The sequence below is a fragment of the Mycobacterium gordonae genome (genome assembly GCF_002101675.1).
GTDB classification, from domain to species: domain Bacteria; phylum Actinomycetota; class Actinomycetes; order Mycobacteriales; family Mycobacteriaceae; genus Mycobacterium; species Mycobacterium gordonae.
The window spans coordinates 1-41737 of the sequence record NZ_LQOY01000039.1 but is presented as its reverse complement, the minus strand read 5'-3'; the positions used below and the strand labels follow the sequence as shown (position 1 = coordinate 41737).

The window sequence follows — 41737 nt, the reverse complement described above, 5'->3', positions numbered from 1 at the left end:
TGCTACCGGCGGCGCCCCCGGACAACCCCGGCGCGCCCGATCCGCCGGCGCCGCCGTTGCCCCACAACAGTCCGCCCGCGCCACCGTTTTGGCCGCTCCCCGGAGCGCCGTTGGTGCCGTCACCGATCAGTGGTCGGCCCAGCAGCAGGTTGGTGGGCGCGTTGACGACCCCCAAGATGCCGTCGACGAGGGCCTGCAGCGGGTTGGCGGCGGCCGCCTCGGCGGCCGCGTACGCGCCGCCCGCGCCGGCCAGGGCCTGGGCGAACTCGGAGTGAAACGTTTCCGCCTGCGCCGCAAGCAGTTGGAACTGCCGGCCGTGACCGGAGAACAGGGCGGCGACCGCCGCCGATATTTCATCCTCGGCCGCGGCCAGTACCGCTGTGGTAGAGCCCACCGCCGCGGCATGTGCGGCGGTCAGCGAATTGCCGATGCCCGCCACATCGCCGGCGGTGGCAGCCAACGAATCGGTTGCTGCCACCAAATACGACATCGCTAACCTCCCGACAGGTTGCAAAGATCGTCTCGAACGAGATTCTTGTGAGTATTGTCCTGGCGATCGCCCAGCTCAGCGGTTTAGCTGAAACTCCGCATCTCTGGACCGGTTCAAGCTAGTGCGCGAAGTGCTCCGCCTCGTAATGTCCGCCCGGCTTGAGCTTGTCCAGCGACGTCAGCGCCTTGATGGCGTCGTCGTGCAGCGCCCGGGCCAGGTCGGCGGAGAGCCCTTCGCGGACCACGATCCGCAGTACCGACACGTCGGTGGCGTTGTCTGGCATGGTGTAGGCCGGCACCTGCCACCCGTAGCCCCGCAGCTCGTGCGAGACGTCGAATTCGGTGTAGCCGCGGTCTTTGGCGAGCCTGAAGCTGACCACCGGAATCGCCGAACCGTCGGAGATGATCTCCATATGCTCGCCGGTGCGCAGCTGCTCACCGAGCCAGCGCGCGGTCGAGGACAGCGACTGCATGACCTGGGTGTAGCCCTCGCGCCCCAACCGCAAGAAGTTGTAGTACTGGCCCACCACCTGATTGCCCGGCCGGGAGAAGTTCAGCGTGAAGGTCGGCATGTCACCACCGAGGTAGTTGACCCGAAACACCAGGTCCTCGGGCAGGTGTTCGGGGCTGCGCCACACCACGAACCCGATGCCGGGATAGGTCAGTCCGTACTTGTGGCCGCTGACGTTGATCGACACCACCCGCGGCAGCCGGAAATCCCACACCAGGTCCGGGTGCAGGAACGGCACCACAAAGCCGCCGCTGGCGGCGTCCACATGCACGGGAACGTCCACGCCGCCGTTGGCGGCCAGCTCGTCGAGCGCCTTGCAGATCTCCGCCACCGGTTCGAGTTCCCCGGTGTAGGTGGTGCCCAGGATCGCCACCACGCCGATCGTGTCTTCGTCGACGGCGTCGAGCACCTGCTCGGGCGTGATGACGTACCGGCCCTCCTCCATCGGCAGGTAGCGCGGTTCGACGTCGAAGTAGCGGCAGAACTTCTCCCACACCACCTGAACGTTGGAGCCCATCACCAGATTGGGGGTGCGGCTCTTCCAGTTCCGGCTCTTGGCGCGCCAGCGCCACTTCATCGCCAGACCGCCCAGCATCACCGCCTCGCTCGAGCCGATGGTTGACACCCCGGTTGCGCTGCTCGGGTCGTCGTCGCGCAAGCCTTCGGCGTGGAACAGGTCGGCCACCATGCACACGCAGCGCTGCTCGATGGCCGCGGTGGCAGGATATTCGTCCTTGTCGATCATGTTCTTGTCGAACGTCTCCGCCATCAGCCTGCCGGCCTCGGGGTCCATCCAGGTGGTGACGAACGTGGCCAGGTTCAGCCGCGAGCTGCCGTCGAGCATCAGCTCGTCGTGGATGAAGCGATAGGCAGCTTCGGGGTCCATCGACTCGTCGGGCATCCGCAACGCGGGCACCGGCGCGGTGAACAGGCGGCCGGTGTATGCCGGAGTGATCGAGTGGGTGGCGATGGACGGGTGGCTCTTGGACACGGCGATCCTTTCGTTGCTGGGTGCTAGAGAGCGGCAACTGCCGCCCTGATGTGGTGCAGAATCCGGGACGACGAGGTAGGCGCCTCGCCGGGTCCGGGGTCGGCGGCCGACAACGCCGCCGCCCGGGCGTGGACGAATGCCGCGGCGGCGGCGGCCTCGGCGGCAGGCAGGCCCGAGGCGAGCAGGGCGCCGATCATCCCGGACAGCACGTCGCCGGACCCGGCGGTGGCCGCCCAGGACTGCCCGGCCCGGTTCAGATAGACCGGGCCACCGGGATCGGCTATGACGGTGACGTTGCCCTTGAGTAGCACGGTCGCCCCCAGCGCGTCGGCCAGCCGGCGCGTCGCGCCCACCCGGTCATCCCCCGGCGGCGATCCGGCCAGCCTGGCGAACTCGCCCGCGTGCGGTGTCAGCACGGTCGGCGCGGTGCGGCCGGCGACCAGATCCGGGTGGGCGGCCAGCATGGTCAGCCCGTCGGCGTCGACCAGCACCGGCAGGTCGGTGTCCAGGGCGAACCACAGCGCGGCGGCGCCGTCCTCGTCGGTCCCCAGTCCCGGCCCGACCACCCAGGCCTGCACCCGTCCGGCCGCCGCCGGGGTAGGTGAGGCGATCACTTCCGGCCACTGGGCGAGCACTTCGCGGTGGGCGCTGCCGGCGTAGCGGACCATGCCCGAGTGGGTCGCCACCGCCGCGCCCGTAGTAAGCACCGCGGCGCCGGGATAGGTCGACGAGCCGGCCAGCACGCCGGTGACCCCCTGGGTGTACTTGTCGTCGCGGGCGCCGGGCACCGGCCAGCGCGCCAGCACATCGGCGGCCTGAAAACTGAGCAGGTCGGTGTCGGGCAGGTCGAGCCCGATGTCGACGAGTTCGACGCGGCCGCAATCGGCCAGCGCGTGTACGGGTTTGAGCCCTCCGAAGGTGACGGTCAGGGCGGCGCGCACCGCGGGCCCGGCGACGGCTCCGGTGGCCACGTCGATTCCGCTGGGGATGTCGACGGCGACCACCGGGATGCCGCCGGCTCGTTCGAACACTTCTGCCGCGGCCGGCCGCAGCGGTCCAGAACCGGAGATGCCCACCACCCCGTCGATCACGAGATCCGTTGTCGGATCAATGGTTTCGACGACGCGACCACCCGCCTTGCGGAATGCGGCAAGCCCTTTGCGGTGAGCCTTGTCGGGATTGAGCAGCACCGCGTCGGCGGCCGCGCCGCGCCGGCGCGCAAAGGTCGCCGCCCACAGTGCGTCCCCGCCGTTGTCACCGGACCCCACGACCGCGCACACCCTCCGCCCGCTGACTCCGCCGGTGCGGGCGGTCAGTTCACGCAGGATCGCGGTGGCCAGCCCGAAGGCCGCGCGTTTCATCAAGGCGCCGTCGGGCAGGCTGGCCAGCAGCGGCGCTTCGGCGTCGCGAATCGTCTCCGCGGAGTAGTAGTGCCGCATCGTCAGCCCGGCGCCTCCTGTGTCTTGCGTCCGAAGACGGCTTTGAACCGCTCGGCCGGATTCCAGGACCCGGTCTTGCACTCGCGGGCCATCGGGAAGAACGCCAGACCGATCAGCAGCGCCGCGAAATGACCGATGGCGGTGAAGCTCAGCTCGATGCGGTCCATCAACAGCACCGGAAACCCGAAGATGAGCAGTAGCACGCCGAGGTAGCCCCAGCGCCAGGGCCGGGCGATGCGGTAGGTGAGGATGCCCATGACGCCGACCAGGAAGTAGCTGACCCCGATGTCGTGGGCGCGCACGGACCTCGCCGAGGCGTCGTGCATCTGGATCGCCATGTAGAGCAGACCTTCGCTGATGTAGGTGGCGAGGATGTGCGACGTCAATCCTACTGTCAACCAACGCAATTGACCGAGCCATCGCTCAGCCGGCGCCAGAAAGATGGTGAACAGCAACAGGTAGGGTTCCAGGCTTCGGCCGTCGATCCACCACAGGCTGGAGAACAGCACGCCCAGCGGATCGGTAGCCAGCGCATGCAGATTGGTATAGCGGTGCAGCAGTACCGAATGCAGCTGATGACCCGTGAGCACGTTCTGCACGATCGTGGTGATGGCCAACGCGAGCAACCAGGCGTAGGTCAGCGGGGCGCTGGTGACGTAGTGCCACACGATGCGCACCAGCGCCCGAGCTCGTACCGATACCGATACCCTCGCCACCGTGTAACCCTTTCACGCCCGGTGTCGCAGCCTACAGCGTGGGCGGCTTACGATCAGCTAGTTGCCTTTGGCTCAGCGGATTTCGCGGGTTCCTCCGGCTGCTCCGGCTGCTCCGGCTGCTCCGGCTGCTCCGGCGCCAGGTGCCGCCACCAGCAGGTGATGTAGATCAGCATCGACAGCACCAAAACCACGATGACCCAGAGCACCACCCTGACGTCGACTGCGGCTCCGAACGGTGGTGCGTTGGGCAGCGCATTGCGCAGTGGCACCACCGCGAAAAGCATCGCCGCGTACCACGTCGTCATCGGCGGCTGGAATCTGCGTTTGTCCCGAGCCGTCTGGACCGCAACGACAAGTCCCATGCCGGCGAGCGCCACCAGGACCGCGAGGATGACCACCGCGAATGTCTTGGTGCTCGGCGAGCGCTCCAACTCCACTCGACACGGGGCGACGGCACTGGAATTGTCGGTCGTCGAAATGTCGATGCGCCAACCGGCAAGGCGGTCGGCGAACGTCACCGCCGCCCGCTCGGGCATCGGGTTGTCACCTCTGAAGATTTCGACGGTGATCGGCCCGCTGAAGTAGTGATCGAACGGCCAGTCGGTGACGGCACCCGAAATGCTCAGTGGCACAGGGAAACTGCCAGGCACCATCCCCTTCGACCACGAGCGCTTGGTCGGCGATGCCGCGGACGTGACGACGACGCTGAGGTCCTGGGTCAGGTCGTGGGTGCGCGGGTCCAGCAGTGCGGGGCCGGGCACGATGGTCAGGTTGGCCAGCAGGATGGTGTTGCTCTGCTGCACCTCCTGCAAGTCCATGGTGACGGTGGTTCCATCCGGCATCGGGTGCCCCTGCGTCAGGTCGTGCGGGCCGTGACCGGCGGCGGCATAGAAGAAGTTTGAAGCGACATATGCCGCGATGAACAACACCACACCGGCGATCCCGAGCTTCATATTTATTGCCTATAGCCGCATCCGACAAGCCGCAAGGCCGCGCTGGGCCTCACTTCTCAGGTTTCAGGTGCCGCCACCAGCAGGCAACGTAAAGCGTCAGCGAAATGACCAACACCACGATGACCCACAGAACCACCGTGACGTCGATCCACGCGCCGACCGGCGGCGCGTCGGGGAGCGCGCCCCGCAGCGGCATCACCGCGAAAAGCATCGCCGCATACCAGGTGGTCATCGGTGGCTGGAATTTCCTGCGGTCCCGAAACGTCTGCACCGCGACGAACAGCGCCAGCACGGCCAGGGCGACGAGGACACCGAGGATCACCAGAGCGAAGGCCGCCGTACTGGGTGACCGGTACAGATCAAGGCGGTAGGGCGCACGTTCGTTGCCGGCTCCCAGCCGATTGACCTCGATCTTCCAACCGAGCAACCGATCGACCAACGTCGCCGTCGCGGGCACCGGCAGCTGGTCAGCGCCGGAGAAGAGCTGCATGGCAAGGGGTCCGGATTGGTAGCTGTCGAACGGCCAATCGGCGACGTCACCGGTGAGGCTCACCGAGACAGGGACGATGTCGGGCAGCGTGCCCTTCGGCCAGGTCCGCTTGCTGGTCGACACCACCGATGTGGCCACGACACTGAGGTCGTCTTTCAGCGTGTGCGTCTGGGGGTCCAGCAGTGCCGGACCGGGCAGCACGGTGATGTTGGCCCGCAGCACACTGTTGTCGGACTGGATGTCCTCGATGTCGAAGGTCACCTTGGTTCCGTCGGGCAGGGCCGAACCGTCGGCGATTCGACGAGGATGGCCCATACCGCTGTCGACATACAACACGATCGATCCGATGTAGGCCGCGATGAACAGCAGCACGCCGCTGATCGCGAGTTTCATGGGTCAGGCACTGCGGCCGGCGGCTGCTCCGCTTTCGCCGGCTCGGCCGGTTTCTCCGGCGCCAGGTGCCGCCACCAGCAGGACACGTAGATCCCCATCGACGCCACCAGAGCCACGATGACCCAGAGCACCACGGTCACATCGACCCACGCGCCGAACGGCGGCGCGTCCGGAAGCGCATTGCGCAGGGGTATCACCGCGAAGAGCATGGCGGCAAACCACGTGGTCATCGGCGGCTGAAATTTCCGTCGATCGCGCAGCGTCTGGACGGCGACGAAGAGGCCGAAGCCGGCGATGGCGAGCAGAACCGCGAGCAAAACGACGGCGAGCGCCACCGTGCTCGGCGACCGCTGCACCTCCGCCCGGTACGGGCCCTTGGCATCACCGGACGCGCCGCCGTGCACTTCGACCTTCCAACCCGGAAGGCGATCGACGAATGTCACCGCAACCCGTTCCGGTGTCTGCGGGGTGCCGTGGAACAGGTTGATCGATACCGGTTTGGAGATGTAGCTGTCGAAGGGCCAATCCGACACGTCACCGCTGATGTTGAGCGAAACCGGGACGACGCCGGGCTGCGTCCCCTTCGGCCAGGTTCGGCTGGTCGGGGTGGTCGCCGAGGTGGCAGCGACGGTGAGATCTTCTTTGAGGTTGCCGGTCAGCGGATCCAGCAGCGCGGGGCCGGGCGACACCGTGAGGTCACCGACGAGCGCGTTGCGATAGGGCTGAATCCCGGTGACGTCCAGCGTCACCGTCGTCCCGTCGGCCGTCGGCTGGGCTTCGGTCAGAGAATGGGCCGGACCCATTCCGGTCAGCGCATACAGCGCGACCAGACTGATGTACGCCACGACGAAAACCGCAAGACTGACGATCCCCCACCTCATGGCATCTGAAGACTATTCGACCGTCACTGACTTCGCTAGATTACGCGGCTTGTCGACGTCATAGCCACGTGCCTGGGCCACCGACGCCGCGAACACCTGCAGCGGGATGGTCGACAGCAGCGGCTGCAAAAGCGTTGACACCGAGGGTATTTCGATCAGATGGTCGGCGTAGGGGCGGACCGTTTCGTCGCCCTCCTCGGCGATCACGATGGTGACCGCGCCACGGGTCTGGATTTCCCGGATGTTGGACAGCAGCTTGGCGTGCAGCGTCGCCGACCCTTTCGGTGAGGGCATGACGACGATCACCGGCAGGTCGTCCTCGATCAGCGCGATCGGGCCGTGTTTGAGTTCGCCGGCCGCGAAGCCCTCGGCGTGCATGTAGGCCAGTTCCTTGAGTTTCAGCGCCCCTTCCAGCGCGACGGGGTAGCCCACGTGGCGGCCCAGGAACAACACGGTCGAGGACTGGGCGAACCGGAAGGCCAGCTCGGCCACCGGCCCGGTCGCCGCGATCACCTGGGCAACCAGGTCCGGCATCGCCTCCAGTTCGCGGAATTCGCGTTCCACCTCGTCGGGGTACTTGGTGCCGCGAGCCTGCGCGAGCGCCAGACCCACCAGATAGTTGGCGGTGATCTGCGCCAGGAAAGTCTTGGTGGAGGCCACCCCGATCTCCGGGCCGGCGCGCGTATAGAGCACCGCGTCGCATTCGCGCGGGATCTGCGAGCCGTTGGTGTTGCAGATCGCCAGCACCTTGGCCTTCTGCTCCTTGGCGTGCCGGACGGCCTCGAGTGTGTCAGCGGTCTCGCCGGACTGGGAGATGGCCACGACGAGGGTGCTGCGGTCCAGCACCGGGTCCCGGTACCGGAATTCACTGGCCAGCTCGACCTCGACCGGCAACCTCGTCCAGTGCTCGATCGCGTACTTGGCCAGCAGCCCCGAGTGATAGGCGGTACCGCAGGCCACGACGAACACCTTGTCGACTTCGCGCAATTCCTGGTCGGACAGCCGCTGCTCGTCGAGTACGATCCGGTTTCCCACGAAATGGCCCAGCAGCGTCTCGGACACCGCGGCGGGCTGCTCGGCGATCTCCTTGAGCATGAAGTACTCGTAGCCGCCTTTTTCGGCGGCGGCCAGGTCCCAGTCGATATGAAATTCGCGGTATTCCCGCCCGGCTTGCAAGTCGTCGTTGCCGTGGAAGTCGGTGATCCGGTAGCCGTCGGCGGTGATCACCACCGCCTGGTCCTGGCCGAGTTCGACGGCCTGGCGGGTGTGTTCGATGAAGGCCGCCACATCGGAGCCGACGAACATCTCACCTTCGCCGATGCCGATGACCAGTGGCGTCGAGCGTCGGGCGGCGACGATGGTGCCCGGCTCGTCGGCGTTGGCGAAGACCAGCGTGAAATGGCCTTCCAGCCGGCGCAGCACCGACAGCACGGATCCGACGAAGTCGCCTGCCGTCTCGCCGTCTTGGTAGGCCCGGGCGACCATGTGCACCGTGACCTCGGTGTCGGTGTCGCTGGCGAACTCCACGCCGGCGCCCTCCAGCTCCTGCCGGAGCGAGGCGAAGTTCTCGATGATGCCGTTGTGGACGACGGCGATCTTGCCGGCCGTGTCGCGGTGCGGGTGCGCGTTGCGGTCGGTGGGGCGTCCGTGGGTGGCCCAGCGGGTGTGGCCCAGGCCAGTGGTGCCGGACAGTTCGTCCGAAGTCATCTCGGCGAGCGCCGCCTCCAGATTGGCCAGCTGGCCGGCGCGGCGACGCACCGTGAGCTTGCCCTTGCCGTCCGCCAGCGCGATGCCGGAGGAGTCATAGCCGCGGTACTCCATCCGGCGCAGGGCGTTCATCACGACATCGCAGGCAGGACGCTGCCCGACGTAGCCGACGATTCCGCACATTCTGACCAGGGTAGTGCAGGTGCTGAATTATCACCGGGACCGGCGATATCGTTTATCTCTCTACGTGCACGAAAGGTCTGCTTTGTCACAGCCGTACCAGCCGCCTGCTCCCTATCAGCAGCAAGCAGCTCAGGGGTACCCGAACTCGGCGCCCTTGTTCCAGATCAGCCTGCTCAAGCACACCGGCGCACTGATCTTCTGGCAACAGCAAACCGTTCGCTACACCGGGACCCTGCAGCAGTGCGAACAGGCGTACAAAGACGCACAAACCCACTGCCTGCTGGCGGGATGGTGGAGTCTGGCGTCGGCGGTGGTGCTCAACTGGATTGCGCTGTTCTCCAACATGAGTGCCATCAAGCGCATTCGGGAACTGGCCGGCAATCCTCAGGCCATGGCGCAACAGCAACAGCAACAGCAACAGCAACAATTCATGGGCCAGCGGCCACCGGCGGCCATTCCGCCAGGGTGGTACCCCGACCCGTCCGGGCAACCCGGCCAACGCTATTGGGACGGCGCGGCGTGGACCCACTTTACCCATCCACCGGCGCCCCGCTAACGTCGACGGGTGGCCCGCATCCGCAAGCTCGTCGCCGCCCTCAACCGTCGTGGTCCACATCGGGTCCTGCGCGGTGACCTGGCCTTTGCCGGCCTGCCCGGCGTGGTCTACACCCCCGAAGCGGGGCTCAATCTGCCCGCCATCGCGTTCGGCCACGACTGGCTGACCGGCTCCGCCCAGTATTCGGGCCTGCTGGAGCACCTGGCGTCCTGGGGCATCGTGGCCGGGGCGCCGGACACCCAGCGAGGTTTCGTCCCGTCGGTGATGAACCTGGCGTTCGATCTCGGTGTCGCGCTGGACATCGTCTCGGGCGTTCGCCTGGGCCCCGGAGAGATCAGCGTTCACCCCGCCAAGCTGGGCGTGGCCGGCCATGGATTCGGCGGTTCGGCCGCGGTGTTCGCGGCGGCCGGCATGGCCGGCGCGGCGGGCAGGCCGCTGGCGGCGGCGGCGGCGCTCTTCCCGACGGTGACCGCTCCCCCGGCCGAACTGCCCGCCGCAAACCTCGACGTGCCGGGCCTAATCCTGACCGCACCCGGCGACCCAAAGACGCTGAACTCCAATGCCCTGGCGCTGGACCGCGTCTGGGAAAAGGCCACCCTGCGCATCGTCAGCAAGGCAGAGGCCGGTGGGCTGGTGGAAGGCCGACGGCTACCGAAGGCGGTGGGGCTGGCCGGTTCCGACCGCAAGACCCAACGGGCGGTCCGCGCGCTGCTGACCGGCTATTTGCTCTACACGCTGGCCGGTGACAAGACCTACCGCGACTTCGCCGACCCGGATGTGACGTTGCCCAAGACCGACCCGGTGGACCCCGAAGCGCCACCGGTGACGGCGGAAGAGAAGATCGTCGCGCTGCTGAAGTGACCGCTGGGCGGGTGTCCCGGCGGGCGCGGGCGGGTAATCGTCGTCCATGACAGACGTGCAGACTATGTACCGGCGGTGGATCAGTGAACTGTGGGCGGGCCGCCCCATCGCTGGGGAGATCGTCACCGACGACTTCGTAGGTCATTGGCCCGAGCGCGACGTGCACGGACCCGACGAACTCACCCAAGTCATCGAGCAGACGCGAAACATGTTGAGTGACCTGGCTTTCAGCATTGAGATTGGCCCGCTGCGCGACGGTGACCTGGTCGCCGGCCGCTGGGTCGGCACCGGCGACGGCCCCGACGGTCCGGTCCGGTTCACCGGCAACGACATCCTGCGACTCGACGCTGACGGGCAGCGGTTCGCCGAGTACTGGACCGGCACCGCCACGGGCTGACGCCCGGCCCCCGACCGGCCGTGGTAAGTGTCGTTGATGCGAATCGGGATCGCGCTGGACTACTCGGGCGGCTTTCACGAAGCCGTCGACCGCGTCGTCGAACTCGAGAAGGTCGGCATCGACGTCGCCGTCGTCGCCGAGGCCTACGCCTTCGACGCGATCAGCCAGCTCGGTTTTCTGGCGGCCCGGACGAGCACCGTCGAACTGGCCTCGGGCGTGTTGCCCCTGTATACCCGGACGCCATCGCTGCTGGCGATGACGGCCGCGGGACTGGACTACGTCTCCGGTGGTCGCTTCCACCTCGGGATCGGAACCTCCGGACCGCAGGTGATCGAGGGCTTCCACGGGATCGAGTTCGACGCCCCGTTGGGCCGGACCCGAGAAGCGGTGCAGATCTGCCGGCAAGTCTGGCGCAGGGAGCCGCTTCGGTATGCCGGCAAGCACTACCAGATTCCGCTGCCCAGCGATCGCGGCACCGGCCTGGGCAAGGCGCTCAAGCTGATCAATCACCCAGTGCGCGAACGCATTCCGATATCGATCGCGGCGCTGGGCCCGAAAAACGTAGAACTCACCGCGGAGATCGCCGAGGGTTGGCAGCCGGCGTTCTACTATCCGGACAAAGCCCACCTGGTGTGGGGTGAGGCGCTGGCGGCCGGTGCCGCCAAGCGCGATCCCGCGCTCGGCCCGCTGGACGTCATGGTGGGTACGGCGCTCGCGATTGGCGAGGACGTCGAGGATCGGTTCGCCTGGATCAAACCGCAATTGGCGCTCTACATCGGCGGAATGGGCGCCCGAGGCCGCAACTTCTACCACGACCTTGCCACCCGATACGGGTTCGGTGAGGTCGCCGACCGGATTCAGGACCTCTATCTGGCCGGCCGCAAGCGTGAGGCGATCGACGCGTTGCCCGACGAACTGGTGCGCGGAGTCTCCCTGATCGGCCCGCGCGGTTTCATCGCCGAACGACTGGCCGTCTTCGCCGAGGCGGGGGTGACCACGTTGTTGGTGCGACCGGCGACGGCAGACGCGGGCGAGGCCGTTCGCTACGTCGAGGAACTGCTGCAGCTGGTTCCCTGACATCACTGCCCGGCCTGCGGAAGCTCGTTGGCCGCGATCTCGCACGGCGTCGAGCCCGTTGGCTTCGGCTGCGGCGGTGGCTCCGCGACCGGGACCGAAACCGGCGGCTCCGTTGCCGCCGGCGCGGCGGGCGGCAGTGCAGAAGCGGGTACTCCCGCTGCCGTTTCCTTGACGCCGACCGGCGGCGACGCCTCGGCGCCCTCACCGTGCGGGCGCGCGGCCTCGGATTCTCTTGCCTCTTCGTTTTTTTCGAGCCGGTCAGGGTGGTCGCGGTGATCTTCGGTATCGAACGGGTCGTCAGCGGACGGATCGGCAGCCGATCCCAGCAGGTCGCCCATGCCCGCGACGATCCGGCTGGCAAGATCGCCCAGCCCTCCGAAGCCTCCGAGGCCGCCGCCACTGCCGACACCACCGGCGGCTCCGGGGTCCGCCGCCCACCCGGCCCCCGACTCCGGCTGCGTCGCCGTCGACGCCGGTACGGACGCGGGCGGCGACGCGGTGACGGTTGCGGGGACCGACGCCTGGGCCGGCGCCGCGGCCGGTGCCGCGGCCGGTGCCGCCGATATGGCCGGTGCCGCCGATATGGCCGGAACAATCCGGGCCGTTACCGGCGCCGGCGGCCGCCCGAGCGGCTGGAAATCGCCGGGGACTTCGAAGTAGGCGCGCGGTGCCGCGGCGAACCGGTCGACGACCGTGTCGTACGCCGCCGTGACGCCGCGCCGGGCGGACAGCAGCGCGGTGCGCAAATCATGGCGAATGTCGTTGTCCACGAACGGCTTGATGTGTTGATCGACCACGTCGCGGGCGGCCGCATCGGTCGTGACCGCGGCGGCGGCCGCCAGCCAGGTTGGTCGTTGCGCCAGCGTGCGGTCGTCGATCGTGATGGTTGTCGCGACCTTCCCGTCGACCAGGTGCCACAGGTTGTCGCGCAGCGACTCACCACGCTGCGCCGCCGCGCGCACCTCGGCGACCACCCCATCGGCGATATCGCAATGGCGCCGCAAGAACGCCACCGCCGCGTCGGCTCCTGGTCCGGTCCAGGCAGTCGCCAGCACGGTGAGCTGGTCGCGCAACAATCGCAGCGCTTCGCTGATCACCGATCCCGCCGCACGCAAGGCCGCACAGTCGCTGTCCAGGGCGCGCAGATCCAGCCCGTCTTCACTGGCATACCAGTCGCGGATCTGCGCGGGATCGCCGTTCAGCTCCGGATCTCGGTAGCCGATCTGCTGGCACGCACGCAGGTAACTCTGCATGTGCTCGACCGCGGGCAGGCCTTCAGCCAGGCGGCCCGCCACGTCCAACCGCCCGGCCACGATCAGGCGATCCGGGCCGCGGCGTACGACTCGGCCTCGGCGTAGCGATCGGCTCCGGCACGCAAGGCGGCGGCGATCTCGACCGCCGCTCGCGCCCACTGCGACACTTCGGCGGCCAGGCGGTCAATCTCCGCGCGCAATCTGTCACCGCTCACGGCATACGCCCGCCCGGCCCGGGCACCGTCAAATATCAACCGGGACAGGTGGTTTGCCACCGCGTTATTGATCAGCTCCGCTGCGTCGTCGATGCGGTTAGCGATCCCGCACACGTCCGCGCTATCAAATTCCATACCCACTTCGACGCCACACTGGGCGTCGGGGTTCCACCCGGTTTTTAGCCGGCGGCGCCGACGGCGTCGGCCACCGTGGTGGCCAGCCGCTGCGCGATGTCCGAGTCGGCGGCCTCCACCATCACCCGGATGAGTGGCTCGGTTCCGGAGGGGCGCAACAGAATTCGCCCGGTGTCGCCTAGTTCGGCCTCGGCCTGCGCCACCGCGGTCTGCACCGAGGGCGCCACGGCGGCGCTGGCCTTGTCAGCGACCTCGACATTGATCAGCACCTGCGGCAACGTTTGCATCGCCGCCGCCAAAGTGGCCAGCGACGAGCCGGTCTGCACCATCCGGGTCATGAGGCGCAGCCCGGTGACAATGCCGTCACCGGTGGAGCCCAGCGCCGGCATCACGATGTGGCCGGACTGCTCGCCGCCCAGGCTGTAGTCGCCGGCCCGCAACTCCTCCAGGACGTAACGGTCACCGACACCGGTGGTGCGCACGGTCACCCCGGCGGCGCGCATGGCCAGGTGCAGTCCGAGATTGCTCATCACGGTCGCGACCAGCGTGTCGGACGCCAGTTCCCCGGCCTCTTTCATCGCCAGGGCCAGCACCACCATGATGGTGTCGCCGTCGACCAGTTCGCCGTTCGCGTCGACAGCCAGGCAGCGATCGGCGTCACCGTCGTGCGCTATTCCCAGGTCGGCCCGGTGCGCGATGACCGCCGCCCGCAGCGCCTCCAGGTGGGTGGAACCACAGCGGTCGTTGATATTGAGGCCGTTGGGTGCGGCGTTGATCGCGATGACGCGGGCGCCGGCCGCGCGGTAGGCGCTCGGTGCCGCTACCGAGGCGGCGCCGTGGGCGCAGTCGACCACGACGGTCAGCCCGTCCAGTCGGCTGGTGCTGGCCTTGCCGACATGGCGCAGATAACGCTCGGCCGCGTCCTCGGCGTCAAGCACCCGGCCGATCCCCGCGCCGACCGGGCGCAGCCCGGGCCCCGCGGCGACCAGGTTCTCGATCTGATCTTCGGTGTCGTCGTCGAGCTTGTGTCCGCCGGGGCCGAAGATCTTGATGCCGTTGTCGGGCATCGGGTTGTGTGACGCCGAGATCATCACACCGAAGTCGGCGTCATAAGCTCCGGTCAGGTAGGCCACGGCAGGCGTCGGAAGCACCCCGACCCGCAGTGCGTCGACGCCTTCGCTGCTCAGGCCCGCGATGACCGCGGCCTCCAGCATTTCGCCGCTGGCCCGCGGATCACGGCCGATCACCGCCACCCGGCGGCCCGGTCCAGTGGAACTGGCCAGGTGCCGCGCCGCGGCAGCGCCCAGCGCGAGCGCCAGTTCGGCGGTCAACTCGCGGTTGGCGACTCCACGGACGCCGTCGGTGCCGAATAGTCGACCCATGCGGACAAACCTCTCACAGATAGCGATAGTGCTCATACCCACTTTTGGCCGCGAGCGGGCGGACTAGCGGCGCGACACGCCGACTGACACCCGCTCGCAGCCAAAAAGTGGTGGCTGATCAGCGCTTGCTGTACTGAGGCGCCTTGCGAGCCTTCTTCAGGCCGTACTTCTTGCGTTCGGTGGCACGCGGGTCACGGGTGAGGAAGCCGGCCTTCTTCAACGCCGGCCGGTCCTCGGGGTTGGCCACGATCAGGGCGCGGGCGATGCCCAGACGCAGCGCGCCGGCCTGGCCGGACGGGCCACCGCCGTGCAGCAGCGCGTAAATGTCGTAGCTCTCCAGCCGCTCGACGGTGACCAGCGGAGCCTTGATGAGCTGCTGGTGCACCTTGTTGGGGAAGTAGTCCTCGAGGCTGCGTCCGTTGAGGTCGAACTTGCCGGTGCCCGGTACCAGGCGCACCCGCACCACGGCCTCCTTGCGGCGGCCGACGGTCTGGATGGGGCGCTCGAACACGAACGACTCGACCTCGACCGCGGCTTCTGCCACCTCGGTGGTTTCCAGACTGGTCTCGGTCACTGCGCCACCTGCTTGATCTCGAACGGAACCGGCTGCTGAGCGGTGTGGGGGTGCTCCGGGCCTGCGTAGACGCGAAGCTTCTTCTGGATCTGCCGGCTCAGCTTGTTCTTGGGCAGCATGCCGACGATCGCCTTCTCCACCACGCGGTCGGGGTGCTTTTGCAGCAACTCACCGATGCTCCGCTGACGCAGCCCGCCGGGATAACCCGAGTGGTTGTAGGCCATCTTGCTCTGCAGCTTGTCGCCGCTGATGGCGACTTTTTCGGCGTTGATGACGATGACGAAGTCACCGCCGTCGACATTGGGCGCGAACGTGGGCTTGTGCTTGCCGCGCAGCAGCGTCGCCGCCGCTACGGCAAGGCGGCCAAGCACGACGTCCGTGGCGTCGATGACGTACCACGACCTCGTGGTGTCACCCGCCTTGGGCGCGTATGTAGGCACAGCGCTTACCTTCTTCTTTCACTCGGGTGGATCCCGGTGCGAACCGGGGGCCGGTCAGGCGTTTGCGATGGGGCTGGTCTCGGCGACCGACAGTGACCCGAGGCCCCTTTGCACCCGCAGGCACCCGGAGGTACCGCACGCCAACGGAGCAGCTTACCGACGCGCATCCCCGCAGGTCAAAACGACTACCGCGCCCAACTGCCCGCCGCCCGGTGATCGGCGCCCGCCACCTCGTCGGCGCCGTCGCGGACCGCATGTCCCAACTCGACCAGGATCTCGTTGAGCGCGGTGGCCGCTTGGTGCCATTTCAGCTGTTCGGCCTGGTAGGCGGCGGCCGCCTGCCGGGTCCAGAGCTGCTGTAGCGGCGCGATCCGGGACCGCAGCTCGTCCAGCGCCGCATTGAGGCGGGCGGCTGTGGTGTGAATCTCCTGGCGAACGGAGTGCTCGATGGCGTCGAAGTTGTAGGACAGCGTCGCATCCACGGCTTGCCTCCCGCTCAGAGGTTTGCGCCGGTGGCGGCGATGTGGTCGGCATGGGTCTGGACAGCCTCCCGCAGCGTGGCCTCGTTGTGCCGGATGGTTTCGGCGATGTCGTGCAGCACATGCTGCAGCCGCGTCGACTCGGCGTTCCATCGATCCACCACGTCTTTGAAGCGCACCGCGGCAAGCCCGCCCCACACCGAGGGCGGCACGGCGCTCATTCGGCCGATGAAAGCGTGCAGCATCGCCCGGATCTCCTGGCTGCGTTCATCGGTGGTGGCGGCGACGGACCTCATCAACTCGAAGTCGGTGGAGAGGGTGCTGGTACCCGTGTGTGCGTTCATCTGTCTCCTGTCTCTCGGTTGGTTCGACCGCCGGGGTCCCGGTTCGGTTCCATTGATTCGCTCGGGTCTCATCCCACCGCGTGAGCGGTCCGCACGGCCTGCTCGCAGGCGTCCCGGACGGCGTCCTCCGCCGCGGGCCGGCTCTGGCATCCGATGCTGATCCGCAGCGATCCGTCGACCAGCACCGTCCAGCGCACGTGGTGAGTCACACGGACTTCGCGGTAGGTCACCGCGGGCCGGCCGGCGCTGGCCCCGGCGGGGTTGAAGTCGACGAAGACACCGGCCGGTTCGGCGTCGATCGCCCGGCGCAAGCGGTCGGCGGCATCCGTGAGTGTTTCCCCGGGCGTCGGTGTTTGCGTGACGTGCAGCGCCGCTTCGGGATCCGACGGCGAGGTGATCTGCACCCGGGCCGAGCCCGGCCCGGCGACGACCCGCTGGGCTCGCCAGCCGACCGGGATGGTTAGTGCGACGTTGCCCTCGACCAGGACGGTCGTGGGCTGCGCCCGGATCGCCGGACGCGTGTCCTTCTCGGCGGTCACCGCGGGCAGCGCCAGACTCGCCGCGGTGACTGTGACACCGGCGACCGCCAGCCGCGAAAGGGACTTCCGGTGCCCGCGCCTGGTCGCGACCGGTTCCCCCCTGGTAACCGGCGCGAGCGCGCGGGCCAGTCGGGTCACCTCGGCGTCATCGACGGTGGTGACCTCGTGCCCGGTCGCGACCGCAGCGGTGATCGATCGCGCCAGCGCCGGTGCTCCCGGGATCGCACCAGGGGCGTCGATAACCACGCGGCGCTGGGTCATGGTGGCGATGACGCGGGCCACCTCCCCGGCGACGGCTTGTTCATCGCCCAGACGCGGCACGGCGACGGCATCGCGTCCGGACACGGCCACCACCCGTTGGTCGATTTCGACTAGGACCGCTGAATCCTGTTGCGTCAGCAGCCACGACCGCGGCCGCGCGGCACCCTCATCACCCGCCACCGTCCGCACCGCCGCAGCCACCACCGCAATCCGGGCCGCCGACCACCACGACGGGTGCACCACGAGCACCCCGCGGTGCCCTCCGGACAGCCCTCGCACCACGGCGCCCCACAGCGCATCGACGGCGACCGGCCGTTCGTCGACCAAGGCCACCGGGTCGTCTACCGCCTCCAGCGCCGCCACCAATCTGCCATCGTTTTCACCTGTGGCACAACACAATCGACTGACGGCGCCTGGCCCTGCCGCGATGACGGCGCGGTGTGCGTTCACGCGGGCGGGCTCCACGCCACCTGCACCAGTACCTCGACGCCGGGGCGGGTGATCAGGGTGGCGCGCCCGGGTGGCAGCGGCACGGGTGGCCGCGACCCGAGCAGGGTGCCCTCCTCCGCGCGACCGCTCATCATCAGACCCATGCACCCGAGGGCGCGCAGGCCGGCCAGCAACGGCTCGAACAGGGCCCGCGCCGCGCCGCCACTTCGTCGCGCGGCGATCACGTGCAGTCCGAGATCGGCCGCATAGGGCAGATATTCGAGCAGTGGCAGCAGGTGGTTCGCGGCCGACGCGGCGATCAGGTCGTAGTCGTCGACCACGAGGTAGATGTCGGGCCCGGTCCACCAGGATCGGGCTTGCAACTGGGCCTGGCTGATCTCGGCACCGGGCATCCGTGCGTCCAGCAGTTCGACCAGCTCAGGGACCACCGCGCTCAACGCCGGCGGCGACACGGCGTATCCGCCCAGGTGCTCGGACGTGACGACACCTAGCAGAGTGCGCCGGAAGTCGACGAGGAACAGTCGGGCCTGCGCCGCGGTGTGGGTGCGGACGATCTCGCGGCACAGGGTCCGCAGCGTCGCGGTCTTGCCACAGCCGTTGTCGCCGAGAATCAGCAGATGCGGATGCTGTCCGAAATCGACCGTGGCCAACTCCAATTCGCGTTCTTCGAGCCCCAGCACGATCCGGGTTTCGTCTTCGCCGACGGTGGTGTCGTAGTCGACGTGGGTAGGCAGCAGCGCTATGGGCGGCGCCGGTGCGCCGGCGAGATGTAACGCAATCCCCTCCGGCAGCGCGATCATCATGTGCAGGCCGTCGCCGCACAGACCGCGACCGGGACGGTCGGCCGGCACCTGCCGGGCCCGCCGACGATCGATTTCGGAGTCCGCGGGGTCCCCGAGCCGCAACTCGATGCGGGTGCCGATTTGATCCTTCAGTGCCGGCCTCATCTCCGCCCACCGTGTCGCCGCGATCACGACATGCACGCCGTACGAAAGCCCCTGGGCCGCAAGAGCGACGATCGAGTCGGCGACCGCGTCGAATTCCTGGCGCAGGGCCGCCCACCCGTCGACCACCAGGAACACATCAGGCAGCGAACCGGGTGACCGGCGATCACGAAGGCTGACTTCCCGCGAGCGCACCAGAGACTCCACTTCGGAGACCATCCGCCACACGAGTTCCGGCTGGCCGCGGTCGGCGACCGCACCGACATGCGGCATCTCGTTCATCGGGGATAACGCACCGCCGCCGAAGTCGAGGCAGTAGAACTGCACCTGCCCCGGACCGTGGGTGGCGGCCAAGGCGGTGATGAGGGTGCGAAGCGTTGTGGACTTGCCTGATCGGGGTGCCCCGACGACCGCGACGTTTCCGCCCGCACCGGACAGGTCGACTCGCAGCGGCACCCGGGCCTGGTCGTAGGGCCGGTCGACGACGCCGATCGGAACCGCCAAAGGCGTTGGCGCCGAATCGGCTAACAACTCTCGGAGGGCGGGTGCCGCATGCAGCGGGGGTAACCAGACCCGATGGGCGACTGGTCCCTGCTGCGCGACCCGGTCCAGAACCGCCTGCAGGACCGACGGACCGCGCCGGGATTCCGTTGTCTGCAAGGGCCCGACCATTTCGGCCGTGAACCGGCGTACGGCCGGCGCTCCCGACCCGAGTGTGCCTCCGGCCTGCGACGGACCGGACACGAAGGCGGCCTGAAAGCGAATCGGTTCCCTTCCGGCGATTCGCAGCAGCCCCGCCCCGGGTGTGCTGGGCAGCTCATAGGCATCCGCCGTGCCCAGCACTGCGCGTGACTCGCTGGCGGACAGGGTCCTCAGGCAGATCCGATAGGACAGGTGGGCTTCCAGCCCACGCAGCCGGCCCTCGTCGAGGCGTTGACTGGCCAGCAGCAGGTGCATCCCCAGGGAGCGGCCGAGGCGCCCGATCGTCACGAAGGTGTCCGCGAACTCGGGCTGCTGACTGAGCAACTCGGAGAACTCGTCGACGATGATGAACAGCGTCGGCAGAGCCGGCGACCCGGCACCGCGAGCTTGGTCGTAGGCCGCGAGGCTGGGAAAGCTTCCTGCGGCTCGCAGCAGTTGTTGGCGACGGTTCATCTCGCCCGTCAACGCCTCCTGCATCCGTTCGACCAGGGGCGCCTCGTCGGCGAGGTTGGTGACGACGGCTGCCACATGTGGCGCCCGTGCCAGGTCCAGAAATGTTGCGCCACCTTTGAAGTCGATCAACAGCAGGTTCAGCACCTCCGGAGAGTTGCGCGCCATCATGCCCAGGGCGACGGTGCGCAGCAGCTCGGACTTCCCCGATCCGGTCGCCCCGACGCACAGTCCGTGCGGCCCCATGCCATGCTCGGCCGCCTCTTTGATGTCGAGCTGTACTCGTCTGCCGTCAAGGGTGGTGCCGATCGGGACACACAGACTTCGCCGCCGGTCTTGGTTGTGCCACAACGCGACCGGGTCGTCGTCGATTCCCGCCAGCTCGTCGGCGTCCTCGCGCGGCGGGCGGCCGGCGTAGGCCGCCATCCGGCGAGCGCACACCACCGCCTCACGCCGGTCGAGATGGTCGGGTGCTTCCGGCACGTCTCGCCGTCCGGATTCTCGGATGGTCAGTGACTGCGCATCACCGCCGACCCGGAGCACGGTCGCACCGGTGATTCCGGTGTTGTCGCCGCCGACTGCCTCGAGGATGATCACCGCACGCCGCGGCGCCAGTGTGGCCAGCGCATCGCGCGCCGCGGTCAGCGTCGGGTATACCAACCGCACAGGTCCGGCCAGATCGGTTGCGCCGGGATGTTGGTTGTGCGGGAGCCATTTCAGCCAGTCCCACTCGGCCCGGTCCGTCACGACGCCGACGATCAGCAGCCGGGTGGGCGGGTGCGCTACCGCCAGCTGGCAGATGACGGCGCGAAGCAACCCGCGCACCCGGCTGCGCTCGCCGTCGATCGTCACTGTCTGCGTCGCGCGCAGCGCAATCGCGACCGGCGCATCCGACAGTGTCGAATGTGTTCGCACGAAACGATTCAGCGCACCGACGGTGACAGGATCACACCGCCGCGCGGGTGGTGTCGCCGCAGCCTCCAGTCGAGGTTCGAGCCGGACACCGCCGACACCGACCCTGACCCAGCAGGGCTCTGCCACCGCGGATTGCCCCGACCACATCTCCGCGCCGCCGATCAACGTCCACAGCGTGCCGGGGTCCGGGTGGCGCGAATTCAGCGAGACATTTTGGGCAACAACGGCTTCGGCGACCCGCTCGCGCACCGCGCAAAGGTATTCGAGATACTCGTCGCGCTCACCGCCGATCACCGCACCCCGGCGGCGGCCCCGCCCGATCGTCAGGGCTACTGAGGCGAGCATCATTGCGGGAACGGCCAGCAACGCCGGGTTTCGCGCCGCCGACGAGCCGTTGAGGAACACCGCACTGGTGACGCCCATGGCCACGACGGCCGTCAGCACCGGCAGCATTACCGTGCCCGACGCAACCGATCGCGGCACCTCCGGCGGGGCCTCGATTTCGATGACCACAGTTCGGCGACGTTAGCAGCACCGACAGTCAACGCAATTCAGCTGTGGACAACCGGAAACGGCCCGATCGCGCACCGGCTAGCGTGCCAACGATGCCTACAGATGAACCGGGCCTGTGCCGCGTCACGGTGCATGCCGACGGCACCTCCGCCGACCTGACCTTGCCCGTCGCCGTGCCTGTCGCGGAATTGATTCCGTCGATTGTCGACACCCTTGGCAGGGTGACACCGGGAGCGCGATACCACTTGGCCCGGCTGGGCGCTTCCGCTTTGCCGAACTCGACGACCTTGGCACACAACGGTGTTCGCGACGGTACCGAACTGGTGCTGACTCGCCAGATTCCCGGCCCGCCGGCGCTGCGCTACGACGACGAGGCCGATGCGGTGTCGGCGGCGCTGGGCCCCCCGCCGCAGTCGCTGCGCCGGATGACCGCCGCCCTAGCCGCCGTGTGCTGCACCGCCGCAGGTGCGCTGGCGCTGATTCGTTACACAGCCGGTGCGGTCCGAAATGCCGACATCTCCGCCGCGGCGGCGGGTACCGTCGCACTGATCGCGGTAACAACGGCGTTGGCCATCAACCCGATCCGCCGCGACCGGACGGCCTGCCTCGCACTCAGCCTCATCGCCACGATGTCCGCGGCGGTCGCGGGTCTGCTCGCGGTGCCCGGCGGTCCCGGCGCCTTCAACGTATTTCTCGCCGGCTTGGCCGCGGCCGTTACGGCGGTCCTCGCCATCCGCGTAAGTGATTGCGACACAGTGGTGTTAGCCGCCACGGCGTGCGGTGCCGGCATTGCCGCGACCGCCGCTGTGGCCAGCGCAGTCACCGGAGCACCGACCCCGGCCGTCGGATCGGTGACCGCTCTCGTCTGCCTCGGACTGATCGAGGTGGCACCGCGGTTGTCGATCCGGTTGACCGGCCTTATGCCCGACATCGATCAGGAGGGTCCGAGGCCTGACACCGAACTGACGGCGAAAGCACTGCGCGCCAGTGGCTTGCTGGCGGGCCTGCGCGGCGGATCTGCGGCGGCCGCGGCAGTCGGGGCCACACTCGCCGCGCTCGGCGCCCACCGCGCCATTGCGCTGGGCGCCGTCACCGGCGCCGTGCTGATCTTGCACGCCCGAACCGCTGACGCACTGGGATGGCTGTTTGCTATCGCCGGGATTAGCACTGTCACAACAACAGTGGTGATTGCGGCCATAACCCTGCCGAACCAGGCGGCGTGGGTCGCGGTGCTGGCATCGGCGGCGTCCGCGACGGCGATCTACCTGGGTTTCATCTCGCCCGCAGTCGCGCCGGCCGGGCGCCGCGGCGTGCACGCGTTAGGGTGCGTCTTCCTCACTCTCGTCGCCCCGCTGACGTCCTGGACGTGTGGCGCGTTCGGCGCCGCCCGCGGACTGAACCTGCTCCGTACGTGAGCGGCGCACGTGTGGTGTGCCCGTTGCTCGTCGCGGTGCTGCTGTCCCCGTGCACAGCACCACCGGCCCGAGCGGTCACGCCGCCGGCGATCGACGAGCGGTGGCTGCCGGCAGCAGCAATACCGTCACCCGCGCAACGCACCGTGCAGCGCGAGACCTGCGCCGTGGCAACGGTGGAACCGGGCAGCGCCGAGGCGCCGGCCCAGCTCGCGGGCTTCGACCTGCCGCAGATCTGGCAACTCACCCGCGGTGCCGGGCAACGGGTCGCCGTCATCGACACCGGCGTCCACCCGCATCCGCGCCTGAAGGAGCTGGTGGCCGGCGGCGACTACGTGGCCACCGGGGACGGCACCCAGGACTGCGACGCGCACGGCACCCTGGTGGCCGGAATCATCTCCGCGACAACGGATTCCACGTTCACTGGGATTGCGCCCGGCGCCACGCTGATCAGCATCCGGCAATCCAGTTCCAAGTTTGCACCGGCCTCCGGCCGCACCGGTGCGGGCGTGGGCGATGTGGCGACGCTGGCCGCGGCCGTGCGCACCGCCGCCGACCTCGGCGCTACCGTCATCAACATATCGTCGGTCGCCTGCACCCCGGCTGCCCAGGCACCCGACGATCGGGCGCTAGGGGCCGCGCTCGCGTACGCGGTCGACGTCAAGAATGCCGTCGTGGTGGCGGCGGCCGGCAACACCGGGACGCAGTGCCCGCCCCAGCCGTCCGGCGTCACTCGCGACACCGTCGCGGTGGTGGTCAGCCCGGCCTGGTACGACGACTACGTCCTGACCGTCGGTTCGGTGAATTCACAAGGCGCCGCGTCATCTTTCACGCTGGCCGGGCCGTGGGTGGATGTCGCGGCGACGGGCGAGGGTGTGACGTCGCTCAGCCCGGGCGGCGACGGCCTGGTGAACCGCGTCGGCGCAGGATCACCGATCTCCGGCACCAGCTACGCGGCGCCGGTCGTCAGCGGACTGGCCGCCCTGATCCGGGCTCGGTCTCCCGCGTTGACCGCGCGCCAGGTGATGCAGCGCATCGAGACCACCGCGCATCATCCACCCTCGGGATGGGACCCGTTCGTTGGCAACGGCGTCGTCGACGCCCTCGCCGCGGTCACCGCCGAGACCCCGCCACCGGTCAGCCCCGCCCCCAAACCGCTGGCTGTGCCCCCTCCGGCCACGGGTTCGCCCCCGCCAGACCGGTCCCGCGTGTTCATCGGCGCCGCGATCTGTCTGGTGCTGCTGCTGGCCGCGCTGGCGACGACTCGGCGGTCAGGGACCAGACCCGATCGTGTCGCGGGCGACTGACGCATTCTCCCGGCTCAGTTCCGGCCCGCACGGCAACGACGACAGCACCGGCCACGGCGCCGGCGCCGGCGCCGCGGGCAGCCCCAGCAGGTGAGCCACTTCGTCATCGTGGATCGCGAACCGAACCCCGGTGTCGGTCAGCAGGTAACGCGTGTCCACCCGGGGACCGTTGGCAGTGTGGCTCTGCGTTGCCACGTAGGCGCTGCGGCCCGCCGCGATGGCGAAGGTATCCACCGCAGGCCCCCGCCCGTCGGCTTGCGCCAGCCTCACCGCCTCCCGGGCCGGCCAATGCGGATCCGTCACGAATCCGACGTCGGGCGGCCCCGAGGTGGCCGGCGCCCACACCGCACACCACGTCGAACCGCCCGCATCCGACGGCACCTGGCCGGGGATACCGGCGACAGCCAACAGGTCGACGTTGGGCGCCGCATGCAGCACACTCGGCGCGACGGTGAGGATCTCGGCCGCATTGTCGAAGCGCAGCACATCGGCCACGACCTGGCTTATTCGCTGGACGCCGGCGCGAAGCACCACGTAGTAGTCCTCACCCGAAACCCGTGTGATTCGCAGCACATCGCCGATCCGAAACCCGGGCAGCCACGCCCCTGCCGGCGCGCCCGCGCCGTCGATGCGCGGTACCGCCACTGGCGGCGCCTCTGGAATCGCATTCAGCAAAGTTTGCGAAACGACGTGGGGAGCTCGGCCCTGCAACCTCAGCGCGCGCACCACGCCAAGATCCGCGAGGTCCACCGCCGCCCGCCGCCCGCGGTACAGCAAGTAGGCCGATGCCCCGGCGCCGGCGGCCATCAACAGCGCCCGGTCGGCACCGACGCGACCCGCCGACAAGTCCGTCCCGAGCGCGACCATCGTTCCGCCGTCGCCGTCACACACCGTCCACACCGAATCCCGCGCCGGCAGCGGTGCGGAGATCAGTGCAGGCGCGCCCGGAATGCCCAGTAGCGCGCCGTGTTTAGCCTGAGCCAGCACGGACTCGGGCACCGGCAGCGGATTGACGGCGGCAGCCGCGATCAACCGCGCCGACGCGAGGTTGAGCACCGGGTGCCAGGTGTCGCCCACCCGCACATACAGCGCCCCGGTCGACCGGCCCATGAGGATTCGAGCATCGCCCAGATCCGGCTGGGGCCACAGCCGGCTCATCAACAAGCACCCGGCCAGGGCGATGACAGTCAGCACACCGCCCGCCAGCAGCGAACCGCGCCGCAACCGCGCGGCCGACTCCGCCTCGGTTCCCAGCAACGCACGTTCCAGGCGCCGCAGGTAATAGCGGCGGGCGCTCGTATGCAGCCAGATCGGCGCCTGCAGAGGCACGCTCCCCCCTGTTCTCGTCCGCTCAACCCGTTACGTTAGGCCGTCCCGCGGCCCCGTTCGAGCCTTCATCCACAGTCGCGGAGGTTTTGCTCCGCCGCGCCGCGGGTAAAATTTCGGCGTGTATCAGCACTTCATGCGCCTTGCCGGTCGCGCCGGTGTGGGCCTCGCAGCCTTGTCGGCCGCTGTCCTGCCGGTCAGCCCCCTCGCCGCTGTCCCGTCCGCACGGGCCGACGATTGCCCGGACGCCGAGGTGGTGTTCGCCCGGGGAACCAATGAGGCACCCGGCCTGGGCCGGGTGGGCGACGCATTCGTGGACTCGCTGCGTCAACAAACCAGCGGCCTGAACATCAGGACCTACGGGGTGAACTACGCGGCCAGCAAGTTGCAGCTGCACGGCGGCGACGGGGCCAACGACGTGATCTCCCACGTCAAAGCCACGGTGTCGGCGTGTCCCACCACGAAGATCGTGCTGGGCGGTTACTCGCAGGGCGCGTCGGTGATGGACATCGTGGCCGGCGTTCCGATCGGCGGTATCAGCTGGGGCAGCTCCTTGCCGCCCCAGTACGTCAGCAATATCGCGGCGGTGGTCACCTTCGGCGACATCGCCGACCGCGCCGGTGGATCGCTGCCCACCAAGAGCACCCTGCTGGGCTCCAAGGCTGTCGATTACTGCAATCCGCAGGACCCGATCTGCCACGCCGGCTCCGGCAACGAATGGAGCGGGCACACCGAGGGATATGTGCCGTTCTACACGACGCAGGGAGCGGCGTTCGCCGCGCCCAAGATCATGAATGGCATCCCGCACATGCCCGGCCAGGTGCCCGTTCCACTGGTCCCGCAGCTGCCGGACACCGTCCCGCAGAACCCCGCGCTGGCGCCGCAGGTGCCTGGAACCACCTCCACCCCGGTGCAGCAGCCCGTGGTTCAGGTGCACTGACACTCTGTCAGTAACGCCTACCATTGGGGGGATGAGAAGCGTTCCCCTGGGTCGGTTGTCGGCCGCCGCGCTCGCGGCGGCCGCTCTGTTGGTCGCCCCGCCGCTGGCACCTCCGGCACATGCCGCCTGCCCGGATGTCGAGGTGGTGTTCGCCCGGGGCACCGGTGAACCGCCCGGCCTCGGCAGGGTGGGTAACGCCCTGGTCGGATCGCTACGGCAACAGACCGGCCGCAACATCGGCGCCTACGGCGTGAACTATCCGGCCAGCAAGGACTTTCTGGCCGCCACCAACGGGGCCAACGACGCCAGCGACCACGTCCAGCAGATGGCCAACAGCTGTCCCGACACGCGACTGGTACTCGGTGGCTATTCCCAGGGCGCCGCGGTCATCGACATCGTCACTGCCGCACCGTTGCCCGGTCTCGGTTTCACCCAGCCGTTGCCGTCGGCGGCGGCCGACCACGTCTCGGCAGTCACCCTGTTCGGCAATCCGTCGGGCCGGGCCGGCGGGTTGCTGACCGCCCTGAGCCCGCAGTTCGGCGGCAAGATCCTCAACCTGTGCAACGAGGGCGACCCGATCTGTTCCGACGGCAACGTGTGGAAGGCGCACCTCGGTTACGTGCCGGGCCTGACCAACGAGGCCGCGAATTTCGTCGCGGGCAAGCTCTAACCGGGTGATCGGATGTCGCGCGTGACCAGATTCCGCGCGGCAAGCTGGTCATCCGGCGGATAGTCCACCCCGATTAGTGTCAGCCCCTGCGGCGGCGCCGCCGCGAAATCACTGGAACGGCTTGTCGCACCGAGGAGTTCACGACACCACTGCGGTTCCCGCCGGTGTTCACCCACGGCCAGCAGGGCGCCCACCAGGGACCGCACCATGGACCAACAGAACGCGTCGGCGCTTACCTGCGCGGTGACCAGATCGCCGTCGCGCGTCCAGTCCAGCCGTTGCAGCTCCCGGATCGTGGTGGCGCCTTCGCGGTGCCGGCAGAACGCGGCGAAGTCGTGCAGTCCCACCAGTTCTCGCGATGCGGTGGTCATCGCGTCGAGATCAAGCGGGCGTGGCCACGCGGTGACGAAACGCGCCTGCTGCGGCAGCACACCGTACGTCGCCGTCGACAGCCGGTAGACGTAGTGCCGGCGCAGTGCCGAAAACCGGGCGTCGAAACCGGCTGGTGCACGGGCGATATCAATGACCCGCACGTCCGGCGGCAGGAACCTACCCAGCCGCCGCACCAACGCCAGGAACTCCGGATCACCGGTCCGGTCGGCCCGCGAGTAGGCGTGCGGCAGCGCCTCGACCGGGACATCGACATGGGCGACCTGCGCGGTCGCGTGCACGCCCGCATCGGTGCGGCCGGCCGCACGCAGCCGTACCGGCGTGCGGAATACGGTCGTCAGCGCATCATCGAGTACGCCGGCGACCGTGCGTTGCTCCGCTTGCGCCGCCCAGCCCGCGAAATCGGTTCCGTCGTAGGCGATATCGAGCCGCAGACGGACGTCCCCACTAATTCTCGGGGTTCTCCGGGGTCTCGGCCGCCTCGTCGGCGGCCGCCTCGTCGGCGGCCGCCTCATCGGCGGCGGCCTCGTCGGCGGCGGCCTCGTCGGCGGCGACCACCTCGGTCTCGGTGGCCTCCTCGGCCGTCGGACCGACAGCCTCCTCCGGCTCCACCGCCGCCTGCGGAGCGGCCGCAGCTGCCACCGGCGCCGCCTTCTTCGAGGACTGCACCCGGCGGGCCCGGTCAGCCTCCGAGGTCACCGTCTTCTCCCGCACCAGCTCGATCACGGCCATCGGGGCGTTGTCGCCCTTGCGGTTTTCGACCTTGATGATGCGGGTGTAGCCGCCGTCGCGGTCGGCGAAGAACGGGCCGATCTCCGCGAACAGGGTGTGCACGACGTCCTTGTCACGGATCTTCTTGAGCACCTCACGCCGGTTGTGCAGCGTGCCCTTCTTGGCGTGGGTGATCAGCTTCTCCGCGTAGGGCCGCAACGCCCGCGCCTTGGGCTCGGTGGTCTTGATCCGGCCGTGCTCGAACAGCGACGTGGCCAGGTTGGCCAGAATCGCCTTCTGGTGCGAAGACGACCCGCCGAGGCGAGGTCCCTTGGTGGGCTTGGGCATTGCGGCTTCTCCTAAGTGGGGCCGGCCCCCGTATCAGGTAGGGCCGGGACGGACGTCTGTTGAAGGTGTCCGGTTAGAGCTGTTCGGTTTCGGCGTAGTCCTGGTCGTCGTAAGCGCCCTCGGTGGACCAGGTGCCGGTGGCCACGTCGTAGCCGGCGACCTCCGACGGGTCGAAGCTGGGCGGGCTGTCCTTGAGCGACAGACCGAGCTGGTGCAGCTTGACCTTCACCTCGTCGATGGACTTCTGACCGAAGTTGCGGATGTCGAGCAGGTCTGACTCGGTGCGGGAGACCAGCTCGCCGACGGTGTGCACGCCCTCGCGCTTGAGGCAGTTGTAGGACCGCACGGTCAGGTCGAGGTCGTCGATGGGCAGCGCGAACGAGGCGATGTGGTCCGCCTCGGCCGGCGACGGCCCGATCTCGATGCCCTCGGCCTCGACGTTGAGTTCACGTGCCAGACCGAACAATTCGACCAGCGTCTTACCGGCCGAGGCCAGCGCGTCACGCGGGGTGATCGAGCTCTTGGTCTCCACGTCCAGGATCAGCTTGTCGAAGTCGGTGCGCTGCTCGACACGGGTGGCGTCCACCTTGTAGGTCACCTTGAGCACCGGCGAGTAAATGGAATCGACTGGGATACGGCCGATTTCGGCACCCGAGGCCCGGTTCTGCACCGCCGGCACGTAGCCGCGGCCGCGCTCGACGACGAGCTCGACCTCGAGCTTGCCCTTGTCGTTCAGGGTCGCGATGTGCATCGACGGGTTGTGCACGGTGACACCGGCCGGCGGCACGATGTCGCCCGCGGTGACCTCACCCGGACCCTGCTTGCGCAGGTACATGGTGACCGGCTCGTCCTCCTCGGAGGAGACCACCAGGCTCTTGAGGTTCAGGATGATGTCGGTGACATCCTCCTTGACCCCGGGCACGGTGGTGAACTCGTGCAGGACGCCGTCGATGCGAATGCTGGTGACCGCCGCGCCGGGGATCGACGACAGCAGCGTGCGACGCAGCGAATTGCCAAGGGTGTAACCGAATCCCGGCTCCAGCGGTTCGATGACGAACTGGGACCGGCTATCGGTGAGGATGTCCTCGGACAGGGTGGGCCGCTGAGAGATCAGCATGGTGTTTCTTCTTCTCCTTCTCGGCACCCGCTATTTGATGCCGTTAAGTCCCCGCACCGGATGGTGCGGGACATCTTTACTTCGAGTAGAACTCGACGATCAGCTGCTCGGTGAGCGGCACGTCGATCTGAGTGCGCTCGGGCAGCTGGTGGATCAGGATGCGCTGCCGCTCCCCCACCACCTGAAGCCAGCTCGGGATCGGGCGGTCGCCCGCGGTCTCCCGTGCGATCTGGAACGGCACCGTGTTCAGTGACTTGTCCCGCACGTCGATGATGTCGTACTGCGACACGCGGTAGCTGGGCACGTTGACGTGCACGCCGTTGACCGAGAAGTGGCCGTGGCTGACCAGCTGGCGGGCCATCCGGCGGGTACGCGCCAACCCGGCGCGGTACACGACGTTGTCCAGCCGGCTCTCCAGGATGCGCAGCAGTTCCTCACCGGTCTTGCCCGAGTGGCGCACGGCCTCTTCGTAGTAGCGGCGGAACTGCTTCTCCATCACGCCGTAGGTGAAGCGCGCCTTCTGCTTCTCCTGCAGCTGCTGGCGGTATTCGCTTTCCTTCACCCGGGCGCGGCCGTGCTGGCCGGGCGGGTAGGGCCGCTTCTCGTAGGACTGGTCGCCACCGACGAGGTCGGTGCCCAGCCGGCGTGACTTGCGAGTGACGGGTCCGGTGTAACGAGCCATGGGTATGTCCTCCTAGACCTAGACGCGCCGACGCTTGGGCGGGCGGCAGCCGTTGTGCGGCTGGGGAGTGACGTCGGAGATCGCGCCGACCTCCAGGCCCGCGGCCTGCAGCGAACGGATCGCGGTCTCGCGGCCCGAGCCCGGACCTTTGACGAACACATCGACCTTCTTGACACCGTGCTCCTGCGCCTTGCGCGCGGCGTTCTCGGCGGCCAGCTGAGCCGCGAACGGCGTCGACTTCCGAGATCCCTTGAACCCGACGTGACCCGAGGAGGCCCAGGCGATGACGTTGCCCTGAGGGTCGGTGATCGTCACGATCGTGTTGTTGAACGTGCTCTTGATGTGAGCGGCGCCATGCGGGATGTTCTTCTTTTCCCTGCGGCGGGTCTTCTGGCCCTTCTTGGGACCCGAAGCGGTCCCCTTCTTCGGTGGCATCGGTTACCTGGCCTTCTTCTTGCCTGCGATGGTGCGCTTGGGGCCTTTACGAGTCCGCGCATTGGTCTTGGTCCGCTGGCCGCGCACGGGCAGCCCGCGACGGTGTCGCAGACCCTGGTAGCAGCCGATTTCGATCTTGCGACGAATGTCGGCTTGCACCTCACGGCGCAGGTCACCCTCGACCTTCAGGTTCGCTTCGATGTAGTCGCGCAGATGGGTCAGCTGGTCATCGGTCAGGTCCTTGGTCCGCAGGTCCTTGTCGATGCCGGTGGCCGCGAGAATCTCGATCGAACGGGTGCGGCCGATGCCGAAGATATAGGTCAGCGCGATCTCCATGCGCTTGTCGCGCGGCAGATCGACGCCTACTAGTCGAGCCATAGGTGGCGTTTCCTCTTTCTCAGCGGAGGTCTTTTCCCAGTCCGTTCCCGCAACCCGAATTGGGTCTCCCTCGAGGGGCTAGCGGGGCCCGGCCTCCGTCCGGGCGTGTCCGAGCGACGTATTCGCTCAGTGGTGCTGGGAGGTCAGCATTCAGTTGTGCAGTTCGGCGATCAGCCTTGCCGCTGCTTGTGACGGGGGTCCTGGCAGATCACCATGACCCGTCCGTGCCGACGGATCACCCTGCACTTGTCACAGATCGGCTTGACGCTGGGGTTCACCTTCACGGCAGTCTCGGTCCTGTTCTCTGGTCTCTGGGTGTTTCGTTACTTGTACCGGTACACAATGCGGCCCCGGGAAAGGTCGTAAGGAGACAACTCCACTACCACCCGGTCCTCGGGAAGGATGCGGATGTAGTGCTGCCGCATCTTGCCGCTGATGTGGGCGAGCACCTTGTGGCCGTTTTCCAGCTCAATGCGAAACATGGCATTGGGCAGGGGCTCGACCACGCGGCCCTCGACCTCGATGGCACCGTCCTTCTTCGCCATTACTTTTCGGAGATCCTCTACTTTTCGTCCATACCTGGTTTGGCGCAGCAGTCGTCCGAACTACAAAACGTGAGCCGATAATGGAAATTCCCGAGGGAAGTTCAGACAGGGCACGCCAAGAGTCGGCACGGACGCCGCACCGTTGGTCCACGATACCCGCAGCCCCACGTTCGACGCAAAAACGCCCGAGTGACGCCAGAAGGCAACCGGGAGGAATACGCCGCGCCGCCCTGCCGGTTGGAGCAACCATGACCGCTTCTGCTGACAACAAGCCTGATCTGGGCCGCTTTGGATCGTTCGGGCGCGGCGTCACGCCGCAACAAGCAAAGGACATCGAAGCCCTGGGTTATGGGGCGGTGTGGGTAGGCGGCTCCCCGCCGGCCGAGCTGGACTGGGTGGAGCCGATCCTGGATGCGACGACGACGCTGCAGGTCGCGACCGGAATCGTCAACATCTGGACGGCGCCGGCCAAGCCGGTCGCCGAATCGTTTCACCGGATCGACAGGGCGTACCCCGGCCGTTTCCTGCTCGGCATCGGCGTCGGCCATCGGGAAGTGGTCACCGAGTACCGCAAGCCGATAGATGCCCTGACCGAGTATCTCGACCAGCTCGACGAGTACGGCGTTCCCGCCAGCCGCCGGGTGGTCGCCGCGCTGGGGCCGCGAGTCCTCCAGCTGTCCGCGCAGCGCGGCGCCGGCGCGCACCCGTACCTGACGACACCCGAGCACACAGCCCAGGCGCGTGACCTGATCGGACCATCGGCGTTCCTGGCCCCCGAACACAAGGTGGTCCTCACCACCGATGCCGAACAGGCCCGGGCAATCGGGCGCAAAGCCCTCGGCATTTACCTCAACCTGGCCAACTACCTCAACAACTGGAAACGGCTGGGATTCACCGACGACGATCTGGCCAAACCCGGCAGCGACCGTCTGGTGGACGCTGTGGTCGCTTACGGAAGCACCGACGCCATCGCCGCGCGGCTGCGCGAGCATCTCGACGCCGGCGCCGATCACGTACCGGTGCAGGTCCTCACCTCCAGCGACAAGCTGGTTCCGGCCTTGGCCGAATTGGCCGGGGCGCTCGGGTTGTAAACGGGTATAGGGACCGCGATGACTGATTCCGTTTCACTCAAGCCCGACCTGGGGAAATTCGGCGTGTGGCTGGGCAGCCGGAGCATCGCCCCGGAGTTGGCCGCAGAGGTCGAGAAGCTGGGATACGGCGCCGCCTGGATCGGCGCGTCCCCGGACGCCGAGTTGGCCTGGGTCGAGCCCGCGCTGGAGCAAACCTCGACGCTGCAACTGGCGACCGGCATCGTGAACATCTGGACGGCGCCGGCCGCGGCGGTCGCCAAGTCCTACCACCGCATCGAAGAAGCCCATCCAGGCAGATTTCTGCTCGGCGTCGGCGTGGGCCACCCCGAGGCCAGCCAGGAGTATCAGAAGCCTTACGACGCGCTGGTGTCCTACCTCGACGAACTGGACAGCGCCATCGTGCCGAACAGCCGTCGGGTGTTGGCCGCGCTCGGACCCCGGGTGTTGCGGCTGGCGGCCGAACGCAGCGCGGGAGCCCATCCCTACCTGACCACGCCCGAGCACACCGGCAGGGCGCGCCACCTACTCGGCAACACGGTGTTCTTGGCGCCCGAACACAAGGTCGTGCTCACCGCCGACCCAGACGAGGCACGCGCCGTCGGCCGCAAGACCCTCGACTTCTACCTGGGCCTGGGCAACTACGTGAACAACTGGCTGCGCCTGGGGTTCACCGATGAGGACGTGCGCAAGCCGGGCAGTGACCGCTTGATCGACGCCCTGGTCGCCTACGGCAGCCCGGACGCGATCGCACGCCGCCTCAACGAGCACCTGGACGCCGGCGCCGACCACGTCGCCGTCCAGGTGCTGGGATCCTCCCGGCCGGAGAAGCTGGTGCCCGCGCTCACCGAACTGGCAGGAGCGCTCGGCATCACCGGTTAGGGTTTGTAGCCATGCGGCTGCTAGTCACCGGGGGGGCGGGTTTCATCGGGGCGAATTTCGTGCACAGCACGGTGCGCGAACATCCCGAGGACTCCGTGACGGTTCTCGACGCGTTGACCTACGCCGGCCGTCGGGAGTCACTGGCCGACGTGGCGGACTCCATCAGGCTGGTGGAGGGCGACATCTGCGACACCGAGCTGGTGTCCGCGCTGGTGGCCGAGTCCGACGCCGTGGTGCATTTCGCGGCCGAGTCGCACGTCGACAACGCGCTGGACAACCCCGAGCCGTTCCTGCACACCAACGTGGTCGGTACCTTCACCATCCTGGAATCGGTGCGGCGCAACGGGGTGCGGCTGCATCACATCTCTACCGACGAGGTGTACGGCGACCTAGAGCTCGACGATCCGCAGCGGTTCACCGAATCCACGCCCTACAACCCGTCGAGCCCGTACTCGGCGACCAAGGCCGGCAGCGACATGCTGGTGCGCGCCTGGGTGCGGTCCTACGGCGTGCGCGCGACGCTGTCGAACTGTTCCAACAACTACGGCCCGTTCCAACACATCGAGAAGTTCATTCCGCGCCAGATCACCAACGTGCTGACCGGGCGGCGGTGCAAGCTGTACGGCAGCGGTCACAACGTGCGCGACTGGATCCACGTCGAGGATCACAACAGCGCAGTGCGGCGGATCCTGGAGAAAGGCGAGTCGGGCCGGACCTACCTGATCAGCTCGGAGGGCGAGCGGGACAATCTGACCGTGCTGCGCACCATACTGCGGTTGATGGGCCGCGATCCCGACGACTTCGACCACGTCACCGACCGCGTCGGCCACGACCTGCGCTACGCCATCGATCCGTCCCTGCTCTACAACGAATTAGGTTGGGCGCCAAAGCACACCGATTTCGAAGAGGGGCTGCGCGCCACCATCGACTGGTACCGCGACAATGAATCCTGGTGGCGTCCGGTCAAGGACGCCGCCGAGGCCCGTTACGAGAAGCGCGGTCAGTGAGATGAAAGTTCGCGAACTCAAGATCCCGGGCGCTTGGGAGATCACCCCCGCCATCCACGGCGACTCGCGCGGAACGTTCTTCGAGTGGCTCACCGACCAGGGTTTCAGCTCGTTCGCCGGCCACCGGTTGGATGTGCGGCAGGCCAACTGCTCGGTGTCGGCGGCCGGTGTGTTGCGCGGCCTGCACTTCGCCGAGCTGCCACCTAGCCAGGCCAAGTACGTGACCTGTGTACGGGGCGCGGTGTTCGACGTGGTGGTCGACATTCGGGAAGGCTCACCGACATTCGGCCAATGGGACTCGGTCCGGCTCGACGACCAAGACCGCAGGACCGTCTACATCTCCGAGGGACTCGCCCACGGTTTCCTTGCGCTGCAAGACAATTCGACGGTGATGTACTTGTGCTCGGCGGAATACAACCCGCAACGCGAGCACACGATCGCTGCCACGGATCCGGAGATCGGCGTCGACTGGCCGCTGGTCGATGGCGCCCCGCCGAGCCTGTCCGACCGCGACGCAGCAGCACCCAGCTTCGCCGACGTGCGAGCCTCCGGGCTGCTCCCCACCTGGCAGCAGGCCCAGGAATTCGTCGCCGACCTGCGCGCCCACTGACATACTGCTTGTCAACCTCTGCTGTGCGTGCCGATCGATAAGGAGACTCTGGTGAAGCGTGAGCTGTTGATCGCCCTGGGCGCGGCGACCCTCGTCGTGAGCATGGCCGGATGCTCCAAGGAAGAGAAGTCTTCCGGCACCTCGTCCAGTTCGACCTCCACCACGCCGAGTTCGTCGGGCGCACCCGCCTCCCCCAGCGCTGCAGCCGCCCCCGCCGCCGCCGGTGAGACGAAGGTCATCATCGGCGGGCAGCCGCAGCCGGTCAGCGGACCGGTCGTGTGCGAGACGAACCAGGGCAAGTTCTCGATCGCCATCGGCGACATCATCACCGGTGTGATCGTCGGCCTGGAGCAGGACGCGTCCGCGGTCCGCAGCGCGGGCCTGGGCACGGTCGACGGGGTCGTCCTGAGCTTCACCGAAGGCGCCCCCGGCAACAGCGCCAAGGCCACCAAGAACGGCAACGCCTATCAGATCACCGGAACCGCAACCGGTGTCGACAACGCTGGGCAACAGGTCAGCAAGACCTTCGAGGTCGACGCCACCTGCCCCTAGGCAGCATGAAAGTCGATGAGTCGCACGCCGATGGCGTCTTCCACCTCGCTGATGTCAATGCGCTGGTAGATCGGTGGTGCGGCGGATCGGTAGTGTGCGTCGGTGGGGGTGATGAATTCGGTGGTGTGGGTGCCGTTTTCGTCGTGGGCGGTGACGCGCCAGCCGGGTGATTCTTTGACGTAGTTGCAGCGTTCGCACAGGCCTTGGCCGTTGGTGGCGGTGGTGGGGCCGCCGCGTTTGGCTGGGGTGATGTGGTCGCGGTGGCGGATGGGGGCGTCGCAGTAGGGGGTGCGGCAGGTTTGGTCGCGCAGGTTGATGAACTCGGCCAGCCCGCGGGGAAAGACGCGGGCGCGCGATTCCATGGCGACCAGTGCCCCGCTGGTGGGGCTGGCGTACAGGCGGCGCAGCGTGGCCAGGGTCTTGTGGTCGGCCAGTGCGGCGGTGAGCCAGCGGCGGGCGACTTCGGCCGGGATGGGGCCGTAGCCCTCCACCAGGGCCGGGTCGCTGTTGCCGCCGAGCAGGGCGCGGTCAGAAATCACGACGTTGAGGGCGATGTTGGCCGGTGTGCTGGCGGGGGTGGCGGTGATGCGCTCGATCAGGGTGTCGGCCATGACCTGCCCGCGGGTCCGGCGGTCGAAGGTGGTGTCGGCGGCGCGGCGCAGCGCGGCGTACACACCGACACCCTGGGCCAGGGGCAGAAGGGCGCTGATGCGGGTCATGGTGTCGGGAGCCGGGCGGATGGTGACGGTGCGGTCCTGGTCGGCGTTGGCGGCGCGCTCGACCACGGCCCGCGGGTCCAGCCGGTAGGCGATCTTCTGGGCCGCGGCGGTGATCCGCCTGTCACCCCACCCGACCAGCCGTTCGGCGTCGGCGCACAGTTCGCGGTCCAGCACCCGGCGGTCCTCGACGTCTAGACAGGCCGATTCGCGCACGATGAGGGTGGCCCGCCATTCGCTGAGCGCGCCGTGCTCCAGGGCGGCCAGCGTGCAGGGCATCTCGTGTACGAGGGCGTTGGCGAACCCCAGATGCCGGCCCCCACGCGCCGGGGAATCGCGCCGGGCCAGCGCGACCTCGCTGGCCACGCCCCGGCCCCGCTTGGCCGCGGGCACCCCCGCAGCCGCCTCGGCAGCGCGTCGGGCCGCATCCAAAGCCGCGGCCGCGCGGGCCTGACCGGCCGCCGCCGCGGACTTCAACCGCTCCCACTCCGCGATGCGCGCGGTCAGCTCCGCCTCGGTGGCACCCGGATCAACCCGAAAGAATTGCCCGAAATCGAACACATGTTCGATGGTACCACGATCTCGCAATTCTCGCCGTCGGTCTAGCCCCGGCTACAGATCAACAGGTGGGCCGGGAGGTGACTCCTGTCGATTTGGCGGTGGTCGACAACCAATCCGGCGCTACGCAGGGTCTCCACGAGTTCCGGCACCGGACGCAGGTGAAAACCGTGTCTACTGGTCGGCATCTTCTCCATCGCGTCCGGGTCGGCCAACCCGATTACGATGCGGCCCGAGCGGTTGACCACCCGCGATAGTTCGGCGAACGCGCGGTCCAACTCGGTGACGAAGTAGATGGTGTTGACGGTGATGACGCCGCTCAATTCCTCGTCGCCAAACGGCAGCTGCGTCAGGCCCCCTTGCTGCAGTGCAAGTCGGCCGGCAGCGATCTCGCGGCTATAGCGACGCCGGGCGCGAGCCAACATCGTCTCCGAGAGCTCGACACCGTGGACCACGCCCGACCGGCCGACACCGTCGAGCAGGAACTTCAGCCCGACCCCACCGCCGAACCCGACATCCCCCACCCGGGCACCTGCCTGGAGTTCTAGCGCCTGCACCGCGGCATTCACCAGCGCCCGGTTGCCCTTGTTGAGCAGCATCCCGACTAATCGCCCACGCAGCCCGCTCGGGTGACCGAGTTGCTTAGCGATGCCTGCCATGACGGCGTCTCGGACAGTCATCTCATGAAGGTGCGCCCGCCGAACCACGGGCGCACCGGACCATTTTCCCCGCGCTTGCCACGGCGACGCAGAATTACTAGGATATGCAAGTATCCTCACCTTCCTGACATTGGACCATCATGACCACACAGATCCCGCATTTCATCGACGGTCAGCGCACCGCCGGCTCGTCGGGCCGCAGCGCCGATGTCCTCAACCCGAGCACCGGCGAGGTGCAAGCCAGCGTGCCGATGGCCAACCAGGCCGACGTTGACGCCGCGGTGGCTTCTGCCGCCGAGGCCCAGCGAGGCTGGGCCGCTTGGAATCCCCAGCGCCGCGCCCGGGTGCTGATGAAGTTCGTCGACCTGGTCAACCAGAACATGGACGAACTGGCCGAGCTGCTGTCCCTCGAACACGGCAAGACGCTGCCGGACGCGCGAGGCGACATCCAGCGCGGCATCGAGGTGATCGAGTTCTGCATCGGCATCCCGCATCTGCTCAAGGGCGACTACACCGAGGGCGCGGGGCCTGGCATCGACGTCTACTCACTGCGCCAGCCGCTGGGCGTGGTCGCGGGCATCACCCCGTTCAACTTCCCGGCGATGATTCCGCTGTGGAAGGCCGGACCGGCCCTGGCATGCGGGAATGCGTTCGTGCTCAAGCCAAGCGAACGCGACCCGTCGGTCCCGGTGCGCCTGGCCGAACTGTTCCTGGAAGCCGGCCTGCCCCCCGGCGTGTTTCAGGTCGTCCATGGCGACAAGGAAGCCGTCGACGCGATCCTGCAGCACCCCGACATCCAGGCGGTGGGCTTCGTCGGCAGTTCTGACATCGCCCAGTACATCTACAGCCACGCGGCCGCGACCGGAAAGCGTTCGCAGTGCTTCGGCGGCGCCAAGAACCACATGATCGTGATGCCCGACGCGGACCTGGATCAGGCCGTCGACGCGCTGATCGGCGCCGGCTACGGCAGCGCCGGGGAGCGCTGCATGGCGATCAGCGTTGCCGTCCCGGTCGGACAACAGACCGCAGACCGGTTGCGCGCCAGGCTGATTGAGCGGATCAACAGCCTGCGCGTCGGGCACAGCCTGGACCCGAAGGCCGATTACGGCCCGCTGGTCACCGAGGCCGCGCTGACCCGGGTGCGTGACTACATCGGTCAGGGCGTGGAGGCTGGCGCCGAACTGGTCATCGACGGACGCGAGCGCGCCAGCGACGACCTGACGTTCGGTGACGCCAATCTCGAAGGCGGTTACTTCATCGGCCCCACCCTGTTCGATCACGTCACGCCGGAGATGTCGATCTACACCGACGAGATCTTCGGACCGGTGCTGTGCATCGTCCGCGCGCACGACTACGAAGAGGCACTGCGGTTGCCGTCCGAGCACGAATACGGCAACGGCGTAGCGGTTTTCACCCGCGACGGTGACACCGCTCGGGATTTCGTGTCGCGCGTGCAGGTGGGCATGGTCGGCGTCAACGTTCCGATCCCGGTTCCGGTGGCCTACCACACCTTCGGCGGTTGGAAGCGGTCCGGCTTCGGTGACCTCAACCAGCACGGCCCAGCGTCGATCCAGTTCTACACCAAGGTCAAGACCGTCACCTCGCGCTGGCCGTCCGGCATCAAGGACGGGGCCGAATTCGTCATCCCGACCATGAACTAGCGAGCATTAGCCACATGTTTACCCTCAACGACGAAGAACGGGTGATCACCGAGACTGCGGCGGCCTTCGCCGAGAAGCGGATGGCGCCTTACGCCTTGGAATGGGATGCCACCAAGCACTTTCCGACCGACGTGCTGCGCGAAGCCGCGGAACTCGGGATGGCGGCGATCTACTGCCGCGATGACGTCGGCGGCAGCGGGCTGCGCCGCCTCGACGGCGTACGCATCTTCGAGCAGTTGGCGATCGCCGACCCGGTCACCGCCGCGTTCCTGTCGATCCACAACATGTGCGCCTGGATGATCGACCGCTTCGGCACCGACGAACAACGCAAGGTGTGGGTGCCGCGACTGGCGACCATGGACGTCATCGCCAGCTACTGCCTGACCGAGCCCGGCGCGGGCTCGGACGCGAGCGCGTTGAGCACCCGGGCCGTCAAACAGGGTTCCGATTACGTGCTCGACGGTGTCAAGCAGTTCATTTCCGGCGCCGGGGCATCCGACGTCTACGTGGTGATGGCGCGGACGGGCAACGAGGGCCCGCGCGGCATCTCGGCCTTCGTCATCGAGAAGGGCACCGCTGGACTGAGTTTCGGCGCGCTGGAGGAGAAGATGGGTTGGCATGCCCAACCCACCGCGCAGGTGATACTCGACGGCGTGCGGGTACCGGCCGACGCCATGCTGGGCGGGGCCGACGGCGAGGGCACCGGCTTCGGCATCGCGATGAACGGCCTCAACGGCGGCCGGCTCAATATCGCCGCCTGCTCACTGGGCGGCGCACAGTCCGCCTTTGCCAAGGCCGGCGCCTACGTCCGCGAGCGCCACGCCTTCGGCTCCGCCCTGCTGGACGAGCCCACCATCCGGTTCACCCTCGCCGACATGGCCACCGGACTGGAGACATCGCGAATGATGTTGTGGCGGGCCGCAGCCGCGCTTGACGAGGATGCCGCGGACAAGGTCGAGCTGTGCGCGATGGCCAAGCGCTACGTCACCGACACCTGCTTCGAGGTGGCCGACAAGGCGCTGCAACTGCACGGCGGCTACGGTTACCTGTCCGAATACGGTCTGGAAAAGATCGTCCGCGACCTGCGGGTGCATCGGATCCTGGAAGGAACGAACGAAATCATGCGGGTGGTCGTCGGCCGAGCCGAGGCCGCACGTTTTCGCGCCAGCGCCTAGAAGGGCACCATGACAACACGTCTCGCGATCGCGTTCCTGGGACTCGGCAACATGGGCGCGCCCATGGCCGCCAATCTCATCGGCGCAAACCATCTGGTGCGCGGCTACGATCCGGTACCCGCAGCCGCCAGCGCCGCCGCCGACAAAGGTGTCACAGTGTTCGGCACCGCTGCCGAAGCGGTGGCCGACGCGGATGTCGTCATCACCATGCTGCCCAACGGTGAGGTGGTCAAACGCTGCTACGGCGAGGTGCTGCCCGCCGCACGCCCCGGGGCGCTGTTCATCGACAGCTCAACGATCTCGGTGAGCGACGCCCGCGAGGCGCACGAACTGGCCGGGTCACACGGTATGCAGCAACTCGACGCCCCGGTGTCCGGTGGCGTCAAGGGAGCAACGGCCGGGACTCTGGCGTTCATGGTCGGTGGCGAGGCCGACGCCCTGGACCGCGCCCGCCCGGTGCTGGAACCGATGGCGGGCAAGGTCATTCACTGCGGCGATGCCGGGGCCGGCCAGGCGGCCAAGGTGTGCAACAACATGGTGCTGGCGGTGCAGCAGATCGCGATCGGCGAGGCTTTCGTGCTGGCCGAGAAGCTCGGCCTGTCGGCGCAGTCGCTGTTCGACGTGATCACCGGGGCGACCGGCAACTGCTGGGCGGTACACACCAATTGCCCTGTGCCAGGACCGGTTCCGACGTCCCCGGCCAACAACGACTTCAAGCCCGGCTTCGCGGCGGCGCTGATGAACAAGGACCTGGGGTTGGCGATGGACGCAGTCGCCTCGACCGGTTCGGCCGCGCCCCTTGGCAGCCACGCCGCCGAAATCTACGCCAAATTCGCCGCCTCCCACCCCGACAAGGACTTCAGCGCGGTCATCGAATTGCTGCGGGGCGGCTGAGTCACCGAAGACCTTGAGACCGAAAGTGCGGCCGGCCATTCGGCGGCGCGCACTCCGATCAGCGCCTCCACCCGCCGACTACGTCAACCCGTCGAGGCCCAACAGCAGCCCTCCGGCTCCGGCAACACCACTGGGACCGGTTGTGCCGCCAACCCCGCCCTCGCCGCCGTTGCCGCCATTACCGATCAACACGGCATTACCACCAGCCCCACCCTTGCCGCCGGGCACCGCACCCAGAGTAAGTCCACCGGCGCCACCAGATCCCCCGTCGCCGAACCACCCGGCATTGCCGCCGGCGCCGCCGACTCCACCAGTGCTGCTCAGGCCGCCGGCGCCCCCGGCCCCACCGTTGCCGGAGAGAAGGCCGGCATCGCCGCCGGCGCCGCCTACACCTCCGACGCCGCCTGCGCCTGTAGCGCCGCCACCGGCCCCGC

General features: G+C 68.1%; 44 protein-coding genes and 1 pseudogene. 16 read left to right on the top strand and 29 right to left on the bottom strand.

What is annotated here, in order from left to right; genetic code table 11:
* The 8 genes from AWC08_RS07315 to glmS form a co-directional block, all read right to left on the bottom strand.
* On the bottom strand, positions 1-490 hold a 490-nt coding region (locus AWC08_RS07315), incomplete at its 3' end, for a PE family protein (RefSeq protein ID WP_142283450.1).
* Positions 491-608: 118 nt separating this feature from the next.
* Entirely contained in the window at positions 609-1991 is a 1383-nt protein-coding gene (gad, locus tag AWC08_RS07310; RefSeq protein ID WP_069435065.1) for a glutamate decarboxylase, read from the bottom strand.
* Between the two features lie 23 nt (positions 1992-2014).
* Entirely contained in the window at positions 2015-3430 is a 1416-nt protein-coding gene (locus AWC08_RS07305; protein ID WP_069435064.1) for a bifunctional ADP-dependent NAD(P)H-hydrate dehydratase/NAD(P)H-hydrate epimerase, read from the bottom strand.
* Between the two features lie 2 nt (positions 3431-3432).
* Positions 3433-4146: a rhomboid-like protein gene (locus tag AWC08_RS07300; RefSeq protein ID WP_065133268.1), complete on the bottom strand. Its 714-nt coding sequence runs from the start codon at positions 4144-4146 to the stop codon at positions 3433-3435.
* A gap of 53 nt (positions 4147-4199) precedes the next feature.
* Complete coding sequence (locus AWC08_RS07295; RefSeq protein WP_069435063.1) at positions 4200-5099, bottom strand: DUF4436 domain-containing protein; 900 nt, start codon at positions 5097-5099, stop codon at positions 4200-4202.
* 49 nt (positions 5100-5148) lie between these two features.
* The gene (locus AWC08_RS07290) at positions 5149-5982 is read right to left on the bottom strand and encodes a DUF4436 domain-containing protein (protein ID WP_065133266.1); all 834 of its coding nucleotides are present in this window, start codon (positions 5980-5982) and stop codon (positions 5149-5151) included.
* Positions 5979-6863 (bottom strand): DUF4436 domain-containing protein, encoded by an 885-nt coding sequence (locus tag AWC08_RS07285; RefSeq protein WP_069435062.1) that lies wholly within the window; start codon positions 6861-6863, stop codon positions 5979-5981. Before AWC08_RS07285 ends, AWC08_RS07290 begins: the two co-directional genes overlap by 4 nt.
* 12 nt (positions 6864-6875) lie before the next feature.
* A complete protein-coding gene (gene glmS, locus AWC08_RS07280) occupies positions 6876-8753 on the bottom strand; it encodes a glutamine--fructose-6-phosphate transaminase (isomerizing) (RefSeq protein ID WP_065133264.1) in 1878 nt (625 codons plus the stop codon).
* A gap of 13 nt (positions 8754-8766) precedes the next feature.
* On the opposite strand from glmS, the gene AWC08_RS35015 reads away from it, so the two are divergent.
* The 4 genes from AWC08_RS35015 to AWC08_RS07260 are packed head-to-tail and all read left to right on the top strand — an operon-like array spanning position 8767 to position 11644.
* Complete coding sequence (locus tag AWC08_RS35015) at positions 8767-9309, top strand: DUF2510 domain-containing protein (RefSeq protein ID WP_244906481.1); 543 nt, start codon at positions 8767-8769, stop codon at positions 9307-9309.
* A 9-nt stretch (positions 9310-9318) separates the two neighbouring features.
* Positions 9319-10170, top strand: coding sequence for a dienelactone hydrolase family protein (locus AWC08_RS07270; RefSeq protein ID WP_069435061.1), 852 nt, complete (start codon positions 9319-9321; stop codon positions 10168-10170).
* A gap of 46 nt (positions 10171-10216) precedes the next feature.
* Positions 10217-10567, top strand: coding sequence for a nuclear transport factor 2 family protein (locus AWC08_RS07265; RefSeq protein WP_065133261.1), 351 nt, complete (start codon positions 10217-10219; stop codon positions 10565-10567).
* 36 nt (positions 10568-10603) lie between these two features.
* On the top strand, positions 10604-11644 hold the full coding sequence (locus tag AWC08_RS07260) for an LLM class F420-dependent oxidoreductase (RefSeq protein ID WP_069435066.1): 1041 nt from the start codon (positions 10604-10606) through the stop codon (positions 11642-11644).
* 2 nt (positions 11645-11646) lie between these two features.
* Here AWC08_RS07260 and AWC08_RS07255 read toward each other — a convergent pair whose 3' ends face one another.
* From AWC08_RS07255 to eccCb, 9 genes are all read right to left on the bottom strand, one after another.
* Positions 11647-12957, bottom strand: a complete 1311-nt coding sequence (locus tag AWC08_RS07255) for a hypothetical protein (protein ID WP_085087565.1) — start codon at positions 12955-12957, stop codon at positions 11647-11649.
* Positions 12958-12959: 2 nt separating this feature from the next.
* Entirely contained in the window at positions 12960-13247 is a 288-nt protein-coding gene (locus AWC08_RS07250; protein WP_069435254.1) for a hypothetical protein, read from the bottom strand.
* Between the two features lie 44 nt (positions 13248-13291).
* Entirely contained in the window at positions 13292-14629 is a 1338-nt protein-coding gene (gene glmM / locus AWC08_RS07245; protein ID WP_065133258.1) for a phosphoglucosamine mutase, read from the bottom strand.
* Between the two features lie 118 nt (positions 14630-14747).
* On the bottom strand, positions 14748-15203 hold the full coding sequence (gene rpsI, locus AWC08_RS07240; protein ID WP_065133257.1) for a 30S ribosomal protein S9: 456 nt from the start codon (positions 15201-15203) through the stop codon (positions 14748-14750).
* Positions 15200-15643: a 50S ribosomal protein L13 gene (gene rplM / locus AWC08_RS07235; protein ID WP_055579855.1), complete on the bottom strand. Its 444-nt coding sequence runs from the start codon at positions 15641-15643 to the stop codon at positions 15200-15202. Before rplM ends, rpsI begins: the two co-directional genes overlap by 4 nt.
* 185 nt (positions 15644-15828) lie before the next feature.
* On the bottom strand, positions 15829-16125 hold the full coding sequence (locus tag AWC08_RS07230) for a WXG100 family type VII secretion target (RefSeq protein ID WP_065133256.1): 297 nt from the start codon (positions 16123-16125) through the stop codon (positions 15829-15831).
* A 14-nt stretch (positions 16126-16139) separates the two neighbouring features.
* Positions 16140-16466, bottom strand: a complete 327-nt coding sequence (locus AWC08_RS07225; RefSeq protein WP_065133255.1) for a WXG100 family type VII secretion target — start codon at positions 16464-16466, stop codon at positions 16140-16142.
* A gap of 68 nt (positions 16467-16534) precedes the next feature.
* Positions 16535-17716, bottom strand: coding sequence for a type VII secretion-associated protein (locus tag AWC08_RS07220; protein ID WP_065133280.1), 1182 nt, complete (start codon positions 17714-17716; stop codon positions 16535-16537).
* Positions 17713-21240, bottom strand: a complete 3528-nt coding sequence (gene eccCb / locus AWC08_RS07215) for a type VII secretion protein EccCb (RefSeq protein WP_069435255.1) — start codon at positions 21238-21240, stop codon at positions 17713-17715. Before eccCb ends, AWC08_RS07220 begins: the two co-directional genes overlap by 4 nt.
* Before the next feature lie 92 nt (positions 21241-21332).
* Here eccCb and eccD point away from each other — a divergent pair, with 92 nt between their 5' ends.
* Together eccD and mycP are read left to right on the top strand one after the other, a co-directional pair.
* A complete protein-coding gene (gene eccD, locus AWC08_RS07210) occupies positions 21333-22655 on the top strand; it encodes a type VII secretion integral membrane protein EccD (protein ID WP_069435256.1) in 1323 nt (440 codons plus the stop codon).
* A complete protein-coding gene (gene mycP, locus AWC08_RS07205) occupies positions 22652-23959 on the top strand; it encodes a type VII secretion-associated serine protease mycosin (protein WP_085087562.1) in 1308 nt (435 codons plus the stop codon). The genes eccD and mycP overlap by 4 nt, the downstream gene beginning before the upstream one ends.
* Here mycP and eccB read toward each other — a convergent pair.
* Positions 23924-25288 carry a type VII secretion protein EccB gene (eccB, locus tag AWC08_RS07200; RefSeq protein ID WP_085087559.1) on the bottom strand — a complete coding sequence of 455 codons (1365 nt, stop codon included), beginning with the start codon at positions 25286-25288 and terminating at the stop codon, positions 23924-23926. The genes mycP and eccB overlap by 36 nt on opposite strands.
* Positions 25289-25421: 133 nt before the next feature.
* On the opposite strand from eccB, the gene AWC08_RS07195 reads away from it, so the two are divergent.
* Together AWC08_RS07195 and AWC08_RS07190 are read left to right on the top strand one after the other, a co-directional pair.
* Positions 25422-26225, top strand: coding sequence for a cutinase family protein (locus AWC08_RS07195; RefSeq protein ID WP_069435122.1), 804 nt, complete (start codon positions 25422-25424; stop codon positions 26223-26225).
* A gap of 31 nt (positions 26226-26256) precedes the next feature.
* Positions 26257-26895 carry a cutinase family protein gene (locus AWC08_RS07190; protein WP_065132776.1) on the top strand — a complete coding sequence of 213 codons (639 nt, stop codon included), beginning with the start codon at positions 26257-26259 and terminating at the stop codon, positions 26893-26895.
* Here AWC08_RS07190 and truA read toward each other — a convergent pair.
* The 8 genes from truA to infA all read right to left on the bottom strand — a co-directional run bounded on the left by truA (position 26892) and on the right by infA (position 31501).
* Entirely contained in the window at positions 26892-27800 is a 909-nt protein-coding gene (truA, locus tag AWC08_RS07185) for a tRNA pseudouridine(38-40) synthase TruA (RefSeq protein ID WP_083271375.1), read from the bottom strand. The two genes, AWC08_RS07190 and truA, sit on opposite strands and share 4 nt — an antisense overlap.
* The gene (gene rplQ / locus AWC08_RS07180) at positions 27733-28344 is read right to left on the bottom strand and encodes a 50S ribosomal protein L17 (RefSeq protein WP_069435120.1); all 612 of its coding nucleotides are present in this window, start codon (positions 28342-28344) and stop codon (positions 27733-27735) included. Before rplQ ends, truA begins: the two co-directional genes overlap by 68 nt.
* Positions 28345-28417: 73 nt before the next feature.
* Positions 28418-29461, bottom strand: a complete 1044-nt coding sequence (locus tag AWC08_RS07175; RefSeq protein ID WP_055579866.1) for a DNA-directed RNA polymerase subunit alpha — start codon at positions 29459-29461, stop codon at positions 28418-28420.
* A gap of 76 nt (positions 29462-29537) precedes the next feature.
* A complete protein-coding gene (gene rpsD / locus AWC08_RS07170; RefSeq protein ID WP_065132779.1) occupies positions 29538-30143 on the bottom strand; it encodes a 30S ribosomal protein S4 in 606 nt (201 codons plus the stop codon).
* A gap of 18 nt (positions 30144-30161) precedes the next feature.
* Positions 30162-30578 carry a 30S ribosomal protein S11 gene (gene rpsK, locus AWC08_RS07165; protein ID WP_055579868.1) on the bottom strand — a complete coding sequence of 139 codons (417 nt, stop codon included), beginning with the start codon at positions 30576-30578 and terminating at the stop codon, positions 30162-30164.
* A gap of 3 nt (positions 30579-30581) precedes the next feature.
* Positions 30582-30956, bottom strand: a complete 375-nt coding sequence (gene rpsM / locus AWC08_RS07160) for a 30S ribosomal protein S13 (RefSeq protein ID WP_055579869.1) — start codon at positions 30954-30956, stop codon at positions 30582-30584.
* A 170-nt stretch (positions 30957-31126) separates the two neighbouring features.
* The gene (rpmJ, locus tag AWC08_RS07155) at positions 31127-31240 is read right to left on the bottom strand and encodes a 50S ribosomal protein L36 (protein WP_003886927.1); all 114 of its coding nucleotides are present in this window, start codon (positions 31238-31240) and stop codon (positions 31127-31129) included.
* A 39-nt stretch (positions 31241-31279) separates the two neighbouring features.
* On the bottom strand, positions 31280-31501 hold the full coding sequence (infA, locus tag AWC08_RS07150; RefSeq protein WP_003418601.1) for a translation initiation factor IF-1: 222 nt from the start codon (positions 31499-31501) through the stop codon (positions 31280-31282).
* A 248-nt stretch (positions 31502-31749) separates the two neighbouring features.
* On the opposite strand from infA, the gene AWC08_RS07145 reads away from it, so the two are divergent.
* Genes AWC08_RS07145 through AWC08_RS07125 form a run of 5 tightly spaced genes read left to right on the top strand, consistent with a single transcriptional unit; the run spans position 31750 to position 35640 of the window.
* Complete coding sequence (locus AWC08_RS07145; protein ID WP_065132780.1) at positions 31750-32592, top strand: LLM class F420-dependent oxidoreductase; 843 nt, start codon at positions 31750-31752, stop codon at positions 32590-32592.
* A gap of 18 nt (positions 32593-32610) precedes the next feature.
* On the top strand, positions 32611-33471 hold the full coding sequence (locus AWC08_RS07140; RefSeq protein WP_069435121.1) for an LLM class F420-dependent oxidoreductase: 861 nt from the start codon (positions 32611-32613) through the stop codon (positions 33469-33471).
* Between the two features lie 11 nt (positions 33472-33482).
* Complete coding sequence (gene rfbB / locus AWC08_RS07135; protein WP_065132782.1) at positions 33483-34478, top strand: dTDP-glucose 4,6-dehydratase; 996 nt, start codon at positions 33483-33485, stop codon at positions 34476-34478.
* Position 34479: 1 nt separating this feature from the next.
* Complete coding sequence (rfbC, locus tag AWC08_RS07130) at positions 34480-35088, top strand: dTDP-4-dehydrorhamnose 3,5-epimerase (RefSeq protein WP_065132783.1); 609 nt, start codon at positions 34480-34482, stop codon at positions 35086-35088.
* A 51-nt stretch (positions 35089-35139) separates the two neighbouring features.
* Positions 35140-35640: a lipoprotein LpqH gene (locus tag AWC08_RS07125; protein WP_065132788.1), complete on the top strand. Its 501-nt coding sequence runs from the start codon at positions 35140-35142 to the stop codon at positions 35638-35640.
* Here the strand turns inward: AWC08_RS07125 and AWC08_RS07120 are convergent.
* Together AWC08_RS07120 and AWC08_RS07115 are read right to left on the bottom strand one after the other, a co-directional pair.
* The gene (locus tag AWC08_RS07120) at positions 35637-36917 is read right to left on the bottom strand and encodes an HNH endonuclease (protein WP_174900759.1); all 1281 of its coding nucleotides are present in this window, start codon (positions 36915-36917) and stop codon (positions 35637-35639) included. The two genes, AWC08_RS07125 and AWC08_RS07120, sit on opposite strands and share 4 nt — an antisense overlap.
* Positions 36918-36958: 41 nt before the next feature.
* The gene (locus AWC08_RS07115) at positions 36959-37594 is read right to left on the bottom strand and encodes a class I SAM-dependent methyltransferase (RefSeq protein WP_069435143.1); all 636 of its coding nucleotides are present in this window, start codon (positions 37592-37594) and stop codon (positions 36959-36961) included.
* A 119-nt stretch (positions 37595-37713) separates the two neighbouring features.
* Between AWC08_RS07115 and AWC08_RS07110 the strand changes: the two genes are divergently transcribed.
* The 3 genes from AWC08_RS07110 to mmsB are packed head-to-tail and all read left to right on the top strand — an operon-like array spanning position 37714 to position 41303.
* Positions 37714-39234 carry a CoA-acylating methylmalonate-semialdehyde dehydrogenase gene (locus tag AWC08_RS07110; RefSeq protein WP_069435142.1) on the top strand — a complete coding sequence of 507 codons (1521 nt, stop codon included), beginning with the start codon at positions 37714-37716 and terminating at the stop codon, positions 39232-39234.
* 14 nt (positions 39235-39248) lie between these two features.
* On the top strand, positions 39249-40409 hold the full coding sequence (locus tag AWC08_RS07105) for an acyl-CoA dehydrogenase family protein (RefSeq protein WP_065132785.1): 1161 nt from the start codon (positions 39249-39251) through the stop codon (positions 40407-40409).
* A 9-nt stretch (positions 40410-40418) separates the two neighbouring features.
* Entirely contained in the window at positions 40419-41303 is an 885-nt protein-coding gene (gene mmsB, locus AWC08_RS07100) for a 3-hydroxyisobutyrate dehydrogenase (RefSeq protein ID WP_065132786.1), read from the top strand.
* Between the two features lie 78 nt (positions 41304-41381).
* Here mmsB and AWC08_RS07095 read toward each other — a convergent pair.
* Positions 41382-41737, bottom strand: a pseudogene (locus AWC08_RS07095) (PE family protein); the annotation flags it as partial.

Coding starts and splice junctions, on each gene's coding strand:
- AWC08_RS07305 (WP_069435064.1), bottom strand. CDS start 3,430: ATGCGGCACTACTACTCCGCGGAGACGATTCGCGACGCCGAAGCGCCG.
- AWC08_RS07295 (WP_069435063.1), bottom strand. CDS start 5,099: ATGAAGCTCGGGATCGCCGGTGTGGTGTTGTTCATCGCGGCATATGTC.
- AWC08_RS07290 (WP_065133266.1), bottom strand. CDS start 5,982: ATGAAACTCGCGATCAGCGGCGTGCTGCTGTTCATCGCGGCCTACATC.
- AWC08_RS07285 (WP_069435062.1), bottom strand. CDS start 6,863: ATGAGGTGGGGGATCGTCAGTCTTGCGGTTTTCGTCGTGGCGTACATC.
- glmS (WP_065133264.1), bottom strand. CDS start 8,753: ATGTGCGGAATCGTCGGCTACGTCGGGCAGCGTCCTGCCTGCGATGTC.
- AWC08_RS07265 (WP_065133261.1), top strand. CDS start 10,217: ATGACAGACGTGCAGACTATGTACCGGCGGTGGATCAGTGAACTGTGG.
- AWC08_RS07260 (WP_069435066.1), top strand. CDS start 10,604: ATGCGAATCGGGATCGCGCTGGACTACTCGGGCGGCTTTCACGAAGCC.
- AWC08_RS07250 (WP_069435254.1), bottom strand. CDS start 13,247: ATGGAATTTGATAGCGCGGACGTGTGCGGGATCGCTAACCGCATCGAC.
- glmM (WP_065133258.1), bottom strand. CDS start 14,629: ATGGGTCGACTATTCGGCACCGACGGCGTCCGTGGAGTCGCCAACCGC.
- AWC08_RS07225 (WP_065133255.1), bottom strand. CDS start 16,466: ATGAACGCACACACGGGTACCAGCACCCTCTCCACCGACTTCGAGTTG.
- eccD (WP_069435256.1), top strand. CDS start 21,333: ATGCCTACAGATGAACCGGGCCTGTGCCGCGTCACGGTGCATGCCGAC.
- AWC08_RS07195 (WP_069435122.1), top strand. CDS start 25,422: ATGCGCCTTGCCGGTCGCGCCGGTGTGGGCCTCGCAGCCTTGTCGGCC.
- AWC08_RS07190 (WP_065132776.1), top strand. CDS start 26,257: ATGAGAAGCGTTCCCCTGGGTCGGTTGTCGGCCGCCGCGCTCGCGGCG.
- truA (WP_083271375.1), bottom strand. CDS start 27,800: ATGAGGCGGCCGCCGACGAGGCGGCCGCCGACGAGGCGGCCGAGACCC.
- rplQ (WP_069435120.1), bottom strand. CDS start 28,344: ATGCCCAAGCCCACCAAGGGACCTCGCCTCGGCGGGTCGTCTTCGCAC.
- AWC08_RS07175 (WP_055579866.1), bottom strand. CDS start 29,461: ATGCTGATCTCTCAGCGGCCCACCCTGTCCGAGGACATCCTCACCGAT.
- rpsD (WP_065132779.1), bottom strand. CDS start 30,143: ATGGCTCGTTACACCGGACCCGTCACTCGCAAGTCACGCCGGCTGGGC.
- rpsK (WP_055579868.1), bottom strand. CDS start 30,578: ATGCCACCGAAGAAGGGGACCGCTTCGGGTCCCAAGAAGGGCCAGAAG.
- rpsM (WP_055579869.1), bottom strand. CDS start 30,956: ATGGCTCGACTAGTAGGCGTCGATCTGCCGCGCGACAAGCGCATGGAG.
- infA (WP_003418601.1), bottom strand. CDS start 31,501: ATGGCGAAGAAGGACGGTGCCATCGAGGTCGAGGGCCGCGTGGTCGAG.
- AWC08_RS07145 (WP_065132780.1), top strand. CDS start 31,750: ATGACCGCTTCTGCTGACAACAAGCCTGATCTGGGCCGCTTTGGATCG.
- AWC08_RS07140 (WP_069435121.1), top strand. CDS start 32,611: ATGACTGATTCCGTTTCACTCAAGCCCGACCTGGGGAAATTCGGCGTG.
- rfbB (WP_065132782.1), top strand. CDS start 33,483: ATGCGGCTGCTAGTCACCGGGGGGGCGGGTTTCATCGGGGCGAATTTC.
- rfbC (WP_065132783.1), top strand. CDS start 34,480: ATGAAAGTTCGCGAACTCAAGATCCCGGGCGCTTGGGAGATCACCCCC.
- AWC08_RS07115 (WP_069435143.1), bottom strand. CDS start 37,594: ATGACTGTCCGAGACGCCGTCATGGCAGGCATCGCTAAGCAACTCGGT.
- AWC08_RS07110 (WP_069435142.1), top strand. CDS start 37,714: ATGACCACACAGATCCCGCATTTCATCGACGGTCAGCGCACCGCCGGC.
- AWC08_RS07105 (WP_065132785.1), top strand. CDS start 39,249: ATGTTTACCCTCAACGACGAAGAACGGGTGATCACCGAGACTGCGGCG.
- mmsB (WP_065132786.1), top strand. CDS start 40,419: ATGACAACACGTCTCGCGATCGCGTTCCTGGGACTCGGCAACATGGGC.